We start from the raw sequence: 56855 nt of genomic DNA, 5'->3' as shown, positions 1-56855 counted from the left end.
CGCCGAGACCTTCGCCCGACGCAAGAACGCCGCACGCGGTGGGCGCGTTGATCGGCGGCAGCGCGGCGAACCAGGCCAGATCGACGGCATTGGCGATCGCCTGCATCCCGGCATCGTTCGGATGCAGGTCGTCACCGCTGTTGTAGGTGCGCGTGAACGCGGAAGAGGTGTCCGCGCCCGCCGGGCGGCCCAGCGCTGCGGCCTGATCGAGCACGGCGTCGCAGCCGCTCTTTTTGTCGCGCAGATACGCATTCACCGTCTGGCGCGTGTTCTCGATCTCCGGCGTCCATGCGTCCAGGCCTTCAAAGGGCGTGAGCGTCGAGCAGATCAGTCCCACTCTCGCAGCACTCGTCTGCTGCACGAGCTGCTGATAGGCGCCGATGATCTGCTGCGCGCTCGGCGGATTGCCGCTGATGAGATTGTTCACCGCGTCGTCGGAAACGATCACCCACTTCACGTTGGGTTGCCCGAGCACGTCGCGGCTGAAGCGCTTGAGTCCGGACTGGCCTGAGCCGTCCGTGAAAAAGTCGTTTCCGCTGATGCCCTGATTCAGCACGCCGACCGTCATGCCCGCGCGACTCAGCCGCTCGGCGAGCCGGTTCGGCCAGCGCCGGTTCGTGTTGGGCGTCGATGACAAGCCGTCCGTGATCGAGGCACCGAACGTGACCACCGCGCCCGTCGCCGCGGCGTTCATTACATCGACATTGGTGAGGAAGTAATACGACTGCTCGCCCGCCGCGTTCACGACGCCGCCCGCGAACGCCGGGTCCGCGCTGACGTCGCCCGGCGCGATGTAGTTGTCCTGCAAGCCCTCGATGTGGCCGGTCGATCCCGGCGGCGTTTGCGACGGAATGTGAAAGCTCACGGCGATATCGGCGAGTGCGGGCACCTGAAATGGGATGGCGTCGGTCTGAACCGTGCCGCCCGCGGGAATCGTGACGTAGGGCTGGCCGTTGAAAGTCGCGGCGCGATCCGTGCCGGCGATCGTCCGGGCTCCGCTCTCACGGCGCGCGATATGCACGTCGCCGAGCGTGACCGGCTTCGCGCCGAAGACATTGGAGAACGTCAGGCGCGCCGCCGTGCCGCCGATACTCGTGTGCACGATCTGGCGAATCGTCTGATTGTTGAAGCCGGGATCGCCCGTGACGTCAGGCGAGGCCGACCAGGTCCCGGTCCACGGTGCTGTCGTGATGACCCCCTGCGCAAAATAATGCGAGGTATCGGGCCAGGACAGAAAAACGGCGAGCGTAAGCCCGATAAACGTACGAAGCCCTCGTTTCACGCCGCCTCCCATGTGTCGACGGGCAGCAGCGTCTGAAACGCGCGGCGCCATCTTTCATTTTCGTAAAACGAAACTACAGCAGCTTGTCCGCGTGGCGCCCGTGCGCTGGCGTACAGACAACGCAAAAACCGTGGAAATAGCGGCGTTAAAAAAATAGCCGCATGGGCGCCTCGCTCATGCGGCTTCTTCCTTAAATACCTGCAGACAGCGCGATATCAGACGACGTTCATCGCCAGCGCGCTCGCGCGGTAATGCTCCGCCGCCTTTTCGGTGTCGCCGAGCTGCTCATGCAAGCGGGCGAGCGCGCGATGCGTGCGGATCTTGAGCGGTTCGTTGTCGGCGAGTTTCAGTGCCGATTCGAGGAACGCCTGCGCCTTGCCCCACAACTGCTGATGCAGGCACAGCCGTCCGAGCGTGAAGAGCAGGTCGGCGTCTTCGGTGCGCTCCTTCTGCCACGCTTCGGCGCGCTGGATCAAAGGGAACGCGTCGCCGCCAACGATGCAATCCGGATAACGCCGCAAGAGCCGCGCGTCCCAGTTGTGCGCGAGCGCATCCTCGACGATCTTCTTCGCCTCCGCGCGACGATCCAGCGCGATCAGCAGCTCCGCGGCGAGATCGGCGAGACGCGGCGACTGGCGCTCGGTCACCGAAAGCGATTGCCACAGTTCGAGCAGCGCGTCGGGATTGTGCCGCCGGTCGCGCAGCAGGTTTTCCGCCGCCACCTGACGCAGCCGCACCGCGACCGCCGGATGCAGCGCCTCGCGTTTTTCCAGCGTACGCACGAGCTTCAGCACTTCGCCCCAGTTCTTCAACTGCTGCTGCGCGCGCAGCGCAATCTGCTGCGCGTGAATACGCCGTCCGCCCTGCGCCTGCATTTCGGTGAGCGCGACGAGCGCGCCGTCGGCGTCGCGGCCATCGGCGCGCATGTCGGCGGTCGCCATGAGGCGCGCGTCCTGCCAATCCGTGCCGGAGACCTGCGCGAGCCATTCGTCGCGGCGCGCGTATTCGTGCAGGCGGTGCGCCGCGTTTGCACCGATGAGCCCGGCCGCGCCCTTGTTTTCATCGACGGAAAGCGCATCGCGCGCGGCCTTCTCGGCCTTCGAAAAGCGCCCGGCGTACAAGTGCCCGATCGCATCGCGCAGCGACGCATTCGCCTTCGCGAGCTTGCTGCGCGCGCGATACGCGGCGACGCGCGACGGCATCTTCCACACGCCGCGCACCGCACGGATGATCGCGTAGAGCACGATGAACAGCACGACGAGCGCCACCGCGAACAGGTTGAGCGACATGTCGATCCGATACGGCGGCATCACGAGCAGGATCTGCCCGCCGTTGAAGCCGCCGACCGTCGCGACGATCACCGCGACGGCGAACAGCAGGGCGAGCCAGATGAGTCCACGAATCGTCATCATCCGCCTCGCTTGAACTGATGGACGGCGGCGAGGCTGGCGTTCAGGTTCGGCACGGCGACGGCGAGCGACGCCTGATCGACCTGCTTCACGAGATCGCGCACGGCCTGCACTTTCTTCGACGATGCATCGAAGTAGCGCGCGAGCGCAGCATCGGCGGCATGCAGATCCGACTTGAGCGTCGGCTCGCTGCGCGACAGGAGCGACAGACGCGCGGACAAGAGACGCAGCTTCACGTTCTCGCGCACGAAGTAGCCCTGATCGGGCGACGTGAGCATCGCGTCGGCATTGTCGATGCGGCGCACCGACACGAGGCTCGACAACTGCTGGCCGATGCCGTTCGTGATCTGATGCCACAGCACCTTCCAGCGCGGCTCGCCGGTCGCCGCGGCGATCGACGCGCTGTTGGCCGGTTCGGCCGTCTGCGCGCGGGCGCGGGCGATCGGCGCTTCGCCCGACAGCGGCAACTGGTCGATCTGGTCGATCGCCGTGTCGAGCTTGATCGCGAGGCCGGTGAGGTCGGTGGTGGGCGTGGCCTTCAGCTTGTCGATGTCCTGCGCGATCGCTTTACGGATCGCGACGACCTGCGGGCCGGTGGTCGCGGCAAGGCGCGTGTCGGCGCTTTGCAGCGCGAAGAGCGCGAGTTGCACGTTGCCGGTCAATTGCAGTTGCTGGCTCGCGCTCGACAGGATCTGCTCGACTTCGGCGACGGTCCAGTCGTCGCGGTTGCTGGCGAGATCCTGATACTGCTGCTGCAGCGCCTGGCTATGCGCTTCCGCATCGTTGAGCTTGCCTTGCAACTGGATGATCTGCGTGTTGAGCGCGGTGGTCGCGCTCGCGGCCTGATCGGCTTTCGCGCGCAGATCGGCGTTCTGGTCGTCGGACTGGGCGAGGCGCTGCGACAGTTGCGCGTCGGCGCGGTCGAACTTGCGGTTCAGGACGAACGCGCCCGCGCCCGCCGCCACCGCCAGAATGACGACGACGAACCACAACAACACGATGCCCGCGCCGCCGCGACGCTTCTGCTGCTCGAAAGGCGTGAAAGGCGTGTTCGGCGGCAAGGGCGGTGTCACGTTCGGCTGAGGTGAGGCTTTCTTGGAATCGTTCGAATCAGTCATGCGTGATTGAGCCGTTTGGTGGGCCGGCGCGTTGGCCGGATGGGCGTCCGTCGGCGCGGATGAGGAATGCTTCGAGCTCGATGCGCTCGCTGCAGCGCTCGCGTATGCGTGGGCCTCCGGATCGCGTGAGTTGCGTTGTGGCGCCGCCTGCGCGGCTCTTTCGGCGGTGTCGAGCGGGAACAGCGCTTCCAGCGAATGTGCGATGCGTTCGTCGCCCGCGCCGGACACCGTAATCCTATCAAAACCCGCTCCCCGCGCAGCTTCGGCGATACGCGGATGAGGGCAGACGACCGGCGTGCGTTTGAGCAGCACGATTTCGTCGGCGGTGAGATGTTCGTGCGCGAGTTCGTTGAGATTGCGCACGCCTTCGGAACTCGTCAGCAGCCATGCGTGCGGTTTTCCCGCGAGCAGTTCGTGGATGCGCTCCCACTTCTGCATCGACGGCTCGGGCAGCACGCGGCGATACGCTGCGGCTTTCTCGACCCGCGCGCCCGCCTCGGTCAGCCGCTCGGCGAGCCATTCGCGGCCGCCGTCGCCGCGCACGATCAGCACGCGCCTGCCTTCGAGACCGTTCGTGCCGAAATGCGCTTCGATCGCGGTGTAGAGCGCTTCCGAGTCGAAACGCGGATCCGCTTCTTCCGTCGACGGACTGATCACGCGATGCGCGGGCGCATGCACGCCCTGCCGCGCGAGCGCCGCGACCGATCCCGGACCCACCACCGCGACCGGCAGATCCGCGGGCCACGGCGCGCCGAGCCGGGTGAACGCATGATCGATCGCATTGGGCGACACGAACACCACGAGCGCGTAACGCGCGGGCATATCCGCCAGACCCGGCGGCAGAAAGAGCTCGTCGAGCGCGGCGCGCAGCGGCGCATCGTCAGCGACGGGCGCGATATCGATGAGCGGAAATTCCAGCGTCTCGAAGCCGGCGCTCGCGAGCAGCGCGAGCAACGCGGACGACTGTCCGCCCGGACGCGTGACAATGACGGTGGCGCGGCGCTCGCTCGCCATCAGGACTTGGGCCCCGAAGGCGCGGTGTTGGGGGCATCGGCACGGCTCATCGTCGTGAGCGCGTTGACGATGTCCATCGCGCCTTGCGCTTCGAGATCCGACGACACGCGCTTGCCGAGCGCGAGCGCGCCCGCGAGATCGGGCGAACGCACGGTTTCTTCCGCGCGCAACACGCGCTTGCCATCGGTCGTCGACACGGCGCCGCACAGATGCAGCGAGCCTTCGCGCCACACGGCATGCGCCGCGAGCGGCACTTCGCAACTGCCGCCGAGCGCACGCGACACCGCGCGTTCCGCCTCGACCGCGAGGGCGGTATGTTCGTCGTGCAAAGGCGCGAGCCACGCGGCGAGATCGGCGCGATCCGCGCGAATCTCGATGCCGAGCGCGCCCTGCCCCGCCGCAGGCAAGCTCTCCGACGGATCGAGCAGCGCGCGGATGCGCGCTTCGAGCCCGAGCCGCTTCAGCCCCGCGGCCGCGAGAATGATCGCCGCATATTCGCCGCGATCGAGCTTGGAAAGACGCGTGTCGAGATTGCCGCGCAGCGGACGGACTTCGAGTTCGGGAAAGCGCGCGCGGATCATCGCTTCGCGGCGCAGGCTCGACGTGCCGACGATGCTTCCAGCAGGCAACGCTTCCAGCGATTCATAGTGCGGCGACACGAACGCATCGCGCGGATCTTCACGCTCCAGAATGGCGCCGAGCACGAAGCCTTCGGGCAATGCCATCGGCACGTCTTTCAGCGAATGCACGGCGAGATCGGCGCGGCCATCGGCGAGCGCGGCTTCGAGCTCTTTCACGAAGAGACCTTTGCCGCCGACCTTCGACAACGTGCGATCCAGAATCTGATCGCCGCGCGTCGTCATTCCGAGGATTTTTATGTCACAAGATGGATATAATTTGTGCAGCGCACACCGCACATGCTCGGCCTGCCACATCGCAAGCCGGCTTTCCCGCGAAGCGATGGTGATGCTCGCGGGCGGTGTCGTTGAATGCGTCTCGGAATTCATTGATGCTCGATCGAATGACGGGATGGATGAATACACATTAGCGAACAATGGTAGCACGCACGCCAAGGTCCACTGACACACGGGCAGCGCGCGAGAGCCTTGTCCGATGCGCCTTTCGGGGCGCCCGTGGCGCGTTTGCATCCGGGTGAACGACGGCGCAGGCCGCTTCGCGCGATGAACGCCCGGGCGCCCGCAGAACGCCGCGGCATGCTGTCGCCGGTTTGACGCACGGCCGTTCGCACGGCCTGCGGTTTCCTGCCCGATGCAGCGCCCGTCCGGGTTGCCGTATCGCGTCGATGTGCCCTGGCTTCGCAGCTTCTGAGAGGAACCCAACGTGACGTCTTCTGGATCGGCTCGCCCGGCGCGCCGCAACGCCGCATTGCCCAAGTCTTCCTCCTCCGACGCGCCCCGTTCGGCGTCGTCGCCCATCGTCACGAAGGCCGCCACGGCCGTGAAGGCATCGAAAGCGGCTATCGCGCCGAAACCGAGGCCAGGCGTCAAGGCCGCGGCCAAACGCGTTGCGACCAGGGCGAAGGCGCCGCGCGCCAACGGCGCAGCCGCTCCGAAATCCGCGAGCCGCACGCGCGACGACAAGGACCGCCCGCTCTTCGAGGACATCCGCTTCCTCGGCCGCCTGCTCGGTGAAGTGCTGCGCGAGCAGGAAGGCGACGCCGTGTTCGACGTGGTGGAAGCCATTCGTCAGACGGCCGTGAAGTTTCGCCGCGAAGACGACAGCGAAGCCGCACAGACGCTGGAGAAGAAGCTGCGCGCGTTGTCGCCGGAGCAGACGGTGTCCGTCGTACGCGCGTTCAGCTATTTCTCGCATCTCGCGAACATCGCGGAAGACCGGCATCACAACCGCCGCCGCCGCATTCACGCGCTCGCCGGCTCGGTCCCGCAGCCGGGCACGATCGCCTATGCAATCGAGCGCATGCGCGAGCACAAGAACATCAGCGCGACGCGCAAGCTGCTGGAGAAGTTCTTCGGCGATGCGCTGATCGTGCCGGTCCTCACCGCGCACCCGACCGAGGTCTCGCGCAAGAGCATTCTCGATGCGCAACATGACATCGCGCGACTGCTCGCGGAGCGCGATCAGGAACTGACGGCGCGCGAGCGCGCCCAGAACGAAGCCGTGCTGCGCGCGCGGGTGACCTCGCTGTGGCAGACGCGCATGTTGCGCGACGCGCGGCTCTCCGTCACCGATGAAATCGACAACGCGCTGTCCTACTATCGCGCGACCTTCCTCGCGGAGATTCCCGCGCTCTATGCCGATATCGAAGGCGCACTCGCCGAGCACGGCCTGCCCGTGCGCCTGCCGCCGTTCTTCCAGATGGGAAGCTGGATCGGCGGCGACCGCGACGGCAATCCGTTCGTCACCGGCGAGACGCTCGAAACCGCGATCACGCGTCAGGCGATCGTGATCTTCGAACACTATCTGGAAGAGACGCACAAGCTCGGCGCGGAATTGTCCGTGTCGAACCTGCTCGCCGGTTCGAGCGATGCGTTGAAGGCGCTCGCCGATGCCTCGCCGGATCAGTCGCCGCATCGCACGGACGAGCCGTATCGGCGCGCGCTCATCGGCATCTATACGCGGCTTGCGGCGAGCGCTCGCGTGCGGCTCGGCGAAGGCGTCGTCGCGGTGCGCAGCGCGGGTCCGGGCGCGCCGCAGATTCGCGCGAAGCCCTACGCCGACGCCTCCGAATTCGTGCGCGACCTGCACGTGCTGGTCGACTCGCTCGCGGAGCATCACGGCGCGTCGATGTCGATCCTGCGCCTGTCGCCGCTCGCGCGCGCCGCGGAAGTGTTCGGCTTTCATCTCGCGAGCATCGACTTGCGGCAGAGCTCGGATATCCACGAGGCGGTCGTCGCGGAGTTGCTCGCGCGCGCGGGCGTCGCCGCCGATTACGCATCGCTCCCCGAGGAGCAGAAGCGCGAGGTGCTGCTGAAGGAACTGGCGCAGCCGCGTCCGCTGCGTCTGCCTTACGCCGAATATTCCGATCTCGCGAAGAGCGAACTCGGCGTGCTCGAAACCGCGCGCGAGACGCGCCAGAAGTTCGGCGCGCGCGCGGTGCGCAACTACATCATCTCGCACACCGAGACCGTCAGCGACCTGCTGGAAGTGATGCTGCTGCAGAAGGAAACCGGCGTGCTGCGAGGCTGCCTCGGCGCCAAGGACGACTCCCCGCGCGACGGCCTGATGGTGATTCCGCTCTTCGAGACCATCGCGGACTTGCGCAATGCGCCGGTCATCATGGGCGAGTTCTTCGCGCTGCCGGGCATCGACAAGCTGATCGAGAATCAGGGCAACGAGCAGGAAGTGATGCTCGGGTATTCCGACAGCAACAAGGACGGCGGCTTCCTCACGTCGAACTGGGAGCTGTATCGCGCGGAACTGGCGCTGGTCACGCTCTTCAAGGAACGCGGCACGACCCTGCGTCTGTTCCACGGCCGCGGCGGCACGGTCGGGCGCGGCGGCGGCCCGACCTATCAGGCGATCCTGTCGCAGCCGCCCGGCACCGTCGACGGACAAATCCGCCTGACCGAGCAAGGCGAAGTGATCGCGAGCAAGTTCGCCAACGCGGAAATCGGGCGGCGCAATCTGGAGACGGTCGTCGCCGCGACGCTCGAAGCATCGCTGCTGCCGCACGAGAACGCGCCCGCGCAGTTGCCGCAATTCGAAGCGACGATGCAAACGCTCTCCGATTCGGCGATGGCCGCGTACCGCGCGCTCGTCTACGAGACGCCCGGCTTCACCGACTACTTCTTCCTCTCGACGCCGATCTCGGAAATCGCGGAGCTGAACATCGGCAGCCGGCCGGCGTCGCGCAAGCTGCAGGATCCGAAGCAGCGCAAGATCGAGGATCTGCGCGCGATTCCGTGGGGCTTTTCATGGGGTCAGTGCCGTTTGCTGCTGACGGGCTGGTACGGCTTCGGCAGCGCGGTGACGGCGTATCTCGATAAGTCCGGCTCCGACGACGAACGCGCGAAGCGCCTCGCCACGCTTCGCAAGATGCACAAGACGTGGCCGTTCTTCAAGAACCTGCTGTCGAACATGGACATGGTGCTCGCGAAGACGGATCTCGCGGTTGCGTCGCGCTATGCGCAGCTCGTCACCGACAGAAAGCTGCGCAAGACCGTGTTCGACAAGATCGTCGCGGAGCATGAGCGCACGTCGAACGTGCTCGCGGAAATCACCGGCAAAGGCGAGCGACTCTCCGACAACCCGCTGCTCGCGCGCTCGATCAAGAACCGCTTCCCGTATCTCGATCCGCTCAACCACTTGCAGGTCGAGCTGCTTAAGCGCCACCGCGCGGGCGATCAGAACGTGCGCCTGCGTCGCGGGATTCACCTGACGATCAACGGGATCGCCGCGGGTTTGCGCAATACGGGTTGATTGAGGACGGCGTCGTGCGGTGCCGCGCGACGCCGTTTTTCTCAATCCCTTCGTTTCGCCTCGATCATCATCGCGTCCAGCTCGAACGAGCAATCGTCCTTCACGCCGAAATACTGGCGCACTTCATCGGGCGCACTTTTCCACATCGATCTGATTGCCGTCACGCGCTCGGCCGGCGTGCGCATGCGCGTCACCCACGACTCGAACTCCAGCGGAATGCGCCAGCGCTCCGTCACCTGCGCGTCGAAACCGGCGGCGTCGAGCATGGCGATCCATTCGTCGGCGCGATAGTCGCGGATGTGCGACGCATCGCGCAGGAGTTCGATCGCCTGGATGTGCGTGTCGTAAAGCGGATCGTCGATGCCCGCGATATCGATGAACCTGAGCCGCCCGCCCGGCTTCAGCACGCGATGCGCTTCCTTCAACGCGGCCGGCACGTCCCGCCAGTGGTGCGCGCTCATGCGGCTCACGGCCCAGTTGAACGTGCCGTCGGCGAACGGCAGCGTTTCAGCGGCGCCTTGCTGTGTCCGGATCGTCGTCAGACCGCGTTCCTTCGCGGCGGCCTCGACCGTCGCGAGCATCTGCGGCGCGATGTCGTACGCGACGATCTCGCGTACATGCGGCGCGATCGCGAAGCTCGCGTGACCCGCGCCGCAGCCCATGTCGAGCACGACCGCGTTGCCGCACGTGGCCGCGAAAGTCGCGGCAAGGCTCTGCAGATCGGCACCGCTCGCGTGGACGGCGCTCGTGAGATAGGCGGCGGCCGTGCTGCCGAATGCGTCGGCGACCTGATCGTGGTGTTTCATCGCGTTCTCCGGTTCGATGTGGGGAAGGTCTGCCGCTACAATAGAGCCCGCTTTGTACCAGTACAAGTTGTGAATGTATCCTGGTATATAAACCACCTGTCGACGTTTGAATGAACCTCACCGACAAAAACGAACCCCTCGCCGAAACGCCCGCGCATGCGCTCGGGGAATTTATCCGCGCGCATCGCGAAAGGCTGTCGCCGCAGGCAGTCGGCCTCGCGGGCGGTCCGCGCCGCCGCACGCCCGGCCTGCGCCGGGAGGAAGTCGCGCAATTGTGCGGCGTGAGCCCGACCTGGTACACCTGGATCGAGCAGGGCCGTCCGGTGTCCGCTTCCGCCGATGCACTTGCGCGTATCGCCGTCGCGCTGCAGTTGTCGCGCGCCGAACGCGCGTATCTGTTCGAGCTCGCCGCCCAGCGCGACCCCGCCGAGCCCGATCCCGCCAGCCAGGACGCGCCCGCCGCGCTGCTGCAGACGGTCGCGCTGATCGGCGCACCGGCCTATGTGCTCGACCGCCAGTGGAACGCGCTGCGCTGGAACGAGCATGCGTCGGCGCTGTTCGTCGGCTGGCTGGACGGCGACCATGACCGCAATCTTCTGACCTACACGTTCACGTCGCCGGCGGCGCGCGCGCTGATCGTCGATTGGGAGACGCGCGCGCGACGCCTCGCCGCCGAATTCCGCGCCGATTCGATCCGCCATCTGAACGATGCGCCGACCCGCGCGCTCATCGACAGTCTGAGCGCCGCGAGCGACGCCTTCGCGCGCTTCTGGGCGTCGCAGGACGTGTTCGAGCGCGAAGGTGGCGAGCGCGCGTTCAATCACCCGTCGCGCGGGCCTGTCGTGTTCAATCAGATCACGTTCAAGCCGGCTCACCGGGAGGATCTGAAGCTGGTGATTCTCGTCGGGTCCGAATAGTCCCGAATGTTAAAATTTTCGACCTCTTGAAGCCGAATCGAAGCCAAACCCTCCGCTGAGAAAATCACCATGACGTCCCAACTCCACAAAAAAGGCGAAGCCTGGTCGGCTCGCTTCTCCGAGCCGATGTCGGAGCTCGTCAAGCGCTATACGTCGTCGGTGTTCTTCGACAATCGACTTGCGCTCGTCGACATTCAGGGCTCGCTCGCGCACGCGTCGATGCTCGCGGCGCAGAAGATCATCGGCGCCGAGGATCTTGCCGCCATCGAGCGCGGCATGACGCAGATCAAGGGCGAAATCGAGCGCGGCGAGTTCGAGTGGAAGCTGGATCTGGAAGACGTGCATCTGAACATCGAAGCGCGGCTGACGGCCCTGATCGGCGATGCCGGCAAGCGCCTGCACACCGGCCGCTCGCGCAACGATCAGGTCGCAACGGATATCCGGCTGTGGCTGCGCGGCGAAATCGACCGTATCGACGACTTGCTCAAGGATTTGCGTCTCGCGCTCATCGACATGGCCGAGAAGCATTCCGACACCATCATGCCGGGCTTCACGCATCTGCAAGTGGCGCAGCCGGTGACGTTCGGTCATCACCTTCTCGCCTACGTCGAGATGTTTTCGCGCGATGCCGAGCGCATGCGCGATCTGCGCCGTCGCGTGAACCGTCTGCCGCTGGGCGCGGCGGCGCTGGCCGGCACGAGCTATCCGATCGATCGTCACGCGGTCGCGAAGACGCTCGGCTTCGACGGCATCTGCACGAATTCGCTCGATGCCGTGTCCGACCGCGATTTCGCGATCGAATTCACCGCGGCGGCCGCGCTCGTCATGACGCACGTGTCGCGCTTCTCCGAAGAACTCGTGCTGTGGATGAGCCCGCGCGTCGGCTTCATCGATCTGGCGGACCGCTTCTGCACGGGTTCGTCGATCATGCCGCAGAAGAAGAACCCCGACGTGCCCGAGCTCGCGCGCGGCAAGACCGGCCGCGTGAACGGCCATCTCATGGCGCTGCTCACGCTGATGAAAGGCCAGCCGCTCGCGTACAACAAGGACAATCAGGAAGACAAGGAACCGCTGTTCGATACCGTCGATACGGTCGCGGACACGCTGCGCATCTTCGCGGAAATGGCGGCCGGCATCACCGTGAAGCCGCAAGCGATGCGCGCGGCGGCACTGCAAGGCTTCTCGACCGCCACCGATCTCGCGGATTACCTCGTGAAGCGCGGCCTGCCCTTCCGTGACGCGCACGAAGCGGTCGCGCATGCCGTGCGCATTTGCGTGGATCGCGAGTGCGATATCGCCGACCTGTCGCTCGAAGAAATGCGTCGCGAACTGCCGAACGTCGCACATCTGATCGGTGAGGACGTGTTCGAGTATCTGACGCTCGAGGGATCGGTCGCGAGCCGCAATCACCCAGGCGGCACCGCGCCGGATCAGGTGCGCGCGGCGGCGAAGGCGGCGCGCGCGGCGCTTTGATCGCATTGCCAGTCGTCACCTTTGCCTCGTGACATCGAGGGCCGTTCGCAAGGACGGCCTTTTTATTGCCGGACGCGGCGTCACGTCCCTGCTCGGCGCCCGGCATTTCCGAGATAATCGGATGTCACGCACTCGCGCTTATCGAAACGCTCCGTCATGATCATCCGCCCCGCGCTCAACTGGTTTCGACTGCTGTTCGTGTGGCGCGGCTCTGTCCTGCCGCAACTGCTGCCGCGCCTCGGGCTGATCTTCGCGCTTTCGGTGGCGGCGATCTTCATGCACGACCACATGCGCTACTATCCGATCGGGCTCGGCACGCCGCCGTTCGCGCTCGTGGGCATCGCGCTCGCCGTGTTTCTCGGGTTTCGCAATAGCGCGAGTTACGAGCGCTGGTGGGAAGGCCGGAAGCTGTGGGGAACGTTGCTCAATACGTCGCGCGCGCTGGCGCAGCAAGTGCTGTCGCTGCCGGCGCCTCCCGAGCGCGGTCAGTCGCATCGCTTCCTCGCGGCGCTCGGAGCACTGGCGCATGCGCTTCGACATCAGTTGCGCGGCACCGATGCGCTCGCCGATCTTTCTCCGCGATTGCCATCCGAACTGCACGCGCGCGTCGCGGCGGCGAAATACCGGCCCGCGATGATTCTGCTCTTGCTCGGCGAGTGGGTCGCGGAACGCCGGCGCGAAGGCGCGCTCGACGGCTATGCGATGCTCGCGATTCAGCACAATCTGAACGCGCTTTCCGATGTGATCGGCGGATGCGAGCGCATTGCGAGCACGCCGCTGCCGTTTTCCTACTCGGTGATGATTCATCGCACGATCTATCTCTTCTGTGTGATGCTGCCGTTCGGGCTGGTCGATGGCGCGGGTGTGCTCACGCCGTTGTTCGCGCTGCTCGTCGCGTATGCGTTCATGGCGCTGGAAGCGATCGCCGCGCAGATCGAAGATCCGTTCGGACTCGAAGAGAACGACCTCGCGCTGAACGCGATGTGCGAGAGCATCGAGATCGCGCTGCACGATATGGCCGACGATGCCGAGTTCGCGATGCCGCCGGCTGCCGGCCCGACGTTGCAGCGAAAGTTCGTGATCGATTAACGGGCTCGCGACTTCGAGCGGGTCACCTTCGAGGCCAGATCGTGCAGTGCATCGCTTTCGAAGAAACCGATGCATTTCTTCGTGCCGAACTCCGATTCGATCGAACCGCCGTACTTACGGTTCGCGTGCTCGGTCGCCAGGCGGTCGATGGCGTCGTAGGCCCCGATCGGCAAATCGCCCGCCTCCAGATAAGCGCTTGCGGAGGCGTTCGCGTCGTTCCTGGCTGACTGAGGTCGCACTCGCAAGTTGGCTCAAGGCGAGGAGCGTGGGACCAGCGGTCCTCGCAAAATTTAATGCAGCACCCATAGCGACGCCGTCTCCGGAACAAAGAGGCCGTTGTCAGGGTCGCGAAGCAAGTGACATGCATCCGAGCAGAAACTTCCGTCCCACAGAGTGACATGTCCTCGCGCATTGGACCAGCCGTGTCCTTTCACGACGATGATTCCTTTCCGACTTCCGCGACACTGACTCGCACTGCGGAGAAAGCAGACAGGCGCCGGCGAACGAAGGCCTTGTACCCATACGTCCCCTCAAAATCGATCGAAAACAAACCGATCCTATACTTCGCAATCCAAAACAAATGCACGAAGAGTCCGATTTCTTGCAAGCCTTTATCTCCACCCACGACACAGACAATTTCACAAACCATTCAGCCACGCCGAAACGAGTTCATTCATAATCGTGCCGACTCATCCTGGAGAAATTGTTTTGAAACTGTTCTACAAAGCAGGCGCCTGTTCCCTCGCATCGCACATCGCGCTTGAAGAATCGGGGCTGCCTTATGAAATCGAAGCCGTCGATCTCAAGACCAAACTCACCGCGAGCGGCGCGGATTTCAGCAAGATCAATGCGAAGGGCTACGTGCCCGCGCTCCTGCTCGACAGCGGCGAGCTGCTCACCGAAGGCCCCGCGATCATGCAGTACATCGCCGACCAGGTCCCGGCGAAGCATCTCGCGCCGCTCAACGACGGCATGGCGCGTTATCGCCTGCAAAGCTGGCTGACGTTTATCGGCACGGAACTGCACAAGAACTTCTCGCCGTTCTTCAATCCGGCCGCGAGCAGCGACTGGAAAGCAGCGGCGATGGCCAATCTCGAGCGCCGTCTCGCCTACGTGGCGCAGCAAGTCGACGACAAGCAATTCCTGCTCGGCAACGAATTCAGCATCGGCGATGCGTACCTCTTCACCGTGCTCGGCTGGGCAAAGCACATCGATCTCGACCTCGGCAAGTGGCCCGCGCTGGTCGCCTATCAGGAACGTGTGGGCGCGCGTGCGGGCGTGCAAGCGGCGATGAAAGCGGAAGGCCTGATCTGAACGATCGGCGTTCCTGAAACGACAAACGGCCCGTTCTGAACGGGCCGTTTGTTTTTGCAACGGGTCAGCGAAACATCAATCGCGCACGCAATCGACGAAATACTCGATACGCCCGTTGATCATCTCGCCGACGAGCCCGTGAATATCCGTGTGGAATCCCGGGAACCGCTCGTTGAACTCGCGCGCGAAACGCAGATAATCGACGATCGTGCGATTGAAGCGCTCGCCCGGAATCAGCAAGGGGATGCCCGGCGGATACGGCGTGAGCAGGATCGACGTGACGCGGCCTTCGAGTTCGTCGATCGGCACGCGGTCGATCTCACGGTGCGCGAGCTTCGCAAACGCTTCTGACGGTTTCATCGCCGGTTCCATGCTCGACAGATACATCTCCGTCGTCAGACGCGCGATATTGTTCGCGCGATAGACGCTGTGAATCTGCCCGCACAGATCGCGCAGGCCGATGCGCTCATACGACGGATGCTGCGCGACGAACTCCGGCAGCACGCGCCACAGCGGCTGATTGTTGTCGTAGTCGTCCTTGAACTGCTGAAGCTCGGTGACCATCGAGTTCCAGCGGCCCTTCGTGATGCCGATCGTGAACATGATGAAGAACGAGTAAAGCCCCGTCTTTTCCACGATGATGCCGTGCTCCGCCAGATATTTCGTCACGATCGCGGCCGGGATGCCGCTCTCGCCGAACTCGCCGTCCACGTCGAGTCCCGGCGTGATGATCGTCGCCTTGATCGGGTCGAGCATGTTGAAGTTTTCGGCGAGCGCGCCGAAGCCGTGCCAGCGGTCGTTTGGCTTCAGCATCCAGTCCTCGCGATCGCCGATACCCTCTTCCGCCAGCGCATCCGGACCCCAGACCTTGAAGAACCAGTCCTCGCCGTATTCGGCATCGACCTTGCGCATCGCGCGGCGAAAATCGAGCGCTTCGGCAATCGATTCCTCGACGAGCGCCGTGCCGCCCGGCGCCTCCATCATCGCGGCGGCGACATCGCATGACGCGATGATCGCGTATTGCGGCGAGGTCGACGTGTGCATCAGATACGCCTCGTTGAAACGATGGCGGTCGAACGTGCTGTTCTCGCTGTCCTGCACGAGAATCTGCGACGCCTGCGAAATGCCGGCGAGCAGCTTGTGCGTCGAGTGCGTCGCGAACACGAGTGCGCCCGTGCGCGGACGGCCCGCGCCGATCGCGTGCATGTCCTGATAGAACGAGTGGAACTCGGCGTGCGGCAGCCAGGCTTCGTCGAAGTGCAGCGTGTCGAGCATGTCGCCGAGCAGATCCTTGATCATCTCGACGTTGTAGATCACGCCGTCATACGTGCTCTGGGTGATCGTCAGAATGCGCGGCTTGATCTTCGGGTTCTTCGCGAGCGCCTCGCGGGCGAACGGATTCGCCTCGATCTTCCTGCGAATGTTTTCCGGCTTGAATTCGTCGCGCGGAATCGGCCCGATGATGCCGAAATGGTTGCGCGTCGGCGTGAGGAACACCGGGATCGCGCCGGTCATCGTGATCGCGTGCAGGATCGACTTGTGGCAGTTGCGGTCGACCAGGACGATATCGCCCGGCGCGACGGTCGCGTGCCACACGATCTTGTTCGACGTCGACGTGCCATTGGTCACGAAAAAGAGATGATCCGCGCTGAAGATGCGCGCCGCGTTACGCTCGGACGCCGCGACCGGACCGGTGTGATCGAGCAGCTGGCCGAGTTCGTCGACGGCATTGCACACGTCCGCGCGCAGCATGTTCTCGCCGAAGAACTGGTGAAACATCTGCCCGAGCGGATTCTTCAGGAACGCAACGCCGCCCGAGTGTCCGGGACAGTGCCACGAATACGAGCCCTCCTCCGCGTACTGCACCAGTTCCTTGAAGAACGGCGGCGCGAGCGAATCGAGATACACCTTCGCTTCGCGGATCACGTGTCGCGCGACGAATTCGGGCGTGTCCTCGAACATGTGGATGAAGCCGTGCAGCTCGCGCAGGATGTCGTTGGGCAAGTGGCGCGAGGTGCGCGTTTCGCCGTACAGGAAGATGGGGATATCGGCGTTGCGGCGGCGCACGGCGTTGATGAACGCGCGCAGCGCGACGATGGCCGATGCCAGCTCGGGCGTGTCGCCCTCCACGACGACGTTGTCCGCGTAGGGCAGCAGCTCGTCGTCGTCGATCGACAAGATGAAGCACGACGCGCGGCTCGACTGCTGCGCGAACGCGGCGAGGTCGCCGTAGCTCGTCAGGCCGAGGACTTCGGCGCCTTCTTTCTCGATCGCCTCGGCGAGCGCCCGGATGCCGGAACCCGAAATGTTCTCGGAGCGAAAGTCTTCGTCGATGATGACGACGGGAAAGCGGAACTTCATGAGGCGATTCTCCAAATGGAACGACCGCTGCCCGAGTCTTATCTCGAAGCCAGCGGTCCTTCGACAAGCGTTTGCCGTATGCGTTTCTTAAAGCGCGGCGATGATCAGGTTTTCGGCAGCGTCACGCCGTGCTGCCCTTGATACTTCCCGCCGCGATCCGCGTACGATGTCTCGCACATTTCATCGCTTTCGAAGAACAGGACTTGGGCGACGCCCTCGTTTGCGTAGATTTTGGCAGGCAAAGGTGTCGTATTCGAGAATTCGAGCGTCACGTACCCTTCCCATTCCGGCTCGAACGGCGTCACGTTGACGATGATCCCGCAGCGCGCATACGTCGATTTGCCGAGGCACACGGTCAGGCACGAGCGCGGAATGCGGAAATATTCGACCGTGCGTGCGAGCGCGAAGGAATTCGGCGGAATGATGCAGACATCGCCCTTGAAGTCGACGAACGATTTCTCGTCGAAGTTCTTCGGATCGACGATCGTGGAATTGATGTTCGTGAAGATCTTGAATTCGTCGGCGACGCGGATGTCGTAGCCGTAGCTGGACGTGCCGTAGCTCACGATCTTGCGGCCGTCCTCGCTCACGCGCACCTGATCGCGCACGAACGGCTCGATCATTCGGTGCTCTTCGGCCATGCGGCGAATCCACTTGTCGGATTTGATGCTCATAGGGACGCTACTCAACGGTGAACGGCTCGGGTCTCGCGACCGCCGCCTGCGGTGAAACGGGCAAGGCCTCCGGCGGCGATGCTCGCCGCGCGGGCCAGACGAAAGCGCGTATTTTACGCGATCGGGCGGCAGCGGCGGGTGCGGTGCGAACGGGCGCTATGTCAGCGGCGAATTACGCCGCAAGCGAGCGCAGGCCCCACGTTGTGCGGCGCGCTCGCGTAAGGGTCCACCGCTTCGCGATGCAGCATGATCGCGCGCGAAATGACCGAGCGCACGCCGTCGAGCGACACGTCGGTCGCGACGATGAAGCCCGTCGCAGCGCCGGTCGCGTCCGCGTGGATATTGCCGAGTTCGCCTTCGACACGCGACGACGCCCGTCTGCGCTCCGACGGCAGCGCGAACACCGGGCTTGCATCCTGCTCGTTGACGGCGATGCAGTCGCCGCGCTCGTGAACGGTCAGCGCGTGATCGCTGTTCGGCGGCATGTCGGTCAGGTTGTAGGACACCTGCACACCGTCCGAGCGCTCGATCAGCGTGACGGTGCCGCGCGTCGCGTTGCCGGGCGTCGGTTGCAGCACCGCGTCTGCGCGTTTTTCGTGATTTTGGAAGATGAGGCCGCAACCGCTCAGCATGACGCTGCAAGCGGTCATCGCGATCAAGGCGTGAAGCGCCCTCCCGTCGAACCTGTGTCCCATGCGATCCTCTCGGCGGCCCGCCGACGCCCCGTGCGTCCACGCTGCCGCGCATCGAAGGCGACATGATACCGCGAGCCGCATTGCACAAGGCTCGCGCAGATTCGATCGAATGCTCGAAATCAGGTGTTCTGCACGACGATGCTCGGGAACTTCGAAGTCATGTCGCGCTGACGCTCGGCGATCGAAATCGCCACGCGACGCGCGATCGCGCGATACGTCTCGGCGATACGGCTTTCCGGCTGCGACACGACGCTCGGCTGGCCGGCGTCGGTGCGCTCGCGAATGGAGATATCGAGCGGCAACTGGCCGAGAATCTCGACGCCGTATTCCTTCGCCATGCGCTCGCCGCCGCCCGCGCCGAAGATGTGCTCTTCGTGACCGCAATGCGAGCAGATGTGCGTGCTCATGTTCTCGACGATGCCGAGAATCGGAATGCCGACCTTCTCGAACATTTTCAAGCCCTTCTTCGCATCGAGCAGCGCGATGTCCTGCGGCGTCGTCACGATCACCGCGCCCGTCACCGGCACCTTCTGCGACAGCGTGAGCTGGATGTCGCCCGTGCCCGGCGGCATGTCGACGACGAGGTAGTCGAGATCCTTCCAGTTGGTCTGACGCAGCAACTGCTCGAGCGCCGAGGTCACCATCGGGCCGCGCCACACCATCGGATTGTCCTGCTCGATCAGGAAGCCGATCGAATTCGCCTGGATGCCGTGACCTTCGAGCGGGTTCATCGTCTGGTTGTCGGGCGATTCGGGCCGGCCGGTGATGCCGAGCATCATCGGCAGCGAGGGGCCGTAGATGTCCGCGTCGAGCATGCCGACCGACGCGCCCTCCGCGGCGAGCGCGAGCGCGAGATTCGCGGCCGTCGTGCTCTTGCCGACGCCGCCCTTGCCCGATGCCACCGCGATGATGTTCTTGACGTTCGGCAGCAGCTTCACGCCGCGCTGCACCGCGTGGGCGACGACCTGCGACGACACGTCCACGGTCACGTTCGCGACGCCGGGCACCTGACGCAACACGCTCTGCACCTGCTCGCGGATGAGGGCGAACTGCGTTCTCGCCGGATAGCCGAGCACGACGCTCACCGCGACGTTCGCCCCGTCGACGGACACGTTGCGAATGCTCTTCGTATCGACGAACTTGCGGTTGGTGTTGGGATCGGTCAGTGTGGCGAGTGCGGTGTCGATCTTCGCGCGGTCAATGCTCATCGAAACTCCATGGAACGATTGTTGCTAGCGGCCTGCGGCGCGCAACACAAACTGAAGAAATTGAAAGTATTTGTTAGCACCGTTGCGCGTGACGCGCGGGCACTGCACTATCCCGCTGCAAATCTTTCCGGGGACGCATCGCATCGGGCAGCCGGATGCCTCTTCTCATTATTGTAGAGGCTCATCCGGAGGCTGGTCCGAAGACCCTTTCGCACTGTCGGCGCTTCTCGCGCCGAAACGCTTGTCGATTCAAGGAGATTAAGATGAACACCAAATTCTTCACTCGTCTGTCCGTGTTCGCCGTGGCCGGGGCACTCGTCGCCGGCTGCGCTTCGCAGCAAGGCACCAACACGGCGGTCGGCACGGGCGTGGGGGCCGCAACCGGCGCGGGCATCGGCGCCATTTTCGGCGGCGGCAAGGGCGCGGCGATCGGCGCGGCCACGGGCGCGGCGGTGGGCGGCATCACCGGCTACAACTGGCAGTCGATCAAGAACAAGATTTCGGGCGACTCGAAGGGCACGGGCACGCAAGTGACCGAGCAGCAGGACGGCTCGCTCAAGGTGAACATCCCCAATTCGATTTCGTTCGATACGAACAGCTATGCAATCAAGCCGTCGTTCGATCCGGTGCTGAATTCCGTCACGCAGACGATGCAGCAGCATCCGGAGCTGATCGCAAACGTCATCGGCCATACGGACAACACCGGCCAGGCGGCTTACAACCAGACGCTGTCGCAGAACCGCGCGCAGAGCGTGGCGTCGTACATCGCGACGCACGGCGTGCCGGCGCAACGTCTCTCGGCGTCGGGCATGGGCCAGAACCAGCCGATCGCGGACAATTCGACGGAAGCCGGCCGCGCGCAGAATCGCCGCGTGGAAATCTATCTGCGTGCCACGGCGCAGCCGGGTCAGGTGCAATAAAGCAATTGATTTAAAAGGAGAATGCGTCGCCGTGAACGCGGCGGCGGAAAGCTGGAGTCCGCGGAGTTCAGTCGTCTGAAAAAAATTTGAAACTTGGACGCAGTGCCGCTGTCTTTCTCTACGGTGGGTGGATGGCGAGGCCATCACCTGCCATTCTCCTCTTGTCGTTGTTGCTCCGGGGCCCGATTGGACCCCGGTTTTTTTTGGGCGCGCGAATCGCGATCGCCAACGAGATGTTCAGCCGCTTGCCCAATGAAAGAAACGCGGCTTCCATCGCTTCGAGCTTCGACGAATGACGCGGGTCGAGCAGACGGTCGACCCGCGGCATGTGGACGTTGAGCCGCCGTAGTCAGCAAGCCTCCAATCCCGCCTTCCAACGCTGCCCCGCGCGTCCCCTCCCCCCGCCCTGCTAAAATCAAAATCCGCTTTTTCCCCAACCCCAAGCACTCGACACGGGCCGCGCCTTTATGTCAGCACCGATTTCAGCCACTGCCACCGCCGCGCCTGCCGCCTCCGCCATCGAAAGCGGCCGCCGCCAGATCCTCGTCACGTCCGCGTTGCCTTACGCGAACGGTCAGATTCATATCGGCCACATGGTCGAGTACATTCAGACGGATATCTGGGTTCGGACGCTGCGAATGCATGGCCATGAGGTCTACTACGTCGGCGCGGACGACACCCACGGCACGCCGATCATGCTGCGCGCCGAAAAGGAAGGCATCACGCCGAAACAACTCATCGAGCGCGTGTGGAAAGAGCACAAACGTGACTTCGACAGCTTCGGCATTTCGTTCGATAACTATTATTCGACCGATGCCGAGGAGAATCGCGCCCTCTGCAACACGATCTACGGCTCGCTTCAGCAAGCGGGCCTGATCGAGGCACGCGACATCGAGCAGGCCTACGATCCGGTCAAGGAAATGTTCCTGCCGGACCGCTTCATCAAGGGCCAGTGCCCGAAGTGCGGCGCAAAGGATCAATACGGCGACAACTGCGAAGTCTGCGGCTCGACCTATCAGCCGACCGAACTCATCAACCCGTATTCGGTCGTGTCGGGCGCGACGCCCATCCGCAAGACCTCGACGCATTACTTCTTCAAGCTCTCCGATCCGCGCTGCGAGGAATTCCTGCGCGGCTGGGTGAGCGGCCTCGCGCAGCCCGAAGCCACCAACAAGATGCGCGAGTGGCTCGGCGACAAGGGCGAAGCCAAGCTCGCCGACTGGGACATCTCGCGCGACTCGCCCTACTTCGGCTTCGAGATTCCGGGCGCGCCGGGCAAATACTTCTATGTCTGGGTCGACGCGCCGGTCGGCTATTACGCGAGTTTCAAGAATCTCGCGGATCGCATCGGCGTGAATTTCGACGAGTGGGTGAAGCCGGGCGCGAAGGCCGAGCAGTACCACTTCATCGGCAAGGACATTCTGTATTTCCACACGCTGTTCTGGCCGGCGATGCTGGAGTTCTCCGGTCATCGCACGCCGACCAACGTGTTCGCGCACGGCTTTCTGACCGTCGATGGCGCGAAGATGTCGAAGTCGCGCGGCACCTTCATCACCGCGCAGAGCGTGATCGACACGGGCCTGAATCCCGAGTGGCTGCGCTACTACTTCGCGGCGAAACTCAACAGCACGATGGAAGACATCGACCTGAACCTCGAAGACTTCCAGGCGCGCGTGAACAGCGATCTCGTCGGCAAATACGTGAACATCGCGAGCCGCGCGGCGGGGTTCCTCATCAAGCGCTTCGACGGCCGCGTGCAGGACAGCGCGATGCATCATCCGCTCGTCGCGCAATTGCGCGGGGCGATTGCGCAGATCGCCGGCTTCTACGAATCGCGCGAGTACGGCCGCGCGTTGCGCACGACGATGGAGCTCGCCGATGCCGTCAACGCCTACGTCGATTCCGCCAAGCCGTGGGAACAGGCGAAAGACCCGGCGAACGCCGTCGCGCTGCACGAGACGTGCAGTGTGAGCCTCGAAGCGTTCCGCCTGCTGTCGCTCGCGTTGAAGCCGGTGCTGCCGAAGCTGGTGGAATCGGTCGAGGCGTTCCTCGGCATCGCGCCGCTCGTCTGGGCCGATGCCGCGAAGCCGCTGTCATCGGCCAATGCGATCAACGCGTACAAGCATCTGACGACGCGCGTCGATCCGAAACAGATCGAGGCTTTGCTGGCCGCGAATCGCGAATCGCTCGCGCCGGCCGCTGAAACGGCCGCGCCCGCTGCCGCCAAGACCGTCGCGAAAACGCAGGACGAACCAGGCGTCATCTCCATCGACGACTTCGCGAAGGTCGATCTGCGCATCGCGAAGATCGTCGATTGTAAGACGGTCGAAGGCTCCGACAAGCTGCTGCAACTGACGCTCGACGTCGGCGAGGACAAGACACGCAACGTGTTCTCGGGCATCAAGTCGGCGTATCAGCCGCAGGATCTGATCGGCAAGCTCACCGTGATGGTCGTGAACCTCGCGCCTCGCAAAATGAAGTTCGGGCTGTCGGAGGGGATGGTGCTCGCGGCGTCGGCGACCGACGAGAAGGCCGAGCCCGGGCTCTACATTCTCGAGCCGCACAGCGGCGCGAAGCCGGGCATGCGGGTGAAGTAAGACGCGTCGAAAGCGCAATTTGAGAAACAGAAAGGGCACGCGAATCGCGTGCCCTTTTTTCGTCGAGGAGCGCGGGATGTCAGTCCGGTTCCGGCGCGGACGCGGAATCCGCCGCCGACGCCCGCGCTGCCGACGAAGACGACGCCCACAAGCGCGTCCACGAATTGAACCGCCGCGTATAGGACAGATCGACGCCCTGGTACGTCCCGCCATACGCCGTCACGGCCCAGAAGCGCGACAGGTTCAACGTAGCCTTCACCGCATTGCTCGCCGATTGCAGTCCCTGCTCATAGCCGATCACGAGCCGCTCGTTGATGGCCTTCGAGACCATCACGACCTGCGGATCGGTCAGCCCGACCTCGCTCGATCCGATCGTGAACTCGTCGAGCCCGAACGTCTGCGCGATGCGCTTGCCGCTCGTGCTGCCGAGCAACGCAAGCGCGCTCGTCATGGCGCTCTGCTGGCCGACGTTGTTGCCCTGATCCGTACCATGCCCGAACAGCAGCCACGACAGCTTTTCGTTGTCGGGCACGTTCGGCTCGGAAATCAGCTTCGCGACCGGCGCCTGCACCGTGCCTGTCACCTGAACGCCCGCCTCGACCTCCTGATTGCGCCGCATCGCAAGAATATTCAGACCCGGATTCGCGACCGGCCCGTTGAACGTGAAGAAGCCGTTCTCGATATTGAGTTTGCGCCCGAACGCCGTATACGTGGAACCCGGCGTCACGCGCACGTTGCCGACGGCGCGCAGCGGCATGTTCGGCGCGCTCATCGCCGTGATGGTGCCCGCAAGGCCGAGATCCGCGCCCGCGCCCTTGAAACGGAAGCGATCGCCGAGATTGATGGCGATATTCGCGCGCGGCGTGAACGGCCCGACCGGTTTCTCCGTCGCCGCCGTGATCGGCTGATTGCCGCCCTTGATCGTGCCATCGGGGCGCTCGATCACGACATCGTCGCCGAGTGAGGGTGCCGAGGATTCCGGCAGGTCGATGAGCGCGTGATCGACGGTGAACTTGCCGTCGATCGCCATGCCGCCCTGCAGACCCGCGTTCGCGATGGAGGCGCTGCCCGACAGCATCAGCTCGCGGTCCGGCGACGCGAACAGTTCCAGCTTGTCGGCGATGATGCTTGCGGTCAGATCGGGTTGCTGCTGGTCGAGCCGCACCTTTCCGGTCGCGCGCAACGTGCCGCTCGCGCCGTGGAACTCGACCTTCTGCAAATCGACGAGATTCTCCGACAACGCGATCCGAATGATGCCGTCCTTGAGCTGCACGCCCTGATCGACGACCGTCGCGGACAGGTTGTCGCCGGTGAGCGAGCCCGACAGATTCGGCTTCGCGACGATCCCCGCGATCACGAGCTTGAGCGCGATCTTCCCGCCCAGCAGATAGCTCGCGCCGAGCAGCCCGCCCGTCGTGCGCAGTTCGGGAATGTTCGCGTCGATCGCGCCGGTGAGCGGCGCGTTGTCGTCGAGGGTGAGCATGCCGTCGCGATTGACGAGCGGCGTGTGCACGTTCGCCTCGATCACGCCGATACGGCTCGCCTGCGCATGCAGCGACGCGTTCAGGCGATTGCCGCCGGTGAAGTCCGCGCGCGCCACGATATCCGTGATGCCGAGCGCGGAGAGACCGCGCGTGCCGTCGATCGTCACGTCGCCGCCACGGCGCTTGACCTGCGCGTAGCCCGTCGCGGTCGCGCCGAGCGAGAAGTTCCAGTCGCCGTCGAAGACGAGGTCGGTGCGGATCGGCGGCTCCGCGCCCGTCAGTTCCTGGCGCACGTCGAGCAGGTGCGGCACGGACAGGTTCGTGAGCGTGCCCGCCGATTGCAGACGGCCGTTTTCCATTGCAAACGACTTCAGGTTCAGCACCGCGCCTTCCGCGACCAGCCGCGTTGCGCCGAGCACGAGGCGCTTCGGGCCATAACTCACCGTCAGCGGCGATTCGAGATTCAGCGACGGCGTGCCCTTGTTCGACAGCTTCGTGATCGCGCCGTCCCAGTGCGGGCCGTCGGGCGCATCGGTGAACTTGCCCGCCGCGCCGAGCGCGAGATTCACCGGCTGGCCGCGCACCTTGCCCGTCGCGGTGACGTCGAGCGTGTGATGCGCGCGCGTGCCGTTCAGGTTCGCGTCGAGGTTCGCGACTTCGACGCCCTCCGTGCTCGCGTCGCGCGCCTTCAGCGTGAAGACGAGCGCGCCGTTCGCGCCGTCGCGGATATCCGCTCGGCCTTCCGCATGGCCGACGCGGTTCGCGCCGAAAACGACGCCATCGGCCTGATAGTTCGCCGCAATGTTCGGATGCGCGATCGAGCCGGTCACATCGCCGTCCGCCTTCGCCGTGCCCGCGATGCCAAAGCCGAGCCGCTCCAGCGCGGGCGCATCCACCTTGAAGCGCAGGCGGTCGTCGGGCGCGCCGAAGCTGCCGTTCAGATCGACGTTGTTGCCCGCCACCGACAGCGACGCCCTGCTCGGCAGAAGACGCGTGCCCGCGACCTGCACGGTGCCCTCGCCTGTCATCGGCAGATTGTCGTACATGCTGTCGTTCAGCTTGAACGTCGCCTTGGTCGTGAGCGTGGGCGCGAGTTGCCCCGATGCGGCCAGCGTGCCGTTCACGCGTGCTTCGATCACGCGCGCCGGCGCGGCGGGCTTCTTCGGCGCGCCTTTCTTCGCCGGCGCGGGCTTCTGCGCGATCAACTGCTGTTGCAATAACAGCGGGTTGAAGTCGACGATTCTTGCCTTCAGGTCGTAGCTCGAACTGGCGTCCTTCCTGAGCGCGCCGTTCAGTTCGACCCGACCCTTGCCGACCGTGAGCTTCACGTCGTCGAGCGAGGTTTGCTTCGGATCGAGCTTCACCTTGGCTTGCGCGCGGATCGCCGCTTTCGGGTCGTTGAGATCGGCGGTGATCGTCTGCGTGTCGCCCGCGAGCACGATGCCGATCGGCCCGGCGAAATCCGTCGGGCGCAGCGTCGGCTCGATCGCGTTCAGATCGAGCTTCGCGACTTTCAGATCGAACTTGCCCTTGCCGCCCGCGAGCGCGCCGCCGCCCGTCACGGTTGCGTTCTTCACGAGCCGCACGTTGAGATCGGTGATGCTTTGCTCGGCGGCGTCGAGCCGCACGTTCGCGCGCGCGTCGATAAGCGGCAGCAGCTTCTTGTCGATGGAACCGGGCTTCGCGTTGACGATCGACACCGGCCCGCTCACGACGAACGCCTTCGGGTCCGCGCCTTCGGCCGGCTTCACTTCGGCGCGCACGGCCAGATCGGCCTCGGGCGCGCTCGGGCTGAATGCCTGCGGATTCACGTGATCGAAGGTGACGAGCGCGGACTTGAGCGGCACGTCGGCGAAGGGCAACGCTTCGACATGCGCGCGCCCGACGAGCTTCATGCCGCTCGCATCGACGTCCGCGATCAGGTCTTCCAGCGAGCCGGACAGCCGCGCGCTCACATTCACCGCCTCGTTGTTGACCTTGCCGGCATAGCCCGCGTCGCCGGAGAGCGGGAACGGGCGCGCGCCGCCATCCAGCTTCAGCGCCGCCGTCACCGCGCCGAACGGCGTATCGAGGCGCTGAACCGTCGCCTGGTGATGCTGCCCGTCGCTGCGGCCGTTGAAAAGCAGCCGCGAGAATTCGGTGGTCGTCGTGCCCTGATGCAGGCGCAGCTTCTCGACGGAGAGATCGTCGATCGCCAGTTGAATCGGAATGCGCAGATCGTTCGGCAGTTCCGTCTTCTTGCTCGGCTCGTTCGACGGCGCGATGCGGGCATCGACCGTCCCGATGTGCAGATACCCGATCGTGAAGCGCAGCGGCTCGCGGGTGAGCGCCCAGCGGCCCGACACGCTGTCGACCGCGATGTCCGTGCCCTTGCCGTCTTTCCAGTGCACGTCGCGCAGTTGCAGGCCGGTCGCGATCGCGCCGCCGTCGAGCTTGCCGCTCAGTTGCCCTTTGAGCAGCGAGGTGGCGGCGTCCCACGCGTAGCGGGTTCCGCGCTCGGTCGTCAGCACGTAGAACACGCCGCCGACGGCGAGCGCGGCGATCAGCACGACGACGAGCACGAGCGCGCCGATCCAGCGCGCGAGACGGCGCCAGCCGCTTTTGCGCTGCGGCGTCGTCTTCGCGCCGCCGTCGCCGCCGCCTTCGTTGCCGGGGGGCGACGCTTCAGCGTCCGCTTGTTTCGTCGGGTCCGTCATGCCGATTCACTTCCCTTCATCGTTCTCGCGCGCATCAGAAGGCGATGCCGAGCGTCAGATACGGCTTGATGCTCTTGTTCTTGAACCCATACGCCAGGTCGACGTTCACCGGGCCGACCGGGCTGCGCCAGCGCGCGCCGATGCCCGCGCCGGGCTGGAACACGCGCTCGCCCCAGGTGTCGGTCGCGGTGCCGATGTCGAAGAACACCGCGCCGCCCCAGTCGTGCGTGAACCAGTGTTGATATTCGCTGCTGCCCGTCACCATGTACTTGGTCGGCAGGATCGAGCCCGCGACGTTGTTGCCGATACTCAGATAGCTGTAACCGCGCACCGAGTTCGCGCCACCCGCGCGAAACAGCAGCGACGCGGGCACGCCGCTCGACGGCCCGCTCGTGAACACGCCGCCGAACTCCGCGCGGAACACGAGCAGATCGTTCTTGCCGAGCGGCACATACTGCAGCGCGTTGGTGTAGAGGCGCGCGAACGTCTGATCGGCCATCACGCCCTTGACGGCGAAGCCCGCCTCCGCCCGGATGATATTGCCGCGGCGCGGGAACAGCGGATCGTCGACGTCGCGGCGCACCCAGCTCCACGCGGGCACGAGCGCGCGCGCCGTCGACGGATTCGGCTCGTTTTGCGTCAGGCGGTCGTCGTAGAAAGTCAGCGAATACGTCGTGTCGATGTTCTGACGCGAACGCGAACGCTGCACGCCGACGCGCGCGCTGTAGATCTCCGTGCTCGATACGTCGGTGATCGTGTAGGAGCCGAATACGGCGTTCACCCAGCCGTGCGAATCGGGCGGCATCGCCAGTTGCACGCGGCCGTACTGCTGCGTCTGGTCGAGCCGGCCGGAGATCGTGAACGGATACGCCTTCCCGAACGTGTCGAGATAGCTGTACGCGCCCTGGATGTGAAAACCCGTGTCCGTCGCGTAACCCACGCCGTAGCGGATGCTGTTGTACGGGTACTCGCTCACCTTCACGTGCAGCGGCGTTTCGACCGGCTTGCTGACGTCGTTGTCCACGTCGATCGCCACGCTCGCGTAGTACGGCGTGTTCTGGATCTGCCGCTGCAACTCGTTTACGCGCGCGACGTCGTACACCTCGCCTTCCTGAATCGGATTCACGTGATCGATGATCCACGCGGGATAGCGCTTCGGCCCGCTCACATCGAGCTTGCCGAGCGTGAAGGTCGGACCGCTGTCGAAGGTCACGGAGAGATCGGCGAGATGCGCGCGCGGATTGATGCGCGCCTGCGAGCGCACGATCTTCGCGCCGAGATAGCGCTTCGACTGCAGCGCCCTAAGCGCGGCGTTCTTCGCATCGTTCCAGCCGCTTTGCGTGAACGGATCGCCTTCGTTGACCGAAAAGGCGAAACGCGCCGCGTTCTCCCGCGCGTGGTCCTCGGTCGTCACCGCGCCGGTGAAATGCAGCTGCACCGAGGCGACCTGGGTCCGCGGGCCGGGATCGACGCTCACCTTGACGCTGCGTTTGTCGTCGACGGTCGTGACATCCGTGCGCACGATCGGCGTGAAATAGCCTTCGGTCGCGACGAGATCGCGCACGTCCTTGGGCGTGGCGGTGACGAGGAACTGGAACTGGTCGTCGCTCACGTCGTCGCGCCTCGCGAAGCGCGCGATGTCGAGATTGTCCTTGAGCAGCTTCTTCACGCTGCGCGGCGCGTCGACGTCGACGTCGTACTTGGCGAATGCAGGCGTGGCGAGGCCGAACGCGATGAACGCGACCATCAAGGCCGGCAAGCGTCCCGCGCCTGGCGACTTCGCGCGCAACGCGCGCAGCGGATCAAACGAACGCCCCGCCAAACGTGACCTCCGGCATCGGGATGAATGGGATTGGTATAAACGTGCAGCCGACGCGCAAGCGGGCGCAGGCGCTATTTCACCACATCGGCATGCGCCGCCACCGCAAAGCGGCCCGCCTCGCGCCAGACGTGCGCCGTTGGACGGCTCTGTGCCGGCCGGGTTCCGCAAAACCGGCACGCACGTGCGCCTTTCGAGACACGAAACACGCGCTCGCCGATATGCGTTGCCGCCGCACGCTTGCGGTAAAATTCCGCCCAAAGGCAAATTCACAGGCGAAACGCGCGCTGGCGCGTTCGCCGACATCGTCAAAGAGGCCTGCGCCTCGACCCCAACGGAAGCCGGATCATGTATCAGTCGGATATCACCCAGTTCATCAATCAGTTGAAAGAGCAAAAGCCGTCGCTGGAAGAAGAACAGCGCCGCGGCCGCGCACTTCTGTGGGACAAGCAGCCGATCGACCTCGACGAGCGCAGCACGCAACAGAAATCCCGCGTGAACCAGACGCCCTACGTCTACTACCAGAACTTCTGAACGTGAGCGCAGCCGGCCACGAGCCGCAATCGTCCGCGCATTCGCCGCATGAGGGCAAGCGCGACGACGCACGGGAAGACCGGACGGTGGCGCTCGCCACGCCCGCGACCGATTCGACGCCCGACACCATCGACGGCGTCGCGATCGCGCATCTGTACGGCGAGCCGCTCTGGAAGCTGCCCACCGACCTCTACATTCCGCCCGATGCGCTCGAGATCTTTCTCGAAGCGTTCGAAGGCCCGCTCGACCTGCTGCTCTACCTCATCCGCAAGCAGAACTTCAACGTGCTCGACATCCCGATGGCGGATGTCACCGCGCAATACCTCGGCTACGTCGACCAGATCCGCGAATCGAATCTGGAGCTCGCGTCGGAATATCTGCTGATGGCCGCGATGCTGATCGAAATCAAGTCGCGCATGCTGCTGCCGGTCAAGAAAGCCGACACCGGCGAGGAAGCCGAAGACCCGCGCGCCGAGCTCGTGCGCCGCCTGCTGGAATACGAGCAGATGAAACTCGCCGCGCAGAAGATCGACCAGCTGCCGCAGCTCGGCCGTGACTTCCTGCGCGCGGACATCTATATCGAGCAATCCGCCGAGCAGCGCTTCCCCGACGTCGACATGAACGACCTGCGCGCCGCGTGGGCCGACGTCATCAAGCGCGCGAAGCTGGTTCAGCATCACAAGATCTCGCGCGAGGAGCTTTCGGTGCGCGAGCATATGAGCGTGATCCTGAGGCGGCTTCAGACCGCGCGTTTCATGGAGTTCACGGAGCTTTTCGACACCACGCGCGGCGTGCCGGTGGTCGTCGTGAATTTCATCGCGATGCTGGAGCTGTCGCGCGAATCGCTGATCGAAATCACGCAGGCCGAGCCTTACGCGCCGATCTACGTGAGACTCGCGTACTCGCCCGCCTAGAATTCGCTTTTCCTTTCCCCAGCCTCGGTGCGACGCTGATCCAAGCCGCCCGCCAGGAGACACCCGCTCGATGAAAGTCATCAGCTCCATCCATGAACTGCGCGACCAGTTGCGCGGCCAGAACCGAACCGCCTTCGTCCCGACGATGGGCAACCTTCACGAAGGCCATCTCTCGCTGATGCGCCTCGCGCGCCAGCATGGCGATCCGGTCGTCGCGAGCATTTTCGTGAACCGCCTGCAATTCGGCCCGAACGAAGATTTCGACAAGTATCCGCGCACGCTGCAGGACGACATCGAAAAGCTGCAGAAAGAAAACGTCTACGTGCTGTTCGCGCCGACCGAGCGGGACATGTATCCGGAGCCGCAGGAGTATCGCGTGCATCCGCCGCACAATCTCGGCGACATTCTCGAAGGCGAATTCCGCCCCGGCTTCTTCACGGGCGTGTGCACGGTCGTGATGAAGCTGATGTCGTGCGTGCAGCCGCGCGTCGCGGTGTTCGGCAAGAAGGACTATCAGCAGTTGATGATCGTGCGCGCCATGTGCAACCAGTTCGCGTTGCCGACAGAAATCGTCGCGGCGGAGACCGTGCGCGACGCGGACGGCCTCGCGCTGTCCTCGCGCAACCGGTTCCTGTCGGCGGATGAGCGGGCCGAAGCGCCCAAGCTCGCCGAAGAGCTACAGCGCGTGCGCGAAGCGGTGCTGTCGGGCAATCGCGATATCGCCGCGCTCGAGCGCGATGCGATGAACGCGCTCGCCGGTCGCGGCTGGAAGCCCGATTACATCAGCGTGCGCAAGCGCTCCAACCTGCTGCCGCCGGGCGAGGCGGACGCGGATGCGCCGCTCGTCGTGCTCGCGGCCGCGAAACTGGGCACGACGCGACTCATCGACAATCTGGAAATCTGAAGGAAGCATCATGCAACGCACTCTGCTCAAATCGAAGATTCACCGCGCGACCGTCACGCACTGCGAATTGCACTACGAAGGCTCGTGCGCGATCGACGAAGACCTGCTCGAAGCCGCGAACCTGATGGAGAACGAGCAGATCGACATCTGGAACGTGAACAACGGCGAGCGCATCACGACTTACGCCATCAAGGGCGAGCGCGGCAGCGGCATGATCTCGCTGAACGGTTCGGCCGCCCGGCGCGCGCAACTGGGCGATCTCGTGATCATCGCGGCGTTCGCGCAGGTCGATGAGGAAGAGATCAAGGCGGGCTGGAAGCCGAATCTCGTGTTCGTCGACGACGACAACCGCATCAAGGGAAGCCGCGATCACGTGCCGACGCAGAACTGGACGTAATCGCCGCTTCCTGGCACAAGCCGGCGTTCCTGCGGGACGCCGGCTTTTTTATTTTTTAGACACCCATTCGATGATCGGCGCCCACTGCTCCAGATCCTTCTCGACGCGGCCCTTCGCCACGTCCCAGATGGTGAGACCGTGCGCCGCGAGCTGGACGTAGTTCTGCGTATCGCGCAGAAAGCCGAGCACCGGCAGGTCGAGCCCCTCGACGAAGCGATGCAGCTGGTCCGCCGAACGCGTGCGCGCATCCACGCGCATGCCGACCACGCCGACTTCGATCGATCCCTTGCGCACCGCCTTTTCCTTCGCGAGTTTCGCGAGAAAGTCCTGCGTCGCGAGAATGTCGAACATCGACGGCTGCAGCGGCACGATCACCTTGTCCGCCAGTTCCAGCGCGAGCGCGAGGCGATTGCCGTGCACGCCGGCGGGGGTATCGACGACGGCTTTCTCCAGACCTTTAGGCGGCTTCGCGGGCGTATCGATGTCGATGACCCATTCCTCGATCTTCGGCAGCGTGTCGACGCGCAACGAGAGCCACGCGTGCGATGAGCGCTGCTTGTCGAGATCGGCGAGCGCGACCCACTCGCCTTCTGCCGCGAAATACCCGGCCAGATTGGTTGCGAGCGTGCTTTTGCCCACGCCGCCCTTCGGATTTGCCACCACGATCACGGTCATGAAGTGTCCCGGATTTTTTGTTGAGCGCGCGGGCGCTTGGCCGCGCGGGCGCGCACGATTTCGCTTTACAAGAACAGGTGCATGATTCGAGCGTTGATATTATCGGCAAAAGTGCTGCATCCGGCACGCTGGCCGAACGGCCGTGCCGCATTCGCCGCCAATCCCGGCATTCGTCATCCTTTCCGACTCCGACCGCCCATGACCCAGCTCCGCCCCGATGTCACGCTCGATTTCCTGCGCCACCGCCAGAAAGGCCGCCTGCCCGACCTGCTCGGCGTGCAACTGATTTCGCTCGATCAGGGCGAACTGAGCGGCGAACTCACGATCCGTCCGGAACTGCTCGCGCCCAACGGCTTTCTGCACGCCGCGACCGTCGTCGGCCTGGCGGATACGTGCTGCGGCTACGCATGCATCGCGCATCTGCCGGAGAAGGCGCAGAACTTCACGACGCTCGAACTGAAGAGCAACCACGTTTCGACGGCGCGCGAAGGAAAGATCGTCGCGAAGGCCACGGCCGTGCATCTCGGACGCAGCACGCAGGTATGGGACGCGACGGTAACGAACGGCGACGGCAAGCTCATCGCGATGTTCCGTTGCACGCAGATGATTCTTTATTGAGCGAAGGCGGCCTGCAGGGCGTCGAGATCGAGCGATTGCGCGAACGAATCCGCGAGACGATCGAGCGACACCTCGCGCAGCGCCGGGTAATCGAGCGGCTCGGCGCCCTTCACGCCCGCCCATGCGAGCAGCGCGGCGCAGGCTTCGGGTGTGTCGAATAGGCCGTGCAGATAGGTCGCGGCGATCTGACCATCGTCCGAAACGGCGCCGTCGACGCGCCCCGCATCCAGCGCGACGAACGGCCGCGCGAGCGCCGCGCCATGCGTGCGGCCCATGTGGATTTCGTAGCCGCGCACGCTCGCTTGCGTGTCGCCGATCGTCAGCCGGCCAGCGACGTTCTCCAGTTGCTTTTGCCGCGTGAGCACGGTGACGAGATCGAGCAACCCGAGCCCGTTCACGCAACCCGCCGCGCCTTCGACGCCATCCGGATCGTCGATCGTGCGCCCGAGCATCTGCATGCCGCCGCAAATGCCGAGCACCTTGCCGCCATAACGCAGATGCCGCTCGATCGCGCGGTCCCAGCCGTTCTCGCGCAGCCACGCGAGATCGCGTTGCACGCTCTTCGAGCCGGGCAGCACGATGAGATCGGCGGGAGGCGGCGCGATGCCCGCGCGCACGTAGCTGAAATCGACCTGGGCGTGCGCACGCAGCGCATCGAAATCCGTGTGATTGCTGATGCGCGGCAGCGCGGGCACGATCACCTTCAATGCAGGTGCATCGCGGCGCACGTGCGGCTGGCTCGGCAGCATGTCTTCGGCGTCGAGCGTCAGGCCGTGCAGATACGGCAGCACGCCGAACACCGGCTTGCCGGTTTGCGCTTCGAGCCAGTCGAGCCCTGGTTCCAGCAAGCCGATATCCCCGCGAAAGCGGTTGATGACGAACCCGCGCACGCGCGCCCGCTCGCTTTCCGACAGACACGCCAGCGTTCCGACGAGATGCGCGAACACGCCGCCGCGATCGATATCGGCGACGAGCACGACCGGGCAATCGACGCGCTCCGCAAAACCCATGTTGGCGATATCGCCCTCGCGCAGATTGATTTCGGCGGGACTGCCCGCGCCTTCGACGATCACCGCATCGAACTGATCCTGCAGGCGCGCATAGGATGCGAGCACGGCATCGAACGCGATGCGCTTGTAGTCGTGATACGCGCGCGCATCCAGGTTCGCGTGCGCGTGACCGTGGATGATGACCTGCGCGCCGCGATCGCTCGTCGGTTTGAGCAGCACCGGATTGAAGTCGATGCGCGCCGGCACGCCCGCCGCGATCGCCTGCAGCGCCTGCGCGCGGCCGATCTCGCCGCCGTCGATGGTCACCGCGCTGTTGAGCGCCATGTTCTGCGGCTTGAACGGCGCGACACGCACGCCGCCGCGCCGCGCGAGACGGCACAGGCCCGCGACGAGCGTGCTCTTGCCGGCATCGGACGTCGTGCCCTGGATCATCAACGTGCCGCGTGGCGTGAATGGCATCGGGGGATTCCCATGAAGAGCAACGCGCTATCTTAGCCCGTCAGTACAATATCGCGATGACCCCCGATCTCACTTTCATCCTCGGCGGCGCGCGCTCCGGCAAGAGCGCCCGCGCGGAACGTCTTGCCGCCGAAAGCGGGCTGCCCGTCACGTATATCGCGACCGCCCGCGTGGGCGATGCGGAGTTCGCCGAGCGCGTGCGGCATCATCGCGAGCGCAGGCCGGCGCACTGGTCGCTGGTCGAAGCGCCGCTCGATCTCGCGGGCGCACTTCGCGAAGCCGATCGCCCCGGGCATTGCGTGCTGATCGACTGCCTGACGCTGTGGCTCGCGAATCTGCTCTTCACGCCGGCGAACGCGGGCGAAGCAATCGCCGTCCTGCCCGCCAGCGCGCGCGAGGCCTTTGCGCAATTCGATGCGGCGCTTACCGGCGTGCGCGGCAAGGTCATCGTCGTGAGCAATGAAATCGGGCTGGGCGTGGTGCCGCTCGGCTCGGTCACGCGTCTTTACGTCGATGAACTCGGCCGTCTGAATCAGCGCGTCGCCGCCGCGAGCGCGCGCGCGACGCTGATGGTCGCGGGCCTGCCGCTCTCGCTCAAAGGATAAGCGCGATGCTCCTTCTCTCCGCCTACGCGATGGCCCTGCTGGCGGTGCTCGGCGTGATCGTCGATCGCATCGTCGGCGAGCCGCGCGCGCGGCATCCGCTCGTCGGCTTCGGCACGCTCGCAAAGAAGCTCGAAGCGCGCATGAACACCGGTTTTCGCGCGCGGCCGGCGGGCATCCTCGCGTGGTTCGTGCTGGTCGCGCCGCCGGTGGGCATCGCGTGGTTCCTCGTCAGCGTGCTCCCGTTCGCCTATGCGTGCCTCGTGCATGTGTTGCTGCTCTGGTTCGCGCTCGGCGCGAAGAGTCTGCGCGAACACATCGCGCCGATTGCGCGCGCATTGAGCTTCGGCGATATCGACCACGCGCGCACGCTGACCTCGCGCATCGTGTCGCGCGACACGTCGCACGCCGACGAAAACGCGCTCTCGCGCGCGGCCGTCGAATCCGCGCTGGAAAACGGCAACGACGCGATCTTCGGCGCGATCTTCTGGTTCGCGGTCGCGGGCGGCCCGGGCGCGCTGATGTTCCGCCTCGCCAACACGCTCGACGCGATGTGGGGCTATCGCACGCCGCGCTATCTGCGCTTCGGCTGGGCGGCCGCGCGTTTCGACGACGTGCTCAACTTCATTCCCGCGCGTCTCACGGCGGCGACCTACGCGCTTGGCGGCGATACGCACATGGCGTGGCATTGCTGGCGCACGCAGGCGCGCTCGTGGGACAGCCCGAACGCCGGCCCGGTGATGGCCGCGGGCGCGGGCAGTTTGAACGTGCTGATCGGCGGGCCGGCGATTTATCACGGCGTGCTCGAATCGCGGCCGACGCTCGGTGCCGGTCACGCGGCGAACCCGAGGCATGTGGTCGCGGCGTTGCGACTCGTCGAACGCGCGATGCTCATGTGGCTCGTGGCGCTGCTGGTCTTCGCCGCCCTCGGCGTCACCACGGGTAGCTGACATGGCGCATCCCATCCGGCATGGCGGCAATCTGCGCGAAGCGGCGCGCCGTTACGCGATTCCTTTCGATGACTGGCTCGATCTATCGACGGGCATCAATCCGCGCGGCTTTCCGGTGCCGCCCGTGCCCCCCGAGGCATGGCGACGCCTGCCCGAAGACGACGATGGCCTCGCGGAGCGCGCCGCGCGCTATTACGGCGCGCCTTTCGCGTTGCCGGTCGCCGGTTCGCAGGCGGCGATCCGCGCGCTGCCTGCGCTGTTGCGCCGCGCGACGGCGGGCGTCGCGCCACTGACCTACGGCGAATACGCGCCGGCGTTCGCGCGCGCAGGGCACGCAATCGCGACGCTCGACATCACCGAGCGCGCCTTGCCCGATACGGTCGATCACGTGATCGTCGCGAATCCGAACAACCCGACGGCGCAACACATTCCGCGCGACACGCTTTTGCATTGGCACGCGCAGCTCGCATCGCGCGGCGGCACGCTGATCGTCGATGAAGCATTCGCCGATGTCGATCCCGCGTCGTCGCTGGCAAGCGAAACCGCGCGCGAAGGGCTGATCGTGTTGCGCTCGGTCGGCAAGTTCTTCGGCCTCGCGGGCATCCGCGCGGGCTTCGTGCTGGCCGCGCCTTCGATCGTCGATGTATTGCGCGACGCGCTCGGCGCGTGGACCGTCAGCGGCCCGGCGCGTTACGCGGTCATGGCCGCGTTCGCCGATACCGACTGGCAGCGCGCGACGCGCGAACGCCTGCAACGCGACGGCGCGCGCCTCGCCGCGTTGATCGCGAGCCACGGCTTCGACGTGCGCGCGACGCCGCTCTTCGCGTGGACACCGACGCCCGAAGCGCGTGAGATTCAACACGCGCTGGCGTTGCGGGGCATCTGGACGCGCCTCTTCGATTTGCCCGGCATGACGCCGAGCCTGCGCATCGGCTTGCCGGATGCGGAAGGCGACTGGGCGCGCCTGTCGCTCGCATTGCAGGAGACTTGCGCGTGATGCTGCGCGGTGCAGTCGCCTTGCTGATCGGCGTCGCTGCTGCGCAAGCGCACGCGATCACCGTGACCGATGACAGCGGCGCATCGGTCACGCTCGCGAAGCCCGCGCAACGCGTCGTCAGTCTCGCGCCGCACGTGACCGAACTGCTGTTCGCGGCGGGCGGCGGCGCGCGCATCGTCGGCGCTGTGACGTATAGCGACTATCCGAAGGAAGCGCAGGCTATCCCGCGTGTCGGCGACAACAAGGCGCTCGACCTCGAACGCATCGTCGCGTTGCATCCCGATCTGATCGTCGTGTGGCGGCATGGGAACGCGGCGCGTCAGATGGATCGACTGACGGCGCTCGGCATTCCGGTCTACTTCAGCGAACCGAAACATCTCGACGATATCGCCGCGAGCATCGACAAGCTCGGCGCGCTGCTCGGCACGTCAGCGCAAGCACACGCGAGCGCGGATGCGTTCACGCGCGACATCGCGCAACTGCGCGCGCGTTATGCGGCGCGGCCGACCGTGAGCGTGTTCTATCAGGTCTGGGACGATCCGCTGATGACGCTCAATCGCGACAACGTCTTCGACGAAGTGATCGGGCTGTGCGGCGGCGTGAACGTATTCGCGGCGGAAAAACCGCGCGTGCCGACGATATCGAGCGAAGCCGTGCTCGCGGCGAATCCCGAAGCGATCGTCACCGCGACGCCCGGCGCGACGCAGCCGGATCGCCCGTTGCCGGCGCTCGAACGATGGAAGCGCTGGACATCGTTGACGGCGGTTGCGCGCGGCAATCTCTTCGGGATCGACGGCGATCTCATCAACCGGCCGACGCCGCGGCTCGTGCTCGGTGCGGCCGAGCTTTGCCGCGATCTGGAAACCGTGCGCGGGCGGCGTGTGAAATAACCAGGGTAGCGCCGAAAGCCTAAGCATTCCACCGCACAAGCAGCCACTGCCCGCGCACGCGCCTGAACCACGCGAGCCCGCCGAAATCGAGCGGCCATTGCAACGCGCTCTCACGCGCGATGCCGAGAAGATGCGCCGCAAGCACACGCACGACGCCCGCATGAGCGACGGCATGCACGGCGTTCTTATCGACACACACCGCGTCGAACCATGCGATAACGCGTTGCGCGAACTGCGCGAGACTCTCACCGCCGTGCGGACACGCATGTTCGACATCGGCGGCCCAGGCATCGATGAGCGCGCGATCGATCGTGTCCCACGCGCGGCCTTCCCACGCGCCGAAGTGCATCTCCATGAGACGCGCATCGATATGCGCATCGGCTGAAAGGACACGCGCCAGCGACGCGCATCGCTCGAGCGGACTCGCATGCCATCCGTCCACGCACGCCGGAACGTCCAGCGCCTTCATGCGCGCCGTCAATGCGCCGGCGAGATCGCGCACATCGTGGCGCAAGGGCACATCGGTCTGGCCATAGCACACGCCCGCTTCGATGGCGACTTCTGGATGTCGAATCAGGACGAGATCCATGCGAGCCCGATGAGATAGATCGCGATTTCGAACACTTGCTGCGCGAATCCCAGGCAATCGCCCGTATAGCCGCCGATGCGACGCACGAAGTATCGCCCGATAAAGAAGCGCAAAACGATCAGCGCGACGATCGTGACGCACGCGAGCTTCCAGTCGATCACGAAAAGCCAGGGCACGCCGAACAGGAGCGCGAGCGCGAACGACGCAGCGCTCATGCGCTGCGCGACCGGTTTGGCCTTGCCCTCGGCGCGCACGTAGTCGAGCGTGACGAGATAGCTGATCGCGAACGCGCGGCTCGCGGCGTGCGCGGCGATCATCGTCCACGCGACGCGTTGCGGCGGCAGCGCGGTGAGCGTCTGCCATTTCAAAGCGAGCGCGATCACGAGTGCAATCGCGCCGAATGCGCCGATGCGCGAGTCGTGCATGATGCGCAGCGCATCCTCGCGCGTGTACGCGCCGCCGAACGCATCGACGCAATCGGCGAGTCCGTCTTCATGGAACGCGCCGGTCATGACGAGCGTCGCGGCCATCGACAACAGCACTGCGACGCCCGCGGGAAACACGCGCAACGCCGCGAGATAGACGAGCGCCGCGACGCCGCCGACCATCGCGCCGACGAGCGGAAAGTAACGCGCCGCCGCGTTCAGATACTCGCGCTCGAAGCCGACCCAACGCGGCACCGGCACGCGCGTGAAATAGCCGAGCGCGGTGAAGAAGTAGCGCAGTTCGTCGAGGGGACGCATCTCAACCGGCTTTGTTCGACACACCGGCCGACTCGAAGCTCGCCATCTCGTCGACGAACGCGACGGCCGCGCGCAGGATCGGCAACGCGAGCGCCGCGCCCGTGCCTTCGCCGAGCCGCAGATCGAGTTGCAAGAGCGGCGCGGCATCGAAATGCGCGAGCATGCGCCGATGCCCCGTTTCGTTCGACGCATGCGCGAACACGCAGTACTCGAGCACCTCGGGCGCGATCTTCGCGGCCACGAGCAACGCCGATGTCGCAATGAAGCCATCGACCAAGATCGTCATGCCTTCGCATGCGGCGGCGAGATACGCGCCCGTGATCATCGCGATTTCGAAGCCGCCGAAAGTCGCGAGCGTGTCGATCGCATCGCCTTCGCGATGCAGCGCGAGCGCGCGGCCGAGCACATCGCGCTTGTGCGCGAGGCCATGGTCGTCGAGACCCGTGCCGCGGCCGACGCACTCGCCGATCGGCAGATCGCACAAGCGGCTCATCAGACACGCCGCCGCCGATGTATTCGCGATGCCCATCTCGCCGAAGCCGATCACGTTCGTGCCGAGCGACGCGTGATGCCGCACGCGCGCCGCGCCGCGCGCGATGCCTTCGAGCGCGGTCTCGCGCGACATCGCGGGCTCCCGCGCGAAGTTGCGCGTGCCGAGTCCCAGCGACAGACGTTCGTACCCGTGGTCGATGGGAATCGGCGTCGCGACACCCGCATCGACGACTTCGAGCGACATGCCGACCGAGCGCGACAACGCGTTGATCGCCGCGCCGCCGCTCAAGAAATTCGCGACCATCTGCGCCGTCACTTCCTGCGGATACGAACTCACGCCCTCTTTCGCGATGCCGTGATCGCCGGCGAAGACGATCATCGCGGGACGCTCGATGCGCGGCCTGGTCGCGCGCTGGATCAGGCCCATTTGCAGCGCGAGGGATTCGAGCCGCCCGAGACTGCCGGGCGGCTTCGTCTTCATGTCGATGACGCGGCGCAGTTCGGCTTCGAGTGCGCGGTCGAGTGCGCGGGGCAGCGGGATGTCGTTGAACGAGGACATCGAAATTCCTTTCAGGGGCGATGAATGGAAGGCACGAGCGCTTCATGCTCGCCGTCGCGGATGAGCGCGAGCGGATAGCCGAATGCCGCGCCCGCGCGTTCGGGCGTGAGGACGTCGGCGACGAGGCCCGCGTGAGCGGCGCCGTTGCCGTCGAGCAGGAGCGCATGCGTCGCGAAACGGCGCGCAAGGTTCAGATCGTGGCACGAGAAGATTACGGTGCGCTTGTGCTCGCGCGCGGTGTCGCACAACGTATGCAGGCAGTCGATCTGATGACGCAGGTCGAGATGCGAAAGCGGTTCGTCGAGCAACAGGCACGGTGCGTTCTGGCACAGCACGGCAGCCAAGGCAACGCGCTGGCGTTCGCCACCCGAGAGCGTCAGCACGTCGCGCGAGGCGAAGGACGCGAGGCCGAGCGTGTCGAGCGCGGCGCGCGCGGCGCTGCGGTCGTCTTCGTTCTCCCAACCCCAGCCGGTGAGATAGGGAAAGCGGTTGAGCAATACGGTGTCGAGCACGGTCGCGCTGAAGGCGTCGTGCATGGCTTGGGGCATCAGCGCGCGCGCGCGTGCGAGGTCCGCCGCGCGCCATGACGCGAGTGCGCGGCCATCGAGCGACACGCGGCCCGACGCCGGTTTCGAGAGACCCGCGAGCACGTTGATGAGCGTCGTCTTGCCCGCGCCGTTCGGCCCGGCGATGCACCATACTTCGCCCGTCGATATCGTCTGCGTGAGACCGCCGATGAGCGTGCGCGCGCCCGCGCGAATCACGACGGCATCGAGTTGCAAGGTCATCGCGCTCTCCGCAAGAGCATCCACAGGAACATCGGCACGCCGATCAGCGCCGTGACGACGCCCACCGGCAACTGCGCGGGCGCGATCACGGTGCGCGCGGCGAGATCGGCCGCCATCACGGCGAGGCCGCCCGCGAGCGCGGCGGCGGGCACGAGCATGCGCTGATCGTTGCCGAACGCGAGGCGCAGCAGATGCGGCACGACGAGGCCGACGAAGCCGATGGTTCCCGCCGTCGTCACCGCAGCCGCCGCGGCGATCGACGCGACGAGATACACACGCAGGCGCAATCGTTCGACCGGCACGCCGAGCGCACGCGCGGCGGCATCGCCGCGCAGAAGCACGTTCAATTGCGGCGCGACAGGAACGATGGCGACGAGCGCGACAGCGAGCGCAATCAACGCAGGCCACGGCGCAGCCGCGCCATTGAGATCGCCCGTCAGCCAGAAGATCATGCCGCGCAGCCGGTTCTCGGGCGCGATGCTCAGCATCAGCGTGATCAGCGCGCCCCATCCCGATGCGATCACGACGCCCGTGAGCAATAGTCGCGGCGACGCATCCTGAGCGCTCTGCCTGAGATCCTTGCGCGCGAGTCCGAGCACGACGACGATCGATGCGAACGCGCCCGCGCACGCCGCGATATCGACGCCCCACCACGGCACCGATGCGAGCATCGCGGCAAGCGCGAACGTCGCGGCGCCGCCGGATACGCCGAGCACGTACGGCTCCGCGAGCGGATTGCGCAACAGCACTTGCAGCAGCGCACCCGCCATCGCGAGCAGCGCGCCCGATGCGAAGCCCGCGAGCGCGCGCGGCAGCCGCAAGGTGAGCACGATCTCATCGGCGATATCGGGCATCGCGGCGTGCGAGCGAACGAGCGCGCCGAGCGCACGCGACATGGGCAACGCGACACTGCCCATCGCGAGCGACGCGACGAGCACGATGAACGTCGCCACGGCGAGCGCGATCCAGATCGCGGCCGCGCGGCTCGCGTTCATCGCACGCGCACGCTGGAGACACTCAGGCGCGTTGCTCACGACGGATGCCAGCCGAGCGTGATATAGGCGCCGCGCCGCGGCGTGTTGTACGAGTACGCAAGTTCATAGTCCTTGTCGAACAGGTTGTCGATGCGCGCTGTGACGTACCACGACTTCGAGACGTCATAGCGCGCCGAAAGATTCACGATGCCGTAACCCGCGAGCGTCGAATCGTAATCGTGGCGCTCTCCGCTCATGATCCACTCGCCGCCGACGCGCCAGCGCGCGATCGTGCGATGCACCGTGAGCGTCGCGAAATGCCGCGCGCGCCGCGTCAGATCCTCGTGATTCGTCTCGTCGACGGGATTCTGGAACGTGACGCCCGCGCGCACGTCGGTTGCGCCGACATGTCCCGCCCACGATCCCTCGATGCCCTGCACTTTCGCGCGCCCGACGTTCTGCGCGACATAGTAGAACCCGCCGTCGGAAACATAGTCGATCAGATTCGAATAGCGCGTCTGGAACAGCGTCACGCGCATCACGCCGAGCGCATTCGATGCGTACTGCAACGCCGCCTCGACCGAATGGCTGCGCTCCGGCTGGATCGACGGATTGCCGCTGAACGGATAGTAGAGGTCGTCGAAGCTCGGCGCGCGAAACGAAGCCGCATAGCTCGCGCTCGCCTTCCAGTGCGCATCGAAGTGATATGCGTAGCCCAGATAGTAGCTGTTCGCGCCGCCGAAATCGGAATACTGATCGTGCCGCAGATTCGCCTGCAAATCGTTCGCGCCGATGTGCCCCACGTAGCCCGCGAACACCGAATTCACGTGACGATCGGGCGCCGTGAACTGGTCGGAATCGAGCGTCTGATCGAGATGCTCGTAACCGGACAACAGCGTGTGCGCATCGGTGATCCTGAAATCGTTCTGCCACGTGTATTGCCGATTCTCCGAGTCGAAGCGGCTCGTATAGACGCCGTTCTGCTCGATATTCGCGCGATCCTGCCCCTGCGCGACCGTGAAGTGCGTGGTCCAGTTGTCGGTGATCCTGCCATTCGCGAACACCGACGCCGAACGCACGCGATCGTGCGCTTCGTTGATGTCGGATGGCTGGCCGTAGGCATCGTCGAAACTGTCGATGCCGTTCGATTGCATGAAGCGCACGCCCGCATCCCACTTGTCGCTGAACCGGTGGCGCAGCGTCGCCGCGACGCTCTCGTTCAGATAGCCGTTCGCGTTAGGATTCGCGCCGGGCGCGATCGCCGGATCGATCGACGAGAATCCATCGGTCTTTTCGCGTGACACGTTCAGGCTGAAGGTCGTGCGGCCGTCCTTGTCGAGCGCGCCGTTCACGCCCGCCGATTGACGCTGCGTGTGATAGCTGCCGTACTCGGCCTCGAAAGCGAAGCGCGGCGGATGCGGCTCGCCTTCCCTGGTGAAGATCTGCACGACCCCGCCAATCGCATTCGAGCCGTACAACGCCGATACATTGCCGTTCACGACCTCGACGCGCCCGATCTCATCGAGCATCAATTGCGATAGCTGCGCCGCGCCGAGCGACACCGATTCGACGCGCACGCCATCGATCAGAACGAGCGATTGCGACGACGCCGCGCCGCGTATGTAGACGCCCGAATTCGCGCCCGGTCCGCCGTTGCGCGTGACCTGCACGCCGGGCGCGAGCGCGACGAGGCCGAGCGCATCGTCGGCGTTGGCATCGGCGATGTCCTGTTCATCGAACGCCGATGTCTGCGGGATCGATTCGGCGAGCGGCTGCGGCGCGCGCGTCGCGGTGACGACGACTGGGGCAAGCGTTTGCGAGGCGCCGTCGGCGGCGTGCGCCGCGCCGGGGAGCGCCGAGCCGAAGACCGCTGCAACGAGCGCGACATGACGAGTGGGGCCGTTCTTGAGCGCGGCCTGTGGCAATACCATGAGTGAAGTTCCGTTTCGCATGAGCGCGACCCCGCTCCCCGCGAGGACGATGCGCGACGAACGCACTTGCGCATTGAGCGCCGATGCGTCGAACTCTGGCCGGTATCCGGGCTGACGACGGATCGTCTCGCCTTCCCGCGCATCGTGCGCAGTGGCGTCGACACGTTTCTTGCAGTGGATTCGAATAACAAACCCGGTGTGATGAAAATCCACACGTTTGCGCTGCAAAAACGCGCATGAGACGACTTGCAACTTGCGTTGCGGTCGCTTACCGTTGCGGGGGCAGCACAGGTTGGCTCATCCCGGGTGGGTCCCGGTCGGACTTCGGAGACTTCGCTCCCTGTTTCCCGTTTGACTGCATCCGCGAGATCCGCGAATGCGAGCACCAAAAAGTGCGGCAAGTGTAGGAGCGCGGGTTGGGGCCGTCAAGAAAACGGCACGGACAGAGTAGCGCGGCACATGACGAATCGAACGAGAATCGGCCGGCCTGTCCCCACGAGCGATGACCAGCGCTCGCCTTTTCTGCACACGAATGCATGGCGACATGCGCTTGATTCGAAGGATTAAGCGCGAGATCGCATGCTGTTACGTCTCGAAACGAGACAATTATCGGAAGCTCCGTTGAACCGCGCTAAAATGCGAGGTCTTTAGAGGACGCAGCACATGCTCAACGAACTCGAATCACTGTCAGGAAATATCGGCCGGCTGATCCAGATCAGCGAGCGCCACAATCAGGCGCGTCAGGCGCTGCAAGAACAACTCGAACAACTGCGCGCCGACTATGCGAACGTGCAGGCCGAACTTGCGCAAGTGCGTGAAGAGCGCGATACGCTGCAATCCGAACGCGACTCGCTCTCCGCGAAAATCGACGACGCGCAAGTACGCCTCAACGCCATTCTCGAAAAGCTGCCCCGCGCGAAGTCCGCGCAACATGCCGAATCCGACAATCAACTCGATCTCCTCGACGCCGATTCCCGGGAAGCACAGGAAGCGGAATTGCACGGCGAGCATCATCAAGGAGAGAAGGCATGACGACCACGCAGATCGAAGTATCCATTCTCGGGCAGCCGTATCGCCTCGCGTGCTCGCCGGAAACGGAAGGCGCATTGCGCGAAGCCGTCGCGCGCGTCGATGCCGAGATGAACAAGGTGCGTAATGCGAGCAGCGTGCGCGGCACGGATCGCATCGCGGTGATGGCAGCGCTTTCGCTGGCGTCGGAATTGCTTAAGCTGCAGGACAGCGTGCGTCACGGCGAGGCCTTCCCCGCCGAGGAAATCCGCCGCACGATGCATTCGATGAACGAACAACTGGGCGCGGTCATTGCGCAGTATGAAGCGCAGTGAGACGTCTGCGCGCTGAGTCAATCAGCACGCAATATCAATCGAAAAAAGAAACTGCCGATTTGCTCCCGAGAGGCTGCATAAGGCAAACGATTGGTGTAGAGTGACGGTTCCCTGCCTGGTTCGCCAAGGTCATATATTCCTTGAACCAATGCTACATTGGCACGGTTGCGGAACCTTGCAGCACGGGCGCGCGCGTCGCTAGTCCGATGTACCCGAAGTGTTGCTTACCGCGACCAATCTTGAACCCAGGTTCAGGATGCCGGCCTAGCGGCCGTGGCGGGGACCCATTCAAGAAACGGCATCGGTTTTTCCGATGCCGTTTTCATTTGCATCGACGATTTCCGCATAGCGAACCATCATGCGCTACTGGCTGATGAAGTCCGAACCGGACGAAGCGAGCATCGATCACCTCGCGCACGCGCCGAATAAAACCTTGCCGTGGACGGGCGTGCGCAACTATCAGGCGCGCAACTTCATGCGCGATCAGATGCAGCTCGGCGACGGTGTGCTTTTCTATCATTCGAGTTGTCCGGAGCCTGGCATCGCGGGCATCGCGAAAGTGTGCTCGACGGCGTATCCCGATCCCACTCAGTTCGATCCGAAGAGCGATTACTACGATCCCAAGTCCACGCAGGAAACGCCGCGCTGGATGCTCGTCGATGTCGAGTTCGTGAAGAAGACGCCGCTCATTTCTCTCGCCACGTTGCGCGAGCATGAGGCGCTCGCGGACATGCAGGTGCTCGCGCGCGGCAATCGCCTGTCGATCACGCCGGTAACAGAAGCGCAGTGGCGATTTATTACCGAACAACTCGTCTAACAAGGAACTTACGACACGAAGGCCGCGCCTAAATCCCGTCGCGAATCACGCGATATCCCGCGTTCGGAGTCCTTCGATGATCAACAAGAAAACCGCTGCCGCGCTCGCGCTCCTCGCGATGTCGGGCGCAGCGTTCACGCTTTCCCAAACGGCCGCCGCGCAAACGGTCATCACGCAGCCGCAGCCTTCAGGCGTGCTTTCTCTTTCGGCACAGGCAAGCGCGCAAGTGCCGCAGGATGTCGTCAACATCACGCTCTTCTACGAGCAGGAAGCGGCCGATCCCTCGTCTCTCACCAGTACGCTCAATCAGCGCGCCGAGGCCGCCTTGCGCGAAGCGAGGGGCGTCGACGGCGTGACCGCGAAGAGCGGCTCATTCACCGTGTATCCGGCAACGGACCGTGACGGCAAGATCTCCGCATGGCGAGGCCGCACGGAAGTCGTGCTCGAATCGCATGACTTCGCGGCGGCGTCGAAGCTCGCGGGCAAGATGAGCTCGTCGATGCAGGTAGGCAGCGTCGCGTTCTCGCTGTCGCCCGAGGCGCAGCGCGCGGCCGAGCAGAAGCTCGTCACGCAAGCCATCGATTCGTTCCGCAAGCAGGCGCAAGCCGCCGCGCAAGGGTTCGGCTACAGCAATTACACGATTCGGGAAGTGAACGTCGGACATAGCGGCGTTCAGCCGCGCCCGGTCATGATGATGCAATCGCGCGCGATGAGCGCCGATGCGAAGATGGCCGCCCCCATCGCGATGGAAGCCGGCACGACGACAGTGACCGTCGACGTCTCCGGTTCGGTGCAGATGGGGCGTTGAACGATGCGGGGCGTGCTGCCCCGCAAAGCTCAGGCTTTCGCGGATTCGGGCGGCAGGCGCAGATTGCGCTTGTACGCCCACACCATCACCAGCACGCCCACGATGATCATCGGCAGCGAGAGCCATTGGCCCATCGAGAGGCCGAGCGCGAGAAGGCCGAGATAGTCGTCCGGCTCACGCGCGAATTCCACAGTGAAGCGCGCCAGTCCATAACCGATCAGAAACAGCGCGGAGATCGCGCCGACGGGACGCTGCTTGCGCGAAAACGTCCAGATCACGATGAACAGCACGAGTCCTTCGAGCGCGATCTCGTACAGTTGCGACGGATGACGCGGCAGCATGTGATAGCGCTGGAAGATTTCCGTGAGATGGTATTGCGCGTCGAGTTGCGGATTCTTCGCAAGCCAGATCGCGTCGTCGTTCGTCGAGCTCTGGAAGAGCATCGCCCACGGCGCGTTCGGGCTCGTCACGCGGCCCCACAACTCGCCATTGATGAAGTTGCCGAGACGCCCCGCCGCAAGACCGAGCGGCACCATCGGCGCGACGAAATCCGTTACCTGCAGCCAGGTGCGCTTGCGGTGATACGCGAACAGCACCATCGCGAGCGTCACGCCGAGAAAGCCGCCGTGAAACGACATCCCGCCTTCCCACACCTTGAAGATGTCGAGCGGATGCGCCGCGTAATAGCTCGCCTTGTAGAAGATCACGTAGCCGATGCGCCCGCCGAGGATCGTGCCGAGGACGCCATAAAACAGCATGTCGTCGATGTCCTTGGCGGTCCAGCCCTGCGCCGCCACGTAAGGCAGGCGCAGACGCAGCCGGCCGATGACGATGGCCGATATGAACGCCACCAGATACATAAGGCCGTACCAGCGCACGGCGAGCGGTCCGAGATGAATCGCGACGGGATCGAAATTGGGATGTATGAGCATTCTGATGTGGGAGCTTGAGCGAACTACAAGGGCGAATCATACCGAACCCGCAGTTTCGGCCCGCGAACGAACGATCTCGATGAACCCCGCGAGCACCGGGCTCACTTCAGCCGCGCGCCAGACGAGGCCGGTTTCGACGAGCATCGCCGACGCGTTCAGCGGGCGCAGAGGACGATACACGACACCCGTGCGCCGCAGATGACGCAGCGAATGCGGCACGAGCGCCACGCCCATGCCGGCGGACACGAGGCTCACGATGGTCTGCATCTGGATCGCCTCCTGGCCGATGCGCGGCGTGAGGCCGGCCGCGCCGTAGCAGCCCATGATGATGTCATACAAACCCGGCGCGAGACGCCTCGGAAAGACGACGAGCGGCGCGGCGGCGAGATCGTGCAGATCGACGGGCGTATCGGCCCATTCGTCGGCGCCCTGCCCCAGGTCCTGCGCAGCATCGGCGGACATCGCAATGACGAGCGGCTCGCGCGCTACGGACACATACGAGAGCGACGTGGCATGGCGCGGCGGCAGCGGCGGAATTACCAGGCCCGCGTCGATGCGCCCGGCGACGAGTTCCTCGATCTGCACGTCGCTCGTCGCCTCGGTGAGTTGCAGCCGCACGCCGGGATAGCGCGCGCCGAACTCGCGCAGCAGCGCCGGCAAAAGGCCGTAATCGGCGGTGGAGACGAACGCGAGTGACAGCACGCCCGCCTCGCCGCGCGCGAGCGATTGCGCGAGCGGACGCAGCGCATCGGCGCTTGCAAGCAGGCGGCGGACTTCCGGCAGCAGGTCCTTGCCGACGGGCGTCAGCTCCACGGTCCGTTTCGTGCGCACGAAAAGCGCGACGCCGAGCGCGTCTTCCAGCGCGCGGATCGCCTGCGAGAGCGGCGGCTGCGTCATCGCGAGACGCGCGGCGGCGCGACCGAAGTGCATCTCTTCGGCGACCGTTACGAAGTAGCGCAACAGACGCAGTTCGATGGGCGGGTTTCTCTGCTCCATTGATATTCTTTGCGACCTAATAAGCCCTGAATAATATATTGGACAGACACATCGCAGGGGTTGCATGCTTGCTGCACTAGAGCAAAAACGTCCCCTCACGGAGCACATCATGGCCTTCAATCGTCGCTCGAAGCACATCACCCAGGGCGTCGCGCGTTCGCCCAATCGTTCGATGTATTACGCGCTCGGCTACAAGGAAGAAGACTTCGACAAGCCGATGATCGGCGTCGCGAACGGGCACTCGACCATCACGCCGTGCAACGCGGGCCTGCAGCGCCTCGCGGATGCCGCCGTCGAATCGATCAAAAAGTCGGATGCGAACCCGCAGATTTTCGGCACGCCGACGATCTCCGACGGCATGTCGATGGGCACCGAAGGCATGAAGTACTCGCTCGTGTCGCGCGAGGTGATCGCGGACTGCGTCGAAACCGCGGTGCAGGGCCAGTGGATGGACGGCGTCGTCGTGATCGGCGGTTGCGACAAGAACATGCCGGGCGGCATGATCGGCATGGCGCGCATGAACGTGCCGTCGATCTACGTGTACGGTGGCACGATCCGCCCCGGCAACTGGAAGGGCAAGGATCTTACGATCGTGTCGTCGTTCGAGGCGGTCGGCGAATTCACGGCGGGCCGCATGTCGGAAGAGGACTTCAAGGGCGTCGAAAAAAACGCGTGCCCGACGACCGGCTCGTGCGGCGGAATGTACACGGCGAACACGATGAGCTCGTCGTTCGAGGCGCTCGGCATGTCGCTGATGTACTCGTCAACGATGGCGAATCCCGACCAGGAGAAGGTCGACTCAGCCGCGGAATCGGCGCGCGTGCTCGTCGAGGCGGTGAAGAAGGATTTGAAGCCGCGCGACATCATCACGAAGAAGTCGATCGAAAACGCAGTCGCGCTGATCATGGCGACGGGCGGCTCGACCAACGCCGTGCTGCACTATCTGGCGATCGCACATGCCGCGGAAGTGGAATGGAGCATCGACGACTTCGAGCGCATGCGCAAGAAAGTGCCGGTCATCTGCGATCTGAAGCCGTCGGGCCAGTACGTCGCCACCGATCTGCACAAGGCCGGCGGCATCCCGCAAGTGCTGAGGATCCTGCTCGACGCAGGCCTTCTGCACGGCGACTGCATGACGATCACGGGGCGCACGATCGCCGAAGAACTGAAGGACGTGCCGGGCAAACCGCGTGCGGATCAGAAGGTCATCTTCCCGATCGAACAGGCGCTTTACAAGGAAGGGCATCTGGCGATCCTGCGCGGTAATCTCGCGGAGGACGGCGCGGTGGCGAAGATCACGGGCCTGAAGAATCCGGTCATCACCGGCCCCGCGCGCGTATTCAACGACGAGCAAAGCGCGATGGACGCGATCCTCGCCGACAAGATCAAGGCTGGCGATATTCTCGTGCTGCGCTATCTCGGCCCGGTCGGCGGCCCGGGCATGCCGGAGATGCTCGCGCCGACATCGGCGATCATCGGCAAGGGGCTGGGAGAATCGGTCGGCTTCATCACGGACGGGCGCTTCTCGGGCGGCACGTGGGGGATGGTGGTCGGCCATGTGGCGCCGGAAGCTTACGCGGGCGGCACCATCGCGCTCGTGCAGGAAGGCGATTCGATCACGATCGACGCGCACAAGCTGCTATTGCAACTGAACGTGGAGGATGCGGAACTCGCGCGCCGCCGCGCCGCGTGGAAGCAGCCCGCGCCGAAGTACACCCGCGGCGTGCTGGCGAAGTTCGCGGCGCTTGCGCAGCCGGCTAACAAGGGCGCGGTGACGGGGTGAATCGGGCGTGACCGGATTGAAGAAGGGGCGCGCGTGCGCCCCTTTGTTTCGTGTGCCGTATGCGCGTTACACCGCGCTCATTCGCCGCGCTGCCGCCGCAACTCATCCTCGACCGCGTCGCGCACCCATTCGCTCATGCGGCCTTCCAGCGCCATCGCGACTTCGCGCGTGATCGCCGAAACGAGTTGCGTCGATTGCTCACGCAGCACTTCGCGGCAGCGGTCTTCGATCAGCGCGCGCGCATCGCCCGTCAGGAAAGTCGTGAAGCGGCCGTTCAGCCGCTCGGCGATCCGCTGCGCATCGTATTCGATCGCGGCTTCATCGGCGGCGCGCGCGCGCGCGTACTCGGGCTTGCCGGGCACGACGACATCGGTCAGAACGGGGATGGACGAATCGAAGGATTCGGGCTTGTCGGTCATGTTCAAAGGTCTCCTGTCGACCAGCGTTCGCGCATCGGCGCTGATTCCGATCTATTGCGAACCGCCATTTCTCAGCAGAGCTTAGTGCAGCAGAGGCGCGGCCTCTGTGCGCTCAACCGCCCTGATTGTGCGTCTCGATGACATAGCCGCGATCGCGATAGAAGCGATACCGCTCACGGCCCGCAGCGAGTTCATCGCCCTCGCTGCCGACGATCTCCACGAGCCGCTCGAAACGCGCGAACTGCGCAGGCACCGGCGCGCCGAGATTCACGAGCACCTGATGATGCGGCGCTTCGTCCAGATTCGACGTGAGCACGACGGGCGTGTCGTCCGCGAGCGGGCTCTGCGCCATGCAGTGCGGCACGAACTCGAGCGGCTGGAAGCTCCACAACTGCTCGTCGAACGCGGCGAGGCGCTGCGGTTCGGCGAGCACGACGAGCGGCTTGCCGCTGAGGTACGCCTTGCGCGCGAGGCGGCAGGCGTACGCGAGCGGATCGCCGACATTCGTATGAAAGTCGATGCGCGTCATGCCTGCTTCAAGCGCCCGCGCGATCGATCAGGAACTGCGAGAGCAGCGGCACGGGACGGCCCGTCGCGCCCTTCGCGGCGCCGCTCTTCCAGGCGGTTCCGGCGATATCGAGGTGCGCCCACGGATAAGCCGTCGCAAAGCGCGACAGGAAGCACGCCGCCGTCACGCTGCCCGCCGGCCGCCCGCCGATGTTCGCGACATCCGCGAAATTCGACTTGAGCTGATCCTGGTATTCGTCGTCGAGCGGCAGTCGCCAGGCCGGATCGACCGCCTCGCGCGACGCGTCGAGCAGTTCGCCCGCAAGCGCATCGTCCTTCGAGAAGAGGCCCGTGTTGTGGTGACCCAGCGCGATGATGCACGCGCCCGTCAACGTCGCGATATCGACCACGGCGGCGGGCTTGAAGCGCTCCGCGTACGTCAGCGCGTCGCACAGGATGAGGCGGCCTTCGGCGTCGGTGTTGAGCACTTCGATCGTCGTGCCGTTCATCGCCGTGATGATGTCGCCCGGCTTCACCGCGTTGCCCGCGGGCATGTTCTCGCAGGTCGGGATCACGCCGATCACGTTGAGCTTCAGACCCATTTCGGCAACGGCGCGCATCGTGCCGAACACCGAGCCCGCGCCGCACATGTCGTATTTCATCTCGTCCATCGCCTCGCCCGGCTTGATCGAGATGCCGCCCGAATCGAACGTGATGCCCTTGCCGACCAGCACGACCGGCGCGTTCTTGCCCTTCGCGGCCGCACCCGCGCCCTGGTACTGCATGACGATGAATTGCGGCGGCTCGATCGAGCCTTTCGCGACCGACAGGAACGAGCCCATGTTGAGCGCTTCGATCTGCTTCTGGCCGAGCACTTCGACCTTCAGCTTGAAGTCGCGGCCGAGCTTCTTCGCCGTCTGGCCGAGATAGGTCGGCGTGCAGACGTTCGGCGGCAGATTGCCGAGATCGCGCGTGAGATCCATGCCGTTCGCAATCGCGACGCCCTGCTTCAGCGCGACCTTGGCGGCTTTCTCGTCGGCGGAATCGATGCTGAACACGACCTTCTTGAGCGAGCGCGCGCCGTTGTCGGGCTTGCTCTTCATCTGCGTGAACTTGTAGGTCAGCTCGCGCAGCGCGAGGATCGCGGCGCGCACGGCCCAGTCGCCGGTGCGTTCCTGGATCGGCAGTTGCGCGAGCGTGAACGTCGCCTGACCGATCTTCGAGCCGAGCACCACGCGCCATGCGGCGCGCACGGCTTCGCCATAGGCTTTCTGATTGAAGGCGTCCTGCTTGCCGAGACCGACGAGCAGCACGCGCGATGCGCCGATGCCGGTGACTTCGGGCACCATCAAGGTCGTGCCCGCGCGGCCGCTCATGTCGCCGGCTTTGACCACGCGCGAGATCAGGCCTTTGGTCGCGACGTCCATGTCGCGTGCGGCGCCCGTGAGAGTCTGTGCTTCGAAGATGCCGAGCACGATGACATCCGACTTCCCGGTAAGGAAACCATTTGCCTCGCCTTTGCTCCAATCACAGGCTTTTATGCTAAAGTCCATCGCGCTTATCCTCGGATAAAATCTTGGCTGAAGGATGAAAGCCGCAATTATCCGCTATTTTTTCCGCGGCGGTCACAGGCAGGCGGCGTGAGGGTAAGCGAATACCCTTCCCGTAAGCCACGAGATGCGCGCCAGATTTCCGCATCCCCGCCGGCTCCAAGCAAAAATTCAATGATCTTCGAACGCTCCCTGCAGCGCGAACTCGCGTACACGGCCGGCGCCGTGTTCATGGTGCTGCTCACGATCATGCTCACGACGATGATGATCCGCATCGTCGGCTTCGCGGCGCAAGGTCAGATCGACCCGAAAGACGTCGTCGTGCTGATCGGGCTCACCGTCATCGGTTATCTCGCGGTCATGCTGATCGTGACGCTGTTCGTCTCCATTCTGTTCGTGCTCACGCGCTGGTATCGCGACTCGGAAATGGTCGTGTGGCTCGCATCGGGCGTCAGTCAGACACAGCTCATCAAGCCGATCGCCGTGTTCTCCACGCCGATCATCATCCTCATCATGTTCTTCGCGTTCGTCGGCTGGCCGTGGTCGAACCAGCAGAGCAAGCTCATCAAGCAGCGCTTTCAGCAGCGCGATGAAGTGTCGCTGCTCGCGCCGGGGCAGTTCCGCGAATCGCCGTCGAGCCATCGTGTGTTCTTCATCGAGAAGATGTCGCCGGATCAGGGCCACGTCGAGAATGTGTTCGTGACGAGCACGGAAGGCGGCAAGGTCAACGTGATCGTCTCGAAGAACGGTCACACGGAAACGCGCCCCGACGGCGACCGCTTCATCGTGCTCGACAACGGCCGCCGATACGACGGCGAACCCGGCCAGCCAAACTTCCGCATCATGGAGTTCGAGCGTTACGGTGTGAAGATAATGAGTCGCCAGGTCGTGAATACGCCGACCACAACGGGCATCTACACGCCGGATCTGCTCGCCAATCCGACCAAGGAAAATCTCGCCGAATTCGCGTGGCGCATGGGACTGCCGCTCATCGCCATCAACCTGATGCTGCTCGCCATCCCGCTTTCGTATCAGAACCCGCGCCGCAGCCGCACGATCAATCTCGTGATGGCGGTGCTGATCTACCTGACGTATTCGAACCTGCTGAACGTCGTGCAATCGTGGATCGAGCAGGGCAAGCTGTCGTTCGGCGTGGGTATCGTCGGGCTGCACATCGCCGTTGGGGCACTCGTCGCGTTCATCTTCTGGCTGCGGATTCGCAACCGGCCGCTCTTCAAGCTCCCGTCGCTGTCGAAGGGGGCCTGACGCGATGCGCATCTACGAACGATATTTCGCGCGCCAGATTTATCTCGCGTTCATCTTCATTCTGTTCGCGTTCTCGGGCCTGTTCTTCTTCTTCGACCTGATCAACGAACTGAACACGGTCGGGCACGGCAACTACAAGTTCACGCTCGCGGTGCTGCGCGTCGCGCTGCAGACGCCTTCGCGCTTCTACGAGATCATTCCGGTCGCCGCGCTCATTTCTGCCATCTACGTGTTCGCGCAGATGGCGGCGGCTTCGGAGTTCACGATCTTTCGCGTCTCGGGACTCTCGACCGCCGCCGCGCTGCGCTCGCTCCTGAAGATCGGCATCCCGCTCGTGCTCGTCACGTATCTAATCGGCGAAGTGGTCGGGCCTTACACGGACCAGTTGTCCGAGCGCGTGCGGCTGGAGGCGCTCGGGTCGTCCGTGTCGTCGAATTTTCAGTCGGGCGTGTGGGTGAAGGACACCCTGACGGCGAAAGAGAACGGCGAGCAGGTCACGCGCTTCGTCAACGTCGGCACATTGAATCCCGACACGACGATCGCCAACGTGCGCATCTACGAGTTCGATTCGAAGTTCCGGCTGACGAATGTGCGCATTGCGAAAAGCGGCGTGTACCAGCCGCCGGGTCACTGGAAGCTCACGGGCGTCACCGACACTCAACTGAACGATGCGCCGCCGCAGGCGGTCAACCCCGGCGACACGCTGAACCCGGTCTATCGCGCGACGCAAACAACGCTGCCCGAGTATTCGTTGCGTTCGGAGCTGACACCACAGATTCTGTCCGTGTTGCTGGTGTCGCCGGATCGGATGTCGATGTTCAATCTGTTCCGCTATATCCAGCATCTGACGGAGAATCATCAGGATGCACAGCGGTATCAGATCGCGTTCTGGCGCAAGATCCTTTATCCGTTCGCGGTGTTCGTGATGCTGATTCTGTCGCTGCCGTTCGCGTATCTGCATACGCGCGCGGGCGTGGTCGGCGTGAAGGTGTTCGGCGGCATCATGATCGGCATGAGCTTTCAGCTGTTCAACACGCTGTTTTCGCATATCGGCAATCTGAACACGTGGCCCGCGCCGATCACCGCGGCGGCGCCCGCCCTCGCCTATCTCGCGATCGGGCTCGTGGGCCTCAAGTGGGTGGAGCGGCACTGACGTTTCCTGCGAGGAGCGCGCAATGAAGACGCACGGCATCATCCTGTTCGGTCACGGCGCGCGCGATCCGCGTTGGGCCGAGCCGTTCGAACGGCTTGCCGCGAAGTTGCGCGGCGCGCGTGACGAACCGGTTTCGCTGGCTTTTCTCGAGTTGATGTCGCCGGATCTGCCTGCTGCGGTCGATCAGCTAGCCGCCGATGGCTGCAATGCGATTACCGTGGTGCCGGTGTTCTTCGGGCAAGGCGGGCATGTGAGAAGGGATTTACCGGAAATCGTCGAGAGGTGCCAGGCGGCGCATCCGGATGTCGTCATTGCCTGCGCGACGGCCGTCGGGGAGGACGACGCGGTGCTGGATGCAGTGGCGCAGTATTGTTTGCGGCAGGTTGCCCGGTAGTTCATCGTTGGCCGTTCGGCTATCGCGGTTCAAAAAAAAGCGCACCGTCTCCGGTGCGCTCTTCGCTTATGGGCCGATCGAACCGACATCAAGCCGCCGCCTGCATCCCCTTCAAATGCACCTTCGGCTTCGCCGATGCACGCTCGCGAAACGCCTCGCCGATCATCAGCAAACTCGGCTGCGACGGATCCAGCCATTCCTGCGCCTCGCCCAGCGCCATGCGCGCCAGCGTCATTGTCAGCGTGCGCTCACGCGGCGTGCTGCATGCCTCGACGATCGCCACCGGCGTCGAGCCCGGGCGGCCCGCGTCGATCAACTGCTGCGCGATATCCGGCGCGCTGTCGCGGCCCATATAGAACACGAGCGAATCCGCCTTTGCCTGCTCGCGGATCTCATCGCTGTCGGGGGCGCGCGAATGAGTCGCCATCGCGACGCTGCGCGCCACGCCGCGCAAGGTCAGCGAACGCTTGAGCGTCGGGGGGGGGGGGGGGGGGGGGGGGGGGGGGGGGGGGGGGGGGGGGCGGCGGGGGGCGGGGCGGGGGGGGGGGGGGGGGGGGGGGGGGGGGGGGGGGGGGGGGGGGGGG

51 protein-coding genes, 1 other RNA gene and 1 riboswitch (1 of these 53 running past the window's edge) are annotated in these 56855 nt (G+C 64.8%); of the genes, 25 read left to right on the top strand and 27 right to left on the bottom strand.

Features of this window, described 5'->3' with window-relative positions; genetic code table 11:
- The 4 genes from NCR38_RS03340 to hemC all read right to left on the bottom strand — a co-directional run.
- Nucleotides 1–1282, bottom strand: the 5' portion of a protein-coding gene (locus tag NCR38_RS03340; RefSeq protein ID WP_250476419.1) for a GDSL-type esterase/lipase family protein. The gene continues 296 nt to the left of window position 1, outside the view; only the first 1282 of its 1578 coding nucleotides appear in the window; the start codon lies at nt 1280–1282; its stop codon lies beyond the left edge, outside the window.
- A 215-nt stretch (nt 1283–1497) separates the two neighbouring features.
- A complete protein-coding gene (locus NCR38_RS03335; RefSeq protein ID WP_250476447.1) occupies nt 1498–2691 on the bottom strand; it encodes a heme biosynthesis protein HemY in 1194 nt (397 codons plus the stop codon).
- Nucleotides 2691–4823 (bottom strand): fused uroporphyrinogen-III synthase HemD/membrane protein HemX, encoded by a 2133-nt coding sequence (gene hemDX, locus NCR38_RS03330; protein WP_250476418.1) that lies wholly within the window; start codon nt 4821–4823, stop codon nt 2691–2693. Before hemDX ends, NCR38_RS03335 begins: the two co-directional genes overlap by 1 nt.
- Nucleotides 4823–5830 carry a hydroxymethylbilane synthase gene (gene hemC, locus NCR38_RS03325; protein WP_250476417.1) on the bottom strand — a complete coding sequence of 336 codons (1008 nt, stop codon included), beginning with the start codon at nt 5828–5830 and terminating at the stop codon, nt 4823–4825. Before hemC ends, hemDX begins: the two co-directional genes overlap by 1 nt.
- A 334-nt stretch (nt 5831–6164) precedes the next feature.
- On the opposite strand from hemC, the gene ppc reads away from it, so the two are divergent.
- Nucleotides 6165–9224, top strand: coding sequence for a phosphoenolpyruvate carboxylase (gene ppc, locus NCR38_RS03320; protein WP_061118823.1), 3060 nt, complete (start codon nt 6165–6167; stop codon nt 9222–9224).
- Nucleotides 9225–9265: 41 nt separating this feature from the next.
- Here ppc and NCR38_RS03315 read toward each other — a convergent pair whose 3' ends face one another.
- Nucleotides 9266–10030, bottom strand: a complete 765-nt coding sequence (locus NCR38_RS03315) for a class I SAM-dependent methyltransferase (protein WP_061118822.1) — start codon at nt 10028–10030, stop codon at nt 9266–9268.
- A 110-nt stretch (nt 10031–10140) separates the two neighbouring features.
- On the opposite strand from NCR38_RS03315, the gene NCR38_RS03310 reads away from it, so the two are divergent.
- The 3 genes from NCR38_RS03310 (at nt 10141) to NCR38_RS03300 (ending at nt 13509) form a co-directional block, all read left to right on the top strand.
- Nucleotides 10141–10947 (top strand): helix-turn-helix transcriptional regulator, encoded by an 807-nt coding sequence (locus NCR38_RS03310; RefSeq protein ID WP_061118821.1) that lies wholly within the window; start codon nt 10141–10143, stop codon nt 10945–10947.
- A gap of 69 nt (nt 10948–11016) precedes the next feature.
- Nucleotides 11017–12420 carry an argininosuccinate lyase gene (gene argH, locus NCR38_RS03305; protein WP_061118820.1) on the top strand — a complete coding sequence of 468 codons (1404 nt, stop codon included), beginning with the start codon at nt 11017–11019 and terminating at the stop codon, nt 12418–12420.
- 156 nt (nt 12421–12576) lie between these two features.
- Nucleotides 12577–13509, top strand: coding sequence for a bestrophin family protein (locus tag NCR38_RS03300; protein ID WP_250476416.1), 933 nt, complete (start codon nt 12577–12579; stop codon nt 13507–13509).
- Here NCR38_RS03300 and NCR38_RS03295 read toward each other — a convergent pair.
- The gene (locus tag NCR38_RS03295) at nt 13506–13748 is read right to left on the bottom strand and encodes a T6SS amidase immunity protein Tai4 family protein (RefSeq protein ID WP_250476446.1); all 243 of its coding nucleotides are present in this window, start codon (nt 13746–13748) and stop codon (nt 13506–13508) included. The two genes, NCR38_RS03300 and NCR38_RS03295, sit on opposite strands and share 4 nt — an antisense overlap.
- 51 nt (nt 13749–13799) lie before the next feature.
- On the bottom strand, nt 13800–13952 hold the full coding sequence (locus NCR38_RS03290) for a hypothetical protein (protein ID WP_311765917.1): 153 nt from the start codon (nt 13950–13952) through the stop codon (nt 13800–13802).
- A gap of 265 nt (nt 13953–14217) precedes the next feature.
- On the opposite strand from NCR38_RS03290, the gene gstA reads away from it, so the two are divergent.
- The gene (gene gstA / locus NCR38_RS03285; protein ID WP_061118817.1) at nt 14218–14823 is read left to right on the top strand and encodes a glutathione transferase GstA; all 606 of its coding nucleotides are present in this window, start codon (nt 14218–14220) and stop codon (nt 14821–14823) included.
- Nucleotides 14824–14898: 75 nt separating this feature from the next.
- Here gstA and NCR38_RS03280 read toward each other — a convergent pair whose 3' ends face one another.
- The 4 genes from NCR38_RS03280 to apbC form a co-directional block, all read right to left on the bottom strand.
- Nucleotides 14899–17184, bottom strand: coding sequence for an arginine/lysine/ornithine decarboxylase (locus tag NCR38_RS03280; protein WP_061118909.1), 2286 nt, complete (start codon nt 17182–17184; stop codon nt 14899–14901).
- Nucleotides 17185–17288: 104 nt separating this feature from the next.
- Nucleotides 17289–17858, bottom strand: coding sequence for a dCTP deaminase (dcd, locus tag NCR38_RS03275; RefSeq protein ID WP_061118816.1), 570 nt, complete (start codon nt 17856–17858; stop codon nt 17289–17291).
- Between the two features lie 161 nt (nt 17859–18019).
- Nucleotides 18020–18553 carry a superoxide dismutase family protein gene (locus NCR38_RS03270; protein WP_061118815.1) on the bottom strand — a complete coding sequence of 178 codons (534 nt, stop codon included), beginning with the start codon at nt 18551–18553 and terminating at the stop codon, nt 18020–18022.
- A 119-nt stretch (nt 18554–18672) separates the two neighbouring features.
- Complete coding sequence (apbC, locus tag NCR38_RS03265) at nt 18673–19761, bottom strand: iron-sulfur cluster carrier protein ApbC (protein ID WP_061118814.1); 1089 nt, start codon at nt 19759–19761, stop codon at nt 18673–18675.
- 263 nt (nt 19762–20024) lie between these two features.
- Here apbC and NCR38_RS03260 point away from each other — a divergent pair, with 263 nt between their 5' ends.
- Together NCR38_RS03260 and metG are read left to right on the top strand one after the other, a co-directional pair.
- Complete coding sequence (locus NCR38_RS03260) at nt 20025–20681, top strand: OmpA family protein (protein ID WP_061118813.1); 657 nt, start codon at nt 20025–20027, stop codon at nt 20679–20681.
- Nucleotides 20682–21148: 467 nt separating this feature from the next.
- A complete protein-coding gene (gene metG, locus NCR38_RS03255; protein ID WP_250476414.1) occupies nt 21149–23278 on the top strand; it encodes a methionine--tRNA ligase in 2130 nt (709 codons plus the stop codon).
- A gap of 79 nt (nt 23279–23357) precedes the next feature.
- On the opposite strand, the gene NCR38_RS03250 is transcribed toward metG, so the two are convergent.
- Together NCR38_RS03250 and NCR38_RS03245 are read right to left on the bottom strand one after the other, a co-directional pair.
- Nucleotides 23358–27458 (bottom strand): translocation/assembly module TamB domain-containing protein, encoded by a 4101-nt coding sequence (locus tag NCR38_RS03250; protein WP_250476413.1) that lies wholly within the window; start codon nt 27456–27458, stop codon nt 23358–23360.
- Nucleotides 27459–27492: 34 nt separating this feature from the next.
- The gene (locus NCR38_RS03245; RefSeq protein WP_409241420.1) at nt 27493–29280 is read right to left on the bottom strand and encodes an autotransporter assembly complex protein TamA; all 1788 of its coding nucleotides are present in this window, start codon (nt 29278–29280) and stop codon (nt 27493–27495) included.
- Between the two features lie 342 nt (nt 29281–29622).
- Between NCR38_RS03245 and NCR38_RS03240 the strand changes: the two genes are divergently transcribed.
- The 4 genes from NCR38_RS03240 (at nt 29623) to panD (ending at nt 32026) form a co-directional block, all read left to right on the top strand.
- Nucleotides 29623–29811, top strand: coding sequence for a DUF3460 family protein (locus NCR38_RS03240; RefSeq protein WP_250476444.1), 189 nt, complete (start codon nt 29623–29625; stop codon nt 29809–29811).
- 86 nt (nt 29812–29897) lie between these two features.
- Nucleotides 29898–30725, top strand: coding sequence for a ScpA family protein (locus tag NCR38_RS03235; protein ID WP_061118907.1), 828 nt, complete (start codon nt 29898–29900; stop codon nt 30723–30725).
- Nucleotides 30726–30795: 70 nt separating this feature from the next.
- Nucleotides 30796–31629, top strand: a complete 834-nt coding sequence (panC, locus tag NCR38_RS03230; RefSeq protein ID WP_061118809.1) for a pantoate--beta-alanine ligase — start codon at nt 30796–30798, stop codon at nt 31627–31629.
- 10 nt (nt 31630–31639) lie between these two features.
- Complete coding sequence (gene panD, locus NCR38_RS03225; RefSeq protein ID WP_250476412.1) at nt 31640–32026, top strand: aspartate 1-decarboxylase; 387 nt, start codon at nt 31640–31642, stop codon at nt 32024–32026.
- 48 nt (nt 32027–32074) lie between these two features.
- Here the strand turns inward: panD and NCR38_RS03220 are convergent, their stop codons facing one another.
- Entirely contained in the window at nt 32075–32701 is a 627-nt protein-coding gene (locus NCR38_RS03220) for a ParA family protein (RefSeq protein WP_250476411.1), read from the bottom strand.
- 198 nt (nt 32702–32899) lie between these two features.
- Between NCR38_RS03220 and NCR38_RS03215 the strand changes: the two genes are divergently transcribed.
- The gene (locus NCR38_RS03215; RefSeq protein WP_061118906.1) at nt 32900–33319 is read left to right on the top strand and encodes a PaaI family thioesterase; all 420 of its coding nucleotides are present in this window, start codon (nt 32900–32902) and stop codon (nt 33317–33319) included.
- Here NCR38_RS03215 and NCR38_RS03210 read toward each other — a convergent pair.
- Entirely contained in the window at nt 33313–34788 is a 1476-nt protein-coding gene (locus NCR38_RS03210; protein ID WP_061118806.1) for a cobyric acid synthase, read from the bottom strand. The genes NCR38_RS03215 and NCR38_RS03210 overlap by 7 nt on opposite strands.
- Nucleotides 34789–34844: 56 nt before the next feature.
- Here NCR38_RS03210 and cobU point away from each other — a divergent pair, with 56 nt between their 5' ends.
- The 4 genes from cobU to NCR38_RS03190 are packed head-to-tail and all read left to right on the top strand — an operon-like array spanning nt 34845 to nt 38227.
- The gene (gene cobU / locus NCR38_RS03205) at nt 34845–35393 is read left to right on the top strand and encodes a bifunctional adenosylcobinamide kinase/adenosylcobinamide-phosphate guanylyltransferase (protein ID WP_250476410.1); all 549 of its coding nucleotides are present in this window, start codon (nt 34845–34847) and stop codon (nt 35391–35393) included.
- 5 nt (nt 35394–35398) lie between these two features.
- Entirely contained in the window at nt 35399–36340 is a 942-nt protein-coding gene (gene cbiB, locus NCR38_RS03200) for an adenosylcobinamide-phosphate synthase CbiB (protein WP_250476409.1), read from the top strand.
- 1 nt (nt 36341) lies between these two features.
- Nucleotides 36342–37337 (top strand): threonine-phosphate decarboxylase CobD, encoded by a 996-nt coding sequence (gene cobD / locus NCR38_RS03195; RefSeq protein ID WP_250476408.1) that lies wholly within the window; start codon nt 36342–36344, stop codon nt 37335–37337.
- Nucleotides 37337–38227 carry a cobalamin-binding protein gene (locus NCR38_RS03190; protein ID WP_250476407.1) on the top strand — a complete coding sequence of 297 codons (891 nt, stop codon included), beginning with the start codon at nt 37337–37339 and terminating at the stop codon, nt 38225–38227. The genes cobD and NCR38_RS03190 overlap by 1 nt, the downstream gene beginning before the upstream one ends.
- A 19-nt stretch (nt 38228–38246) precedes the next feature.
- On the opposite strand, the gene cobC is transcribed toward NCR38_RS03190, so the two are convergent.
- From cobC to NCR38_RS03160, 6 genes are read right to left on the bottom strand one after another with little or no spacing between them, the layout of a single operon-like run.
- Nucleotides 38247–38816: an alpha-ribazole phosphatase family protein gene (gene cobC / locus NCR38_RS03185; RefSeq protein WP_250476406.1), complete on the bottom strand. Its 570-nt coding sequence runs from the start codon at nt 38814–38816 to the stop codon at nt 38247–38249.
- Nucleotides 38801–39559 (bottom strand): adenosylcobinamide-GDP ribazoletransferase, encoded by a 759-nt coding sequence (locus tag NCR38_RS03180; protein ID WP_250476405.1) that lies wholly within the window; start codon nt 39557–39559, stop codon nt 38801–38803. Before NCR38_RS03180 ends, cobC begins: the two co-directional genes overlap by 16 nt.
- A gap of 1 nt (nt 39560) precedes the next feature.
- On the bottom strand, nt 39561–40610 hold the full coding sequence (gene cobT, locus NCR38_RS03175) for a nicotinate-nucleotide--dimethylbenzimidazole phosphoribosyltransferase (protein ID WP_061118799.1): 1050 nt from the start codon (nt 40608–40610) through the stop codon (nt 39561–39563).
- Between the two features lie 11 nt (nt 40611–40621).
- Entirely contained in the window at nt 40622–41398 is a 777-nt protein-coding gene (locus NCR38_RS03170) for an ABC transporter ATP-binding protein (protein ID WP_250476404.1), read from the bottom strand.
- A complete protein-coding gene (locus NCR38_RS03165; RefSeq protein WP_250476443.1) occupies nt 41395–42393 on the bottom strand; it encodes an iron ABC transporter permease in 999 nt (332 codons plus the stop codon). The genes NCR38_RS03170 and NCR38_RS03165 overlap by 4 nt, the downstream gene beginning before the upstream one ends.
- Before the next feature lie 35 nt (nt 42394–42428).
- Nucleotides 42429–44303 carry a TonB-dependent receptor domain-containing protein gene (locus NCR38_RS03160; RefSeq protein WP_061118904.1) on the bottom strand — a complete coding sequence of 625 codons (1875 nt, stop codon included), beginning with the start codon at nt 44301–44303 and terminating at the stop codon, nt 42429–42431.
- Between the two features lie 79 nt (nt 44304–44382).
- A riboswitch (cobalamin riboswitch) is annotated at nt 44383–44708 on the bottom strand.
- Nucleotides 44709–44966: 258 nt separating this feature from the next.
- On the opposite strand from NCR38_RS03160, the gene NCR38_RS03155 reads away from it, so the two are divergent.
- The 5 genes from NCR38_RS03155 (at nt 44967) to NCR38_RS03135 (ending at nt 47271) form a co-directional block, all read left to right on the top strand.
- Entirely contained in the window at nt 44967–45335 is a 369-nt protein-coding gene (locus NCR38_RS03155) for a hypothetical protein (protein ID WP_061118797.1), read from the top strand.
- A complete protein-coding gene (locus tag NCR38_RS03150; RefSeq protein WP_061118796.1) occupies nt 45332–45646 on the top strand; it encodes a cell division protein ZapA in 315 nt (104 codons plus the stop codon). Before NCR38_RS03155 ends, NCR38_RS03150 begins: the two co-directional genes overlap by 4 nt.
- A 105-nt stretch (nt 45647–45751) precedes the next feature.
- Nucleotides 45752–45933: non-coding RNA, 6S RNA (gene ssrS / locus NCR38_RS03145), on the top strand.
- 71 nt (nt 45934–46004) lie between these two features.
- Nucleotides 46005–46463 carry an EVE domain-containing protein gene (locus NCR38_RS03140; protein ID WP_061118795.1) on the top strand — a complete coding sequence of 153 codons (459 nt, stop codon included), beginning with the start codon at nt 46005–46007 and terminating at the stop codon, nt 46461–46463.
- Between the two features lie 76 nt (nt 46464–46539).
- A complete protein-coding gene (locus NCR38_RS03135) occupies nt 46540–47271 on the top strand; it encodes an SIMPL domain-containing protein (protein WP_284503654.1) in 732 nt (243 codons plus the stop codon).
- 29 nt (nt 47272–47300) lie between these two features.
- Here the strand turns inward: NCR38_RS03135 and lgt are convergent, their stop codons facing one another.
- Both lgt and NCR38_RS03125 read right to left on the bottom strand, forming a co-directional pair.
- Nucleotides 47301–48203, bottom strand: coding sequence for a prolipoprotein diacylglyceryl transferase (gene lgt, locus NCR38_RS03130; protein ID WP_061118794.1), 903 nt, complete (start codon nt 48201–48203; stop codon nt 47301–47303).
- 36 nt (nt 48204–48239) lie between these two features.
- Nucleotides 48240–49199, bottom strand: coding sequence for a LysR family transcriptional regulator (locus NCR38_RS03125; RefSeq protein WP_061118793.1), 960 nt, complete (start codon nt 49197–49199; stop codon nt 48240–48242).
- Between the two features lie 109 nt (nt 49200–49308).
- Here NCR38_RS03125 and ilvD point away from each other — a divergent pair, with 109 nt between their 5' ends.
- Nucleotides 49309–50982 (top strand): dihydroxy-acid dehydratase, encoded by a 1674-nt coding sequence (gene ilvD / locus NCR38_RS03120; protein ID WP_061118792.1) that lies wholly within the window; start codon nt 49309–49311, stop codon nt 50980–50982.
- 77 nt (nt 50983–51059) lie between these two features.
- On the opposite strand, the gene NCR38_RS03115 is transcribed toward ilvD, so the two are convergent.
- The 3 genes from NCR38_RS03115 to NCR38_RS03105 form a co-directional block, all read right to left on the bottom strand.
- Nucleotides 51060–51401, bottom strand: coding sequence for a DUF2486 family protein (locus NCR38_RS03115; protein ID WP_061118791.1), 342 nt, complete (start codon nt 51399–51401; stop codon nt 51060–51062).
- A 112-nt stretch (nt 51402–51513) separates the two neighbouring features.
- Complete coding sequence (locus NCR38_RS03110) at nt 51514–51930, bottom strand: DNA polymerase III subunit chi (protein ID WP_061118790.1); 417 nt, start codon at nt 51928–51930, stop codon at nt 51514–51516.
- 7 nt (nt 51931–51937) lie between these two features.
- The gene (locus NCR38_RS03105) at nt 51938–53461 is read right to left on the bottom strand and encodes a leucyl aminopeptidase (protein ID WP_061118789.1); all 1524 of its coding nucleotides are present in this window, start codon (nt 53459–53461) and stop codon (nt 51938–51940) included.
- A gap of 171 nt (nt 53462–53632) precedes the next feature.
- Between NCR38_RS03105 and lptF the strand changes: the two genes are divergently transcribed.
- From lptF to NCR38_RS03090, 3 genes are read left to right on the top strand one after another with little or no spacing between them, the layout of a single operon-like run.
- On the top strand, nt 53633–54724 hold the full coding sequence (gene lptF / locus NCR38_RS03100; RefSeq protein WP_061118788.1) for an LPS export ABC transporter permease LptF: 1092 nt from the start codon (nt 53633–53635) through the stop codon (nt 54722–54724).
- A gap of 4 nt (nt 54725–54728) precedes the next feature.
- Nucleotides 54729–55877 carry an LPS export ABC transporter permease LptG gene (gene lptG / locus NCR38_RS03095; protein ID WP_061118787.1) on the top strand — a complete coding sequence of 383 codons (1149 nt, stop codon included), beginning with the start codon at nt 54729–54731 and terminating at the stop codon, nt 55875–55877.
- A 22-nt stretch (nt 55878–55899) separates the two neighbouring features.
- Nucleotides 55900–56271, top strand: coding sequence for a sirohydrochlorin chelatase (locus NCR38_RS03090; protein ID WP_250476403.1), 372 nt, complete (start codon nt 55900–55902; stop codon nt 56269–56271).
- A gap of 88 nt (nt 56272–56359) precedes the next feature.
- On the opposite strand, the gene NCR38_RS03085 is transcribed toward NCR38_RS03090, so the two are convergent.
- Nucleotides 56360–56855 (bottom strand): SAM-dependent methyltransferase (locus tag NCR38_RS03085; protein WP_250476402.1); only part of this gene is annotated, 496 nt, incomplete at its 5' end.

The sequence above is a fragment of the Caballeronia sp. INML1 genome, from assembly GCF_023631085.1.
In the GTDB taxonomy this organism is placed as follows: domain Bacteria; phylum Pseudomonadota; class Gammaproteobacteria; order Burkholderiales; family Burkholderiaceae; genus Caballeronia; species Caballeronia turbans.
This window is presented reverse-complemented; position numbering and strand designations above follow the sequence as displayed.

Excerpts from the sequence above, each read along its gene's own strand:
- NCR38_RS03180 (WP_250476405.1), bottom strand. The coding sequence starts at position 39,559 with ATGCGTCCCCTCGACGAACTGCGCTACTTCTTCACCGCGCTCGGCTAT.
- NCR38_RS03125 (WP_061118793.1), bottom strand. The coding sequence starts at position 49,199 with ATGGAGCAGAGAAACCCGCCCATCGAACTGCGTCTGTTGCGCTACTTC.
- cobU (WP_250476410.1), top strand. The coding sequence starts at position 34,845 with ATGACCCCCGATCTCACTTTCATCCTCGGCGGCGCGCGCTCCGGCAAG.
- argH (WP_061118820.1), top strand. The coding sequence starts at position 11,017 with ATGACGTCCCAACTCCACAAAAAAGGCGAAGCCTGGTCGGCTCGCTTC.
- NCR38_RS03300 (WP_250476416.1), top strand. The coding sequence starts at position 12,577 with ATGATCATCCGCCCCGCGCTCAACTGGTTTCGACTGCTGTTCGTGTGG.
- apbC (WP_061118814.1), bottom strand. The coding sequence starts at position 19,761 with ATGAGCATTGACCGCGCGAAGATCGACACCGCACTCGCCACACTGACC.
- NCR38_RS03315 (WP_061118822.1), bottom strand. The coding sequence starts at position 10,030 with ATGAAACACCACGATCAGGTCGCCGACGCATTCGGCAGCACGGCCGCC.
- NCR38_RS03210 (WP_061118806.1), bottom strand. The coding sequence starts at position 34,788 with ATGCCATTCACGCCACGCGGCACGTTGATGATCCAGGGCACGACGTCC.
- NCR38_RS03280 (WP_061118909.1), bottom strand. The coding sequence starts at position 17,184 with ATGAAGTTCCGCTTTCCCGTCGTCATCATCGACGAAGACTTTCGCTCC.
- NCR38_RS03165 (WP_250476443.1), bottom strand. The coding sequence starts at position 42,393 with ATGAACGCGAGCCGCGCGGCCGCGATCTGGATCGCGCTCGCCGTGGCG.
- lptG (WP_061118787.1), top strand. The coding sequence starts at position 54,729 with ATGCGCATCTACGAACGATATTTCGCGCGCCAGATTTATCTCGCGTTC.
- NCR38_RS03160 (WP_061118904.1), bottom strand. The coding sequence starts at position 44,303 with ATGGTATTGCCACAGGCCGCGCTCAAGAACGGCCCCACTCGTCATGTC.
- panD (WP_250476412.1), top strand. The coding sequence starts at position 31,640 with ATGCAACGCACTCTGCTCAAATCGAAGATTCACCGCGCGACCGTCACG.
- NCR38_RS03135 (WP_284503654.1), top strand. The coding sequence starts at position 46,540 with ATGATCAACAAGAAAACCGCTGCCGCGCTCGCGCTCCTCGCGATGTCG.
- cobT (WP_061118799.1), bottom strand. The coding sequence starts at position 40,610 with ATGTCCTCGTTCAACGACATCCCGCTGCCCCGCGCACTCGACCGCGCA.
- cobD (WP_250476408.1), top strand. The coding sequence starts at position 36,342 with ATGGCGCATCCCATCCGGCATGGCGGCAATCTGCGCGAAGCGGCGCGC.
- NCR38_RS03150 (WP_061118796.1), top strand. The coding sequence starts at position 45,332 with ATGACGACCACGCAGATCGAAGTATCCATTCTCGGGCAGCCGTATCGC.
- cbiB (WP_250476409.1), top strand. The coding sequence starts at position 35,399 with ATGCTCCTTCTCTCCGCCTACGCGATGGCCCTGCTGGCGGTGCTCGGC.
- lptF (WP_061118788.1), top strand. The coding sequence starts at position 53,633 with ATGATCTTCGAACGCTCCCTGCAGCGCGAACTCGCGTACACGGCCGGC.
- NCR38_RS03090 (WP_250476403.1), top strand. The coding sequence starts at position 55,900 with ATGAAGACGCACGGCATCATCCTGTTCGGTCACGGCGCGCGCGATCCG.
- panC (WP_061118809.1), top strand. The coding sequence starts at position 30,796 with ATGAAAGTCATCAGCTCCATCCATGAACTGCGCGACCAGTTGCGCGGC.
- ilvD (WP_061118792.1), top strand. The coding sequence starts at position 49,309 with ATGGCCTTCAATCGTCGCTCGAAGCACATCACCCAGGGCGTCGCGCGT.
- NCR38_RS03220 (WP_250476411.1), bottom strand. The coding sequence starts at position 32,701 with ATGACCGTGATCGTGGTGGCAAATCCGAAGGGCGGCGTGGGCAAAAGC.
- NCR38_RS03115 (WP_061118791.1), bottom strand. The coding sequence starts at position 51,401 with ATGACCGACAAGCCCGAATCCTTCGATTCGTCCATCCCCGTTCTGACC.
- dcd (WP_061118816.1), bottom strand. The coding sequence starts at position 17,858 with ATGAGCATCAAATCCGACAAGTGGATTCGCCGCATGGCCGAAGAGCAC.
- NCR38_RS03270 (WP_061118815.1), bottom strand. The coding sequence starts at position 18,553 with ATGGGACACAGGTTCGACGGGAGGGCGCTTCACGCCTTGATCGCGATG.
- NCR38_RS03310 (WP_061118821.1), top strand. The coding sequence starts at position 10,141 with ATGAACCTCACCGACAAAAACGAACCCCTCGCCGAAACGCCCGCGCAT.
- NCR38_RS03155 (WP_061118797.1), top strand. The coding sequence starts at position 44,967 with ATGCTCAACGAACTCGAATCACTGTCAGGAAATATCGGCCGGCTGATC.
- lgt (WP_061118794.1), bottom strand. The coding sequence starts at position 48,203 with ATGCTCATACATCCCAATTTCGATCCCGTCGCGATTCATCTCGGACCG.
- NCR38_RS03110 (WP_061118790.1), bottom strand. The coding sequence starts at position 51,930 with ATGACGCGCATCGACTTTCATACGAATGTCGGCGATCCGCTCGCGTAC.
- hemC (WP_250476417.1), bottom strand. The coding sequence starts at position 5,830 with ATGAATTCCGAGACGCATTCAACGACACCGCCCGCGAGCATCACCATC.
- NCR38_RS03170 (WP_250476404.1), bottom strand. The coding sequence starts at position 41,398 with ATGACCTTGCAACTCGATGCCGTCGTGATTCGCGCGGGCGCGCGCACG.
- cobC (WP_250476406.1), bottom strand. The coding sequence starts at position 38,816 with ATGGATCTCGTCCTGATTCGACATCCAGAAGTCGCCATCGAAGCGGGC.
- NCR38_RS03190 (WP_250476407.1), top strand. The coding sequence starts at position 37,337 with ATGCTGCGCGGTGCAGTCGCCTTGCTGATCGGCGTCGCTGCTGCGCAA.
- NCR38_RS03215 (WP_061118906.1), top strand. The coding sequence starts at position 32,900 with ATGACCCAGCTCCGCCCCGATGTCACGCTCGATTTCCTGCGCCACCGC.
- NCR38_RS03335 (WP_250476447.1), bottom strand. The coding sequence starts at position 2,691 with ATGACGATTCGTGGACTCATCTGGCTCGCCCTGCTGTTCGCCGTCGCG.
- NCR38_RS03250 (WP_250476413.1), bottom strand. The coding sequence starts at position 27,458 with ATGACGGACCCGACGAAACAAGCGGACGCTGAAGCGTCGCCCCCCGGC.
- metG (WP_250476414.1), top strand. The coding sequence starts at position 21,149 with ATGTCAGCACCGATTTCAGCCACTGCCACCGCCGCGCCTGCCGCCTCC.
- NCR38_RS03105 (WP_061118789.1), bottom strand. The coding sequence starts at position 53,461 with ATGGACTTTAGCATAAAAGCCTGTGATTGGAGCAAAGGCGAGGCAAAT.
- hemDX (WP_250476418.1), bottom strand. The coding sequence starts at position 4,823 with ATGGCGAGCGAGCGCCGCGCCACCGTCATTGTCACGCGTCCGGGCGGA.
- NCR38_RS03260 (WP_061118813.1), top strand. The coding sequence starts at position 20,025 with ATGAACACCAAATTCTTCACTCGTCTGTCCGTGTTCGCCGTGGCCGGG.
- NCR38_RS03140 (WP_061118795.1), top strand. The coding sequence starts at position 46,005 with ATGCGCTACTGGCTGATGAAGTCCGAACCGGACGAAGCGAGCATCGAT.